A 57,671-nucleotide genomic window follows, 5' to 3' on the forward strand; every position below is an offset into this window, starting at 1 on the left:
GTTCGATTAGAGATTTTCCTGGTTTCCATCGGACATAACCTCTATAAATATCACAATAAAAAACTACGCTTGCAGAAATCCGCATAAACTGTAAAAATACTGCTTTATGGGGAAAGGGGCTTTGCGCCCATTTTTCAAAGGTCATTCTCTAAAAAAGGAAAAAGAGCATGAAAAAAAGGAAGTGGACAAAATGCTTTCGCATTTTGTCACACTCCCTTTTTGTGTGCCTGATCAGGCATTATCTGTATCTTCTGTTTTTTCTTTTTTGCTCAGGCCGTTGAAGATAAGGTTCAGGACGACGGCGGTGATACTGCCCAGGGTAATGCCGCTGTGCAGGACGATCTGGGACCACGACGGAAAGGCGTGGAAGAAATTCGGTACGGTCAGGGTAATCATGCTGACACCAATGCTGATAGCGACGAGCATGAGGTTGTAATTGCCTTCGAAGTTTACCTTGGAAAGGGCCCGGACACCACTGGCGATGATCATGCCGAACATGGCAATGCCGGCACCGCCGAGAACGGAGTTAGGAATGCAGGCGACGATGGCGGCCATTTTAGGCAACAGGCCCAGGCAGATGAGGATCAGGCCCGAAGCGGTGACGACGAAACGGCTCTTAATGCGCGTCAAGGCGATGAGGCCTACATTCTGGGCAAAGGCCGTGTAGGGGAAGCTGTTGAAAATGCCGCCAATGCAGGTAGACAGGCCGTCTGCGCGGAGGCAGCGGGCCAGTTCCTTGCGGCCAATGGGCTTATCGACGATTTCGCCGATAGCAATGCAGTCGCCTGTCGTTTCTACCATGGTGACGAACATGACGATGACCATGGAGAGGACCGAGCCGATATCAAAGACAGGGAAGCCGAAGGAAAAAGGCGTGACGATGTCAAACCAATTGGCCCGTGTGACTTCGGCAAAATGAGCCTGGCCGAGGATGGCCGCCACAATCGTGCCGCCAATGAGGCCGATGAGTACGGCAATATTACTGATAAAGCCTTTGCCGCAGCGGTAGAGCACGAGGACGATGGCCAAGGTGATGAAGGCCAGGAAGAGGTTCATCGGTCCGGCAAAGTCCGGAGACTGAGGACTGCCGCCACCGCCAATCCAGACGACGGAAACCGGCAAGAGGGTAATGCCGATGATGGTAATGATCGTGCCTGTAACGACAGGCGGGAAGAGGCGGATAAAGCGGCTGAAGAAGGGCGCCACGAGAAACGTCACCAGGCCGGCGGCAATGATCGCGCCGTACATAGCCGGCAGGCCGTGCTGGACACCGATGAGGCACATCGGTGTGACGGCGGCGAAGGTAACGCCCTGGATCATAGGAATACGGGCACCGACTTTCCAGAAACCGAGGGTTTGAATAAGTGTGGCAATACCACAGGTGAATAAGTCGGCGTTGATCAGGTGAATCAGCTGTTCAGCCGGCAAATTGAGGGCCTGGGCCAAAATAATCGGTACGGCGACGGCACCGGAATACATGGCCAGGACGTGCTGTAAGCCATAGGCGAAGAGCTTGCTGACAGGCAATATTTCGTCTACAGGATGCACAGAAGGAGTTGGTGTGAGAGAGTCCATGGTTTCACCTCAGGATTGGGAATGAAGGAAAGTGATAAGATTCTTGAAACATTGTTAAATTATAGCATATTTCCGGGCAATAACAACTTTTTTTTGACCAGGCCCTGTTTCTTGATGGATTAGCTGGATAAAAAGAATGCCGTTCCTGCTATGGGAACGATAATTACATAAAACGAAGAAATATAATCTTGCAGAAGGAACACATGTTTATTAAAATTAGATTAAAAAAGAGCGTTTCCTGTTGGCACGCTGGGATAAAACTAGTATGATAAACATATTCACTAATGTTTTTATGTTTTTATAGGATTCCTTTTTCGGAAAGAAGGTGCACTATGGAAAGTCGTGATAGTTTTAAATCAAGACTAGGGTTTATTTTGGTTAGTGCCGGGTGCGCCATTGGTATTGGCAATGTATGGAAGTTTCCGTATATTACAGGGCAATACGGTGGCGCTGTGTTTGTCCTTTTTTATTTAGCCTTTTTGGTACTGATGGGCATTCCCGTCATGACGATGGAACTGGCTGTTGGCCGGGCCAGCGGTAAAAGCGTGCTCCTCGGCTTCCGCAAACTGGAAAAGCCGGGAACGCCGTGGCATCTGCACGGCTGGGCCAGCCTCCTGGGTTGCTTTGTCCTCATGATTTATTACACGACCATTTCGGGCTGGATGCTCGATTATTTCTATAAGTTTTTGACAAACTCCTTTGCCGGGGCTACGCCGGAAGTCGTCGCCCAGACCTTTGATGCTATGATTGCCAACCCGCTGGAACTGACGGTCTTCATGGGTATTACCGTTCTGGCCGGCTTTTTCATCTGTTTTGGCGGTGTCGAAGAACGCCTGGAAGGCGTGACCAAGGTCATGATGATCGGCCTCCTGGGCCTTATTGTCATCTTGGCCATCAACAGTGTCCTCTTGCCCGGGAGCAGCGCCGGCCTTTCCTTCTACCTCATGCCTGATTGGGATAGAGCCATCGAAGCAGGCCTCGGCAATGTGGCTACGGCGGCGATGAACCAGGCTTTCTTTACCCTTTCTCTGGGCATGGGTTCTATGGAAATCTTCGCCAGCTACATGTCCAAGAATAACGGCCTGACGGGGGAATCCATGCGCATCGTTGCCCTCGATACGTTCGTAGCTATTATGGCAGGGATGATTATTTTCCCGGCTTGTTTTGCCTTTGGCGTAGAGCCCGATGCCGGTCCGTCCCTGATCTTTATTACCTTGCCGAATATTTTCATCAACATGTCGTGGGGCCAGTTCTGGGGCGTACTCTTCTTCGTCTTCATGACCTTTGCCAGCTTTTCTACCGTTACGGCTGTCTTTGAAAACCTCATTTGCACGTGCATGGATAACTTTGGCTGGAGCCGCAAGAAAGCCGTCTATATCCTGTTGCCGGCTATCTTCTTCTGCAGCCTGCCGTGCGTCCTGGGCTTCAACCTTTGGCAGGACGTGACGCTCATCGGTGACCGGGGCATCCTCGATAGTGAAGACTTTATTGTCAGCAACCTGATTCTGCCTATTGGTTCCCTCATCTTTGCCCTCTTCTGCTCGTGGAAATACGGCTGGGGCTTTGATGGCTACTTGAAAGAAGTAAACACAGGTGATGGCCTGAAAATGCCTGCCTGGGTACGGCCGTATTTCAAATATGTCCTGCCTGTCCTCATTGCCGTCATCATCGTGCGCGGTCTGATCTAATAGAAAAAAGAGATATTGCCTGGATGTGTTCCTTGGCAATATCTCTTTTTTTTACGGCTGTGCCTGGCCGGTGATACTGGCCCACTGTTCATTAATCGCTTCAGCCATGAGCTGTTTGCCCCGGCTGTTTAAGTGAATGCCATCGATGCCCAGCTCGTAAGGCAGGTCGTGGTCTTCGGGTATTTTTGTCGCCAGGTCAATATGGGGCTGCCGGCGGATCCATTCGTTGACCTTTTGGAAGCGTTCCCGCCAGTTTTCGGCTGTAGGCTCGTTGAAGGCGCGCTTGATGTTTTCCGGATTCAAGGGCGGCAAGGTCAGGAAAACCGGCTGGATGCCATTTTCCCGGCACTTTTCTTCGATGCTTGCCAGATTGCTGATAACCTCGTCGGCACTGGTCCAGCCGCGCAGGCTGTTGCTGCCTGTCATGATGATGAGATAGCGCAAATGGAAGGGCAGGACATCCCGGTCGAAGCGGTCCAGTGTCATTTGGCTCGTGTCACCGCTGTCAGAGAGGTTGATCGTATCGAAATCCAGGTAATATTGGTAGCTGTATTCCCAGTCTGACGGGGAATAGGATAAGTCGCCGCCACCGTGGCTGATGCTGTCGCCCAGGGTGCCGACCGTATAAGGTTTGTCAGGATTGATGCTCATAGGCTGGGGCGGGCAGAAAACACCGAGCGGCTGGCCATTCTTGTCCAGAGCCCGGACGCGCCAATAGAGCAGCTGCGTAGATATGCGGGGACTGTCGTCATACCAGTCGAACCAATGGGACACGCCGCGGCCCATGACCTGGCTGTCTGCTGCCGGTTCGTCCGGCCGGACATTGGCATCGGTGAGGATTTCTACATCATATGTCGCAGCGTTGTGTACGGGTACCCAGTTGTAGACCGGGTAGAGGAGGGCCGTACCGTTGCCTGTATTAAAGTGGCTCAGCGGTTCCGGATATAAAGGCGTCTGCACGGCCGGGTCGACGTACATCGTTTCTGCCGGCGAATAGGCTGTTATAGGCTGATTGTCGAAATTGAGGGCCCGCACGCGCCAGGTTACGTCGCCTTTGGGTGTGTTGGCCGGCAGGGCTGCGTTATAGCCGGCGACGAAGATATGCGCGTCGTGGATCGGTGCGGCGTTGGGTACGTCAATTTCGATTTCATAGGCTACGGCGCCTAGGACCTTGTCCCAGCGCAGCGTCGGGTGCAGGGAGGCCGGATTTTCTGCCGTGTAATGGGAAAGAATTTGCGGCGGTTCGTGGTCGTAGATTTCCCGTACCTTGTCAAGGGGAATTTCCCGTATTTCCGCTGTTGTGGCGGGTTTATCTGAGAGCGGCGCCTGGGCCGGCTGGGCGGCTGTCGCCGTGGCGGTCAGGCAGAGGGCAGAAAGGAAAAGTAAAAGCGTACGGTTTATAGACATAAAGGCCTCTTTCTTTTTCGTGAAAAAATAGATGGACGATACTTCTTCTTGTATTCTAGAGAAAAGTGTCCTGAATTTCAAGAGGCCCTTTTAGCCCTATAGACAGGATGCTGGCTTCAGCAGGCAAAGAGGCGTATAATGAGAAAAATGTAAGCTTCCAATACGCAAAAAAACGGAGATGATACGCACTATGGCGGCGCTGCATTTATCGGTCTGGCATATTATAATTTTATTGGCTACAGTGGCACTGGTCATCGGCACCGGCTTTTATGTGGGACGGTCTGTCCGCTCGGCTGATTCGTACAGCCTCAACGGCCGTTCGGCCGGTCCCTGGCTCGTGGCCGGCTCCATTGCCGGTACCGTAGTTGGCGGCGGCTCTACTGTGGGCACGGCGCAGTTTTCCTTTTCCTTTGGTCTTTCGGCATGGTGGTTTACCTTGGGTGCCGGCCTGGCCTTTTGTCTCATGGGGCTTTTTTACGCCAAGCGTCTGCGGCGTACGAATTTGACGACGATTCCCCAATATTTGTCCCTCCATTATGGCAAACGGGCTGAAGAAGCGGCCGGTATTATTTCCTCCGTAGGGATCCTCTTCAGTGCCGTTGCCAGCTGTATCCCCGGTATTGAAATCATCGCTGCCCTCTTTCGTATTTCTGCCTGGCAGGCAGCCCTCGTCCTGATCCTGCTCGTGGCGGGCTACACTTTTTTCGGGGGCATGAAGAGTGCCGGCGTAGGCGGCATCCTGAAGATGGCGATTATTTGGGTTTCTCTCGCTATTGCCGGCGGCTCGGCGGCCTACAGCCTCTGGTCGCTGCCTACCTTAGGCGTCAGCTTTCCTGCGTCTGCCTTTAACCTCTTTGGCCAGGGCGGCAGTACGGCCTTGGCGAACCTCCTGGCCCTCATCGTCGGTATTTTCTGTACGCAGACCTACATTCAGGCTGTCTTTTCGGCGTCGAAACCGGCCGTGGCTTCCCTGGGCTGTTTCGTCGCGGCGTTGATCGTCATTCCCGTAGGCCTGCCTTCTGTCAGCATCGGCATGTATATGCACTATTTTGCGCCCCAATCGCTGCCGGTACTGGTCCTGCCCTTATATCTGACGGAGCATCAGCCGGTCCTCGTCGCCGGCGTTGCCTTAGGCGGCATTATGCTCAGCCTCATCGGCTCCATTGGCGGCCTGTCCCTGGGTATTGGCACGATGGTGTCGCACGACATCCTGTCGCCGCTATTGGGAATCCGGGAGGATAAAAAGCTGCTGCGCCTGACCCGGGCCAGTGTCCTCGGCGTCATGGTCGTCGCCTGCGGCATCGCTATTGTCAACCAGGATACGGAGGTTCTCTTTTGGAATTATCTCTCTATGGGCTTGCGCGGTGGCGGTATTTTCCTGCCCCTGACGCTGGCTGTCTTTTGGCCGGGTCACGTGAAGGCCCTGTGGGTCGTCCTTTCTATTCTGGGTAGTACGGTGGCAGCCATGCTCGCTTCTACAGTTATTCCGTTGCCCTTTGATCCGCTTTTTGCCGGCCTCTTGGTGAGCCTGGCTCTCCTCGTACCGGGACTTCGCTGGCAAAAGCAGCCGCTTCTCGTACAGGAACGGCGTGAATAGTGTGTGCGTAGTACTTTATAGCGACAAAGAAGCCGCAGCGGGAAGCATTCCTGCTGCGGCTTTTATCAATTGGCCGGGTCTTTTTTTTCTGTTTCTTTTTCTTCTGTTGCCGGTGCCGGCGCCTGGACGTAGACTACGCGCTGCGGGAACGGAATATCGATGCCTTCGCTGTCAAAGCGGTCTTTGACGCGGGACATGGTGTCGTAGAATACAGGCAGGTAGTCGTCGCCATGTACCTGGGGATAGGCGACGATGCGGACGGAGCTGTCGGCAAATTCCTTAATGCCAATTTCCAATGTATCGTTATTGAGGATGCGCGGATCAGAGCGGAAAATATCCTGGAGTACGGCAATGGCGTGGTGATGATCGTTCTGATAGCCTATGTCGAAGAGAAATTCAATGTAGCGGTCTTGCTGATAGGAACTGTTCGTGACCTTCGTCGATGTAATGACCGAGTTGGGAATAAAGACTGTACGGTTATCCTTGGTAATGATCGCCGTATTCAGCATCTGAATGCCTTTAATGCTGCCGCTCACGTCGTTAATGGAAACCCAGTCACCGGCCTTGAAGGGCTTAAATATAAGAATCAGCAGGCCTGAAGCAAAGTTGGACAGGTTGTTTTGCAGGGCCAGGCCGACGGCGAGGCCGAAGGCACCAAAGGCGGCCAGGAAGGAGTCCGTCGGAATACCGGCCTTATTGAGGGCCGATAAGAGGACGATGGCCATCATGGCATAGTAGACCAGCTGGCTGACAAAGGTAATGACCGTGTGGTCGTAATTGGCATGGGTCATCATGCGGACGGCTATATTTTTTAAGCCTTTGGCAATATAGAGGCCGATGATGAAGATGACGACGGCATAGATGATGTCCGGACCGTGATTGATGAGGATTTCCTTCATCTGATCCAAGGCAGTGACACTCTGGGTCACCTGATTTTGTACATCTGTGCGTACAGCAGAAGCTGCTGTATCAGCCGTATTGGAAGCTAAAGCCATGGGCACTTCTCCTTTCAAACGATAAAAACACGGGTACGTATTCCATTTTAAGCGGTTTATCCTGCCTTGTACAGGGGGGAAGGCCGCATTTGCCCCAGGCAGGAGTTATTGGAATTCCCTGTGGCACGTAATGTGCCAGACCATGACGTACATGACGACCAGTAAGGCCGTGACCAGGGCAAAAGATGCGTAGAGACTGCTGTAGCTGGCAATATAGCCCAGAACGGCCGGCGCTACGAGAATGCCGGCGTAGCCAATGGTACTGGCGGCAATGGCCTCTGTTACGGGAACCAGCCTTTGCCGGCCCAGGAAGGAATAAAAGAGCGGTACCGTGTTGGCACAGCCGACGCCGATGCAGATATAACAAGAAAAAAGGAGCCACGGCGACGTGCCCGCGAGGAGGCCGCAAAAGCCGAGGCAGGCTATGGGCAGACTGGCCAGCAGAATCTGCCGGGCACCGATATGGCTGGCCAGGGCATCGCCAAATAAGCGGACGACGAAGACGCTGGCTGTAAATAAGGTCAGACCCAGGCTGGACTGCGACATGGGAACGGCTTTTTCCGTCGTCATAAAGATGCCGCTCCAGTCGTTGATGGAGCCTTCAATCAAAAAGGAGAGCGTGCAGATCAGGCTGACCATGAGAATCGGTCCTCTGGGCAGGTGCAGACGGGCAGACGTGCTTTTTTCCGATTGCCGCATGAGATGCGGAGAGAAATACAGTACCAGAACGAGGATGAGTAAACTGCTGACGAGTGTCGTCATGCGGTCTGATAGACGGAAATGGAGAAGCACGCTAAAACAGGCAGCACCGGCAAAATTTCCTAGCGACCAAAGCGCGTGGAGACCAGACATGATTCTCTTTTTGACCAGCCGTTCCATCATGATGCCGTTAATATTGACGACGACATCCATCAGTCCCAGGAGCGCCCCTAAGAGGAGTGCCAGGCAAACGGCACCCATATAGGAAGGGACGAGGCAGAGCCCCAAAAAGACCAGTGGCAAGAGAACTCCGGCAACGGTAAGGGGCCGGCGGCAGCCATAGCGGGACGCGATCTTCCCAGCAAAGACCATCATCATGAGCGCACCCAGGCCCAGACAGAGCAAGAGCAGGCCCAGATCGTCATCGGGAATGGCCAGGCGTTGTTTGAGGAAGGGAATGATGGCCGCCCACGTTGTAAAGCCAAAGCCGCCGAGGAAGTAAAAGGACCGGGCTGCGTTCAGTTGTCGTTTCGTTGTGGTCATGAAATTCACCTCGTAAAAAAAATCCGCATCGAAAGGGATGCGGAAATGGTGGAATTAGGGGGACTCGAACCCTCGACCTCCACGATGTGAGCGTGGCGCTCTAACCGGCTGAGCTATAATTCCATGCAATAACAATTACATTATAACGTATAAGAAAAATATTGCAAGGAAAAAAAGAAAAGCCTGTACAGGACGAAGGAAACTTTTTTGAGAAAAGGGAAAAAAGCTGTTGACGGATTCAGTAGCAAATGATATAATCCTTTTTGTAGTTATGACATGGGGGTATAGCTCAGCTGGGAGAGCGCTTGCATGGCATGCAAGAGGTCAGGAGTTCGATCCTCCTTATCTCCACCATATCAGAAAACACACTGTCTAAGGCAGTGTGTTTTTTTTATACCCTGCAGCAGGCCTGCAGGGCGTTTTCATAACTATTCATTATTAATTAATCGATATTTGCAACAAAAAGACATTCCTCCAATGAAGATTGCCTTAAAAAGTGGAAGATAAGCATTGCCTATGGTAAAATGAAGAAGATTATACGATAGATGTAGTACGGGAATACGCGGAAAAGGGAGGCCGTCATGGCGGGAAGAAGTCATAAAGTACTTTGTTTGGGCTTGCGGGAGGCCATTGCCTTGCCGCTCATACAACTATTTAAGAAAGAAAACTGGCAGGTCTTCTTTATGGGGAAAGACGCGCCTGCCTATGATGATGCCCGTTCCTATATGCTGGATATCATGGAAGAAGGGGCAGAGCAGGTCTTTCGTGTCCGGCGGCCGGACTTGCTGCTCGTCGGCTTGCGTGCCTTGAATGGTCCCCAGGGAGCCGCCCAGCTGGAGCGCATCCTTGCCTTAGCAGAAAAAAGTCATACAGGTAAGATCATCCTCCTCTCCGGGGCTGAAGTCTTCGCGCCGGAAACGGACGGCGCGACAGAAGACATGACGCCCAACCCGGTGACCCGGGAAGGCCGGGCCCTGGCCTGCTTGGAAGCCTTGGCCCTGGCGTGGAAGCACTATAGCCGCCTGCAGCTGACCATCGTCCGCGTACCCGAAGTATACGGGCCGGGCAACCGTGCCCAGGATGGCCTCATGGGCACCTTTTTTAGTGCCCTCGCCAAGGGAACTGCCATGCCGCATTGGACAAGGGAATACAAACGGGATTTTCTGGCGGCAAGGGATCTCTTTTATGGTATTTTAGAGCTGCAGAAGCGCCAGTATACTGATGATTTCCTGCACCTGAGTACAGGCCGGGGCCTGACCTGTCAGGAGTTTTTCCAAATCGCGGCCAAGAGCATCCCGCACTTGCCGGCAGAACTAGACGATGCGTCCCTGCCTTACGGCCAGGCCATTTTGTCACCGCAAAAAGCGGCCCGGACCCTGGGCTGGCAGGCCCGCCGCTTCCTGCCGGAAACGATACCCCTGCTGTATAACCGGCTGCAGACGGCTTTGGCGGAAAGCGCGGACCAACAGGAAAAACGGCAAAAGCATGGCTGGCAGAACCGCCTGAATGAAGAACGCATGCCCTATGCGGAAAATGTTGCCGGTGCCCTGTTGATGCTGGCCTTTCAGTATGTGCAGGGAAATACAGTCAGCTCCCTTACGGGTTTTGACCTTTGTTATGTATATATTGCCGCTATGGGCCTCTTGTATGGCCGGCGTCAGGCCTTGCTGGCCGTGTTTTTTTCCGTCCTCATTTTTGCCCAGCGCCTGTTCGTCCTCGATTCGACACTGCTGACGCTTTTATATTTGCCACAGCACCTGATTCATCTCGTTTCCTATGCCTTTGCCGGTATGGTGACGGCCTATTTCAAGGAAGAACAAAACTTCAAGCTCGCCGCTGCCAAATGGCAGGAAAAGCACGACCGTGAGGCCTATCATTTTCTGCGCAACCTCTTTGAAGAAAATGTCCAGATCAAGGACCAGCTGTATCGGCAGATCGTCAATTCCGATGACAGCATTGGCCGTTTATATTACATTATCCGCAAACTCGATACGGCTGAGCCAGAAAACCTCTTTACGCAAACGGCAGTCGTAACGGCAGAAATCCTCAATGTCGAAAATGTCATCATTTACGTCGTCAGCCCGAACCGCCAGTATTTGCGGCAAAAGGTACGCGTTGGCCAGGGAACCCTTGCGCGGGCCCGTTCCCTGCGCGTTGCCGAGTATCCCTATTTGCAGGATGTCTTAGCCGGCAAGAGTATCTTTGTCAACCGTGAGCTCAGCCGGGAAGCGCCGGATCTGGCTGCCCCCATCATGTATCAAGGCAGCGTCATGGCGGTGATCCAGGTGTACGACCTCGATTTTGATCAGTGGAGTATGTACCAGCAAAATCTGCTGGCCATTACGGCCCGCCTCGTATCGTCATCCCTGGCCCGGGCCTATACGTGGGAACAGGAAACGCAGGCCCGCCGTTACGTAAAAGGAACGCACATCCTGAAGGAAGAGGAATTTGCCAAAATCCGTGAGGAATACAGGAAACACCGGGAAATCCAGCGGGACTACAGCATCAGGCTGTTACAGGTCGAGGCACCGCAGGGCAATTACGAACGGCTCGATACGCTTCTCGAGGGAAACATCCGGGCGGAAGATTTCGTCGGCCTTTGGCAGGGAAAAACTTGGCTGCTCCTGCCGGATAGTACGGACGCGACGCTTACGCTCGTGCGGGAGCGCCTGGAAAAGGCCGGTATCCGGACCGGGGAAAGCAGGGAGATCGTATGACGGAACTGGCTTTTTGGCTTTTTTACGGCCTCTCGGCAGCCTTGTATGGTGTCTATGCCTGGAAAAAAAGAGATACCTCCCTGCAGGCCTTGGCAGAATTGGCCGTCGTCCTCTGCTTGCCTGTGGCCGGCGTCGTCCTGCTCAGCCTGGCCCGCTGTCTGCGCCGCTTTGTGCCGTCTGAGGCGTCCGTCCTTACGGAGGCTGTGCCGGAGGACGTCAATTTCGGCCTGGGCGACCGGGATTACAATGCCAACATGGTGCCTTTAAACGATGTCTATCTTTTAGGTGATGCCCGCATGAAACGCCGCTTTTTTACGGATTCCATTAAGCAGGACGTCGTCAGCAACCAGTCTATCCTGCGCCGGGCCATCCAGGATGAAGACCGGGAAATCGCCTACTATGCCGTGTCCTTCCTGACGGCGAAAATGGAAGCCTTAGGGGAAGAAATCCATAGCCTGGAAGAGCAGCTGCAGACGGCACCGGCAGAAGACCATGCCCTTATGGACCGCTACGCTGTGTGTCTGAAGGAATTTCTCACGAACCGCTACGGTGATGGGGCCACGCGTGCCCGGCAGGAACAGGCCTATATCCGCGTTCTCGACGTATTGGCACAGAAGATGCCCGGGCGCTCTATTTATTACGAAGAAGAAATCAAAGCCCTCTTAGCGGAACACCGGATTGACGAGGCGGCACAGGTATGCCGGCGCTTTTACCGGCACCATGAACAGGATGAACGGCCTATCCTCATGGAAATTCGCATCCACCAGGCCCGGCGGGATCCGCAGGCCCTGCAGGCGTGCATTCGCCGGCTGAAGGCCTTACCGCAAGCGCTTACGCCAGAGGCACTGGCGGTCCTGCGCTATTGGGATGAGGAGGCAAGCCATGAATAAACGCGGTATTTACATCCTCTTTTTTGTCGTCATCGTCTTAGGGTTCTTTTTTCAGTACACCCGTCTCGATGGCTTTTTGCACCTCAACCCGGCAGCTAACCGTTTTTTGCACCTGGAAGAAACCTATATGGATCCCGATTGGGGCCAGGCCGAAAACCTGCCTGTCGAAACGTATATCGTTTTTTATGATCCGGCTAGCGTACGCAGCATGTATACGCTGCATAACACGCAGGACATGCTCCTCAGTAAGAAGAAAAAGATTGAAGCCCATCCCTTGCAGGAAAAGGTGACCATCGACAAGGCGGCACAAGGCGTCGTCATCGCGACGGGCCGGGTGGCAGAAATCGCCTCCCTGCCGGAAATTCTCCACTATGTCGAACAAGGCGGCACAGCCGTCGTCCTGCAGGAACCGGTCGTCACCGGCGATAAGGCGCCGGCACCGGAACTGTTGCAGAAATTGGGTATTAACGGTCTCAAAGGGGATGGCAAGGCCAAGAGCGTCACTGGTCTTTCCCTGGTGACCAACTTCCTCATTGGCGGCAAGGGCGAGAAAATCACGACAGGCCGTTCGTACATGACCATGGCCCTGCCCCTTTCGCTGACGCCGGAAGCCATCGTGCACATGACCGACAGCAGTGGCAGCGTGCCCCTCGTGTGGCAGGAACCGCTGGGCCAGGGGAATATTTATTGCTACAACGGCCTGGAACGGGAGGATAAGTCCAACCGGGGCCTGCTCATGGCCATGCTGGCTCATTGCGGCACGGATACCGTCTACCCTGTCGTAGGCTGCAAGATCTTTTTCATCGATGATTTCCCGGCGCCTGTGCCCGAAGGCTACTACGAACGTATTTATAACGAAACGGGCCTTTCGACGTCGGAATTTTACCGCAAGGCCTGGTGGCCCTTTATGAAGGAACTGGCACAGAAAGAAAAGATCAAGTTTACAGGCGTCATTATTGAAAATTACAATGACCGCGTGACACCGCCCTTTGAACCGCAAGGCGGCCGTACGGCCAGAGATGCGCTCGTCGTCTATGGCCACGAGCTCCTCAATATGGGCGGGGAAATGGGCCTGCACGGCTATAACCACCAGCCCCTGGTGCCACCGGGCTATCAGGATCATGAACCGGAATACGTACCCTGGACCAGTGAACAGGATATGGAAGACAGCCTGCAGGAATTGCGCCGCTACGTATATAACGCGTACCCGAAGTATTCCTTCGAGGTCTACGTGCCACCGTCGAATATCCTCAGTCCGATGGGCAAGGAAGTGCTGAAACAGGTATTCCCGGAACTGCAGATCTTTGCCTCGCTTTATGACGGGCCGGCTGATGAACACGCTTACTATCAGGATTTTGTCCGCGAACCAGACGGCCGCTACGACATTCCCCGCGTGTCTTCAGGCTACGTGCCGGACCAATCAGCCGTCTATGAGGAAATCAACACGATTAATGCCTATGGCGTCTTCAATCACTTCGTTCATCCTGATGAAATGTTTTACGAAGAAAGTGCCAAGTGGACGTGGCAAGAAATGCGCGACAGCCTGTCGGCCTTCGTTCACGAGCTGGGCCAGCGCTATCCCTGGCTTCAGGCGGTGACGGCCTCGGAAAGCCTGCCTTACTTTGATACGTATTACGACCTCGATTACCGCATCGAACGATCGCCGGAAATGCTCGTCTTCCATTGCCGGAAATACGTGCAGGAAGCGCGCTTCCTCGTGCGCTCCCAACGAAAGGTCGATCACGCCCAGGGCTGCCGCGTAAGCAAGGTCGAGGACGGCGTCTATTTTGTCCGCGTTACGGACCCGGTGGCCCGTGTGTATTGGCAGAAAGGAGACTGACATGCTGCGGATTTGCCTTTTGACAGAAGGGTCCTATCCCTACGTCGTAGGCGGCGTTTCTTCATGGGTGCAAATGCTCATGGAAGGCTTGCCGGAATATGAATTCATCGTCTATTCTATCGGTGCCGAAGGGAAGGACCGGGGCCGCTACAAATATAAGCTGCCTAAAAATTGCGTGGCTATTTACGAGGTCTTTCTCGATGAAATCCTGAATCTAAAGGCCGGTACCAGGCAGTCCCATGTTCTCACACCGGCGCAGGCGCAGGTCCTGGAAGAGCTGGTCAAAGGCGATGCGCCCCTGGATCTCATGGGTTTAGTCGACATTTTTCGCAAAAAGCGCTGGGCCAGCCCCTTGGATATTTTTATGACTGCCGATTTCTTCGATGTCATCCGCAAGGTCTATGCCGAACGCTACGATTACCTGCCCTTTACGGACTTTTTCTGGACGCTCCGTTCTATGCTGCTGCCGCTTTTCTATCTCTTGCAGCAGGACCTGCCCGCAGCCGACGTCTACCACAGTATTGCCACGGGCTATTGCGGCATCCTGGGCGGCATCGCTGCCGCCGTATACCACAAGCCCTTCATGATTACGGAGCACGGTATTTATTCGCGCGAACGGGAAGCGGAAATCATCAAGAGCGACTGGGCCAAGACGGATTTTAAGTCCATCTGGATTCGCTATTTCTACAACCTGGCCCGTCTCTCCTATGAACAGGCAGACCACGTCTATACCTTGTTTGAACACAATGGGGAAATCGAGAAGGAACTGGGCTGTGCACCGGAAAAGATCGCCATCGTGCCCAACGGCATCCATATGGAACGCTTTGCACCTGTTCCGCCCCTGACGGACCATGGCGGCACCATCAACGTCGGTGCCGTCGTCCGCGTCGTTCCTATCAAGGATATCCTGACACTCCTCAGGGCTTTCTTTCTGGTCCATCAGGACTTGCCGGACAGTCATTTATATGTCATGGGCAATATGGAAGAGGATCCGGAATATGCTGCGTTTTGCATGAATACGCGGGATCTCCTGGGCCTCGGTGAGGCTGTAACCTTTACGGGCTCTATTCAGGTCACGGAATACCTGCCCAAGATGGACATCCTCGTCCTTTCCAGCATTAGCGAAGGCCAGCCCCTTTCGGTTCTCGAAGGCTTTGCAGCGCACAGGCCCTTTGTTACGACCGATGTAGGCTGTTGCCGCGAGCTTATTTACGGGGATAGCCAGGACACGCTCGGTGACGCCGGCGTCGTCGTGCCGCCTCTGGACTTTGAGTCCATGGCCCGGGAAATCCTGCGCCTGGCCCGCCATTTTCCCTTGCGCTATGAGATGGCCGAGGCCGGCTACAAACGGACGCTGCAGGGCTATACGTATGAGCATTTTATCGATTCCTATCGGCAGATTTATAAAGAGGAAGGAGAACTGGGCGCATCATGGCAGGCGTAGGATTTGAATTAAAAAAATTATTCCGTGCCCGTACGGCAGCCGGCAAGCTCAAGGCCTATTCGTGGTCCCTTATCATTACGACCGGGCCCTTTGTGCTGCTGGCCTCGATGGTGCTTTTCATCCAGCTGCTGTTTGCCTGGCTCGCTGTGCCTGAAAGCCAGTCGGACCTTTTTATTGGCACGACAGTGTATGCGTTTATCTTTTCCCAGCTCTTGGCCAGCGGCTTTGTGGCCGTCCAGTCACGCTATCTGGCAGACTGCCTGAGTGAGAAGAAATACGGCGATATGACGGCGTCCCTCTTTGGCGTACAGGCCATCCTGTTGGTGTTAGGTGCCCTGGCAGGACTTATCTTTTATGCCGGCAGCCCTTTACCCTGGCCGGATCAGCTCTTGGGGTATCTCTTTTTCAGCGAGCTCCTGCTCATCTGGAGCCAGGGCGTCTATTTGACGGCAGTGCGGCGCTTTAAGAATCTTATTTGGGGGTATTTGGCCGGTGCCGGTATAGGTGTGGCTGTCGCGGCGGTATTGCTTTTCCAGACGGCACTGCCGGCAGGGCGCTGTGCTACACTCGGTGTCGTCTGCGGTCTGGGCGTCATCGTCCTTTCCCTTTACCTTTCTATTTTTGCGTATTTCGGCTTGCCTGGCCAAGGGCGCGTCTTTTGGTTTTTGCCCTATTTGGACCGCCATTGGCGCGTCTTCCTGGAGGCCTGTTGCTATTCCCTGGCTCTTTTTTTGCCCAACCTCCTCATTTGGCAGGGACCGTGGAGTCAGGTGACGGCCGGAACGTACCGCTTTGCGCCGGTCTACGATGTCATTACGTGTTATGCCTTTATTTCCATTCTTCCCTTGCGGACCATGTTTGTCGTATCGGCCGAAACGGAGTTTTATGACCGCTATGCCGTGTACTTCGATGCTATCATCCACAAGGGAAATTACCGCGATATTGAAGATGCCCGCCAGGTTCTGCTTTTTACGATATGGTATGAGCTGCGCAAGGTCATGGGCTTTCAGTTCCTCTTTACACTTCTCTTTTTGGCCGGCGGGACCTATGTCCTCAACCTGGCCAACGTAGATTACGAAGCGTCTAATCTCTATAATATCCTGCTCATGGCCGCCTTTTTTACAGGCGTGACGGAAGTTGTGAGCATCCTCTTCCTGTATTTTGATGCCCAGCCGGAGTCACTGCGGCTCATGGCTTTGTTTTTGGGGCTCAACCTGGTCCTGAGCGGCGTGGGCATGTATTTCTTTTCGACAGACAGCTATGGCTTTACGTTCTTTCTGGCCAGCGGTGCGGCCCTTTTCTATGGCCTCCATAGCTTAAGCCGTTTTGCCGATAAGCTCAATTATTATATTTTTTGCGGGCAGCCCGTATTCTACAGGCCCCGGCAGGCCCTGATGACGAAAATCTGCCGCCGCCTGTACCCGGAGGCTGATACAGAAAAAGGAGGCCTATGATGAAGGACGAAACGAGACGGAAGCTGACCTGTGCACTAGCCCTTCTGGCCGGTTTTTCCTTTGGACCGGCTGTACCGGTCGCGGCCGTGTCACGGGATATGCTCCACGACGTAAGCGGTGAAATCGCCTCCCTGCGTCAGGCCCGGGATGAAATTATGTACTACCACCAGGCCCAGGCAGATGTGAAACGGGCCCGTGCCGATTTAGCTGAGGCCAAGGCGGGTCTTGCCGAAGCGCGGCGGGGCCGGGCCGAAGCAGCGGCCAATCTAAAGCAGGTTCGGGACAACCTGGCAGCTGTACAGAAACAATTGCAGGCTGCGCAGCAGGCCCTGGTGACGGCACAGCAAATCAGCAGTCAGCGTACGCAACAGGCTTTAGCAGCCCAGCGGGCGGTAGCCGCTTTGGCCCCGTCTGTCTGGCAGGCCCAGGCTGAGCGCGACGCCAGACAAAGACAGGCGGAAGCACTGCAAGCTCAGGCCGACGCCTTAGACCGGGAAGCTGAAGCGCAGGAAGCGGCACAGGAGGCAGACCTGGAAGCCAGGCGGGTGGCAGCCGTACAGCAGGCGCTGGCCGCCGTCAACTATGAACAAAACCGCCTCCTCGATGCGGAAGACATGGTCAACGACGCCATGGATCAGCTCGATAGTGATGATAACGGTACGTCCCGGGAATGGGAGGCCCAGATGGAAGCCCTGTCGCGGCAGACCGAGCAGGCGGAAGCAGCTCTTGAGGGAGCCGAACGGCGCTTGGATGAGCTGCAGGAACAGCTCGATGCCCTCGTCGACGCACGGGAACAGGCAGAGGATGCCGAACGGGATGCCCGGGAAACCGTACGGGAATATACGCAGGAAGTAGCAGATCTAAAAGGCGAAGAAGCACAAGGTAAAAAGGACGTTCAAGAAGCAGCTGCCTATGATGCCGAAGCGGCCCAGTGGCTGACGGACGCCGAAGCCTGGCAGCAAAGTGCCCTTAAAGAATCACAGCGCGCTGACTATGCCCTGGCTCATTTTGGTGAAGGTGCCGGCTGGCAGACCGGCCTTGAGTACGACAGCTGGCACGGTAAGGGCTCAGGCTATCAGCTCTACGTGCCCTATTCCTTCTCTGAGCAAGGCAGAATCCGCAACCGCCGCGTTGACTTTGGCCTGACGACAGGTTATATTACGTCGGATACGCATTTGAGCCATGACCATGTTGCCGGCTGGACGGATACACAAATCAGCGCGACACTTCACAATGACCACAAACAAAATAGCATCCGTTATAATCTGACCCTGAACCTGCCGACAGGGCAGAGTGAATTTTATCAAAATTCCATCGTGCCGGAGGACCTGGGCCGTTTTACGGATTTTGGTTCCGGTTTTCAGGTGACACCGGGCATTGATGTAATCCATCATTTTACGGAACGGGACAGCCTGACCGGGAGCCTGCAATATACATTCCGGTCGAGCTATGAGTACTCTCGCGAAGTGCCGGGGACACGGGTCAATCCGGGCAACGTCTTCCGCCAGGAGCTTTCGTATCTCCATGCCGGAGAAAAAGCCCAGTACCGCCTGGGCCTGGCCCATACGCAGACGGCCCGGTCCGAACAGGATCTCTTTGAAGAACGGCAGCTGGCCGAGGCCGGAGAAGCACCGGCTCTGGGCAACCTCGATCACCGGGGCCTGGGCCGGCCCTGGCAGCGGGCAGGCCGCTTGTCCTATAAGGACGGTGACGACTGGGAAGCCACGTATTTTTATAATAACCGCATTACCGATCGGGACGAGCTTTCCTTCTTTGGCCTTTGGAATCTTACCGGTGCTGCTTCAGGTTACCGCTCCCAGGCCGTTCACCGCAGCGGCTGGGGTGCCGGCTGGCGTCATCACATGAATAAGACCATGGACTGGCATGTAGGGGCAGCCTACAAGGATGTTACGTCCGGCTGGGACCCCTTGCGGCGTGAGCTGAACACAGGCGAATACAAATACTATTCCCTTCTCTTCGGCTGGAGCTGGCAAATGGGCGAAAAGGAAAAAATCAGCCTCGATGGGGAACACTATCGGCGCGAGGAAAAATTCGGCGACGATTACGAAGGCTGGAAAATGCTGTTTACGTATAATAAGACCTTGTAGAAAGGGGAGTTTATGAGAAATATTCTATCGGCCTGCCTCGTAGCCGGCAGTCTCGTGACACTGCTCCTGAGTGGCTGTGGCCAGGCGGCAGCTACAGCAGATACGGCAGTAAATCCTAAGCAGGAAATGGTCACTCTGGCAGCGGAGCTGCGGCACTACAGCCGGCAGCGACAGCCGTCCTTCCAGCTCGTTGGCAACGGGGCAGCAGGCCTCCTGGAAGTGACGCCGGACAATCCGCCAGAAGTAGCCGCTCTCCTGGTCCACAGCCTGGATGGCTTTCTGACGGAGTCTGTCTTTTATACGGAAAAGGATGGTCAGGACCAGCTCCAGGCGGCCGATACGGCGGCGTATCTCCAAGAAATCCTGGCGATTCCCCTGGCTGCGGATAAGGCCGTGTGGACTCTCGACTATGTCCGGGAGCAGGCCCTGCAGCAGGAAGATGAGGCCTTAGGCAAAAAAGCCGGCTACGTGAGCATGGCCGTAGGGAATAAGAATCTGGACCGCCTGCCCAAAGGGAAGGTGCCGCATGTAAACAGCCGGGATATAGAGACCGTACAAGAAGCGAAAAATTTCCTCTTTCTCCTCAATCCGGAGCATTTTGCGAGCCGGGAAGCCTATTTGGCAGCCCTTAGGAACACACCCTATGATGTGCTGGTTCTGGATCTTGAGGCCAATGATGGTACTCTGACGGCTGCTGATGTAGCGTCTCTCAAGGAAAAGCCTCAAGGCGGCAGGCGTCTCGTCCTTTGCTACCTGAGCGTCGGTGAGGCCGCTACGTACCGGCCGTACTGGCAACAGGAATGGCAGAGACAGCGGCCGGACTGGATTGCCGAGGCGAACACGGCCTGGCCGGGCAGTTATCGCGTACGCTATTGGCGGCCTGAATGGAAACATATTCTCTACGGCAGTCCTGATGCCTATCTGGACCGTATCATGGCCAGCGGCTTTGATGGTGCCTTTCTGGATGTGATGGATGGCTGGCAAAGTTTTTTACCGCCTGAGTAAGGCACGTTACGGCAGGCGGAATAAAAGATAAATAGAACCTGCTATGACGTTACGGGCGCCGGCAGGAAATCAGTTCGTATGGTATACGAGGGATAGGATTATGGTGCAGGAACGACAATTTACATTACTCATCGTCGGGGCAGCTGCCCAGCGCAAGCAGCTGGCCGAGCTGTTGCAGGGACACTTTGTGCTGATTGAGCGGGATGACGGCCTTAGTGGTGCGGCAGCCTTAGTAAAAGCAGCCCGCGTCGATGCGGTAGTCATCATTTTGGCAAAGGGTCAGGAGCTGGCCGATTTTCAACAGCTGCACGATGACCCGGAATTTCACCGCCTGCCAGTCGTGTTTTTGGCAGAGCAGGTCAGCGCACAAAAAATGGAAGAAAGTTTTTCCGTAGGTGTTTTCGATATCATTCCCCTGCAGGCAGGCCCCCTGTTTTTACAGGCCCGTTTTGCCCGGCTGCGCTATGTGCTGCAAAGCAACAAAAATACGGCTTTGTTGCAGAGCCTTATCCGGCGGGCTATGAAGCAGGAAGACCCTGATCAGGTATTCTTGCACTTTCTGCGGTACTTGGGACTCATGACCGAAGCAGAACGGGCGTATATTTTTGAAGGCAACATTCAAAATCCGTATACGTGGAGCAAGGATCGCAACTATTCTCCCGGCCGGCGTAAGCTTGAGCGGACAGATTACGTAACAATGCGGAAAATCCTCAACCGGCTCTTTGCCCGTTATGGCAGTCTGGCCATTGAAAACGTGGAACAATGCCTGTGTGCAGACGACGAGAAAAAGCAGTTCCGCCGTCTGGGCATCCGCAATATCGTCGCCGTGCCGGTAGAATTCCATAACCGGCGCCTGTGCGTCATCAGCCTGGAAAACGTGCCTGCCCGTAAGCTGCGGGAAGTACGGCACTTGCTGGAACAGATGGTAACACCTCTTATCATGATGTTTGCCAATCGCAATACGGTCTTTCATTTGCGGGCCAACAGCGCCATCGACCAGATGACGGGAACGCTAAACCGCAATGCCTTTGACCGCGTCGGCTTGGAACTGAATCCCAGGGAAAGTATTGGCGTCCTCTTTGCAGATATTGATAACCTGAAAAAAGTGAATGATGAAAGCGGCCATGCCTGGGGGGACCGTCTCATTTGTGACGTAGCCGAAGCCCTCCTGCGTTTCCGCCATGGCGGGAATGTCTTTCGCATTGGCGGCGATGAATTCGTCATCCTTTGGCAGGGCCTGACGGAAAGACAATTCCAGCAAATGGGACGGCGCCTGCGCTCGCAGCTGGCAGAACGCAATCTGGAATTGTCCCTTGGCTTTTACTGGGCTCCAGACGTCAGGCAGGGCTTTGACGCCGTGATGGACAAGGCCGATCAGGAAATGTATAGCGAAAAGCAGCGGCACCGTCTTTTGGAGGTGCGTGCCAAGGGAGAAGGCAGGACCTGTTGATCCCGTACGTCTATACGTGGGGATATAGAAACAGTTGCCCATGGGGGAGAACTCATACTGATGCTTTGGGAAGAGCATGTTTGTGTAAAGTGAAAGTAACGACAGAGCAGGAAGATACCTGTATGGGAGAATTGCTATGAAACAGGAAAAACAAGCAGTAACAGAACTGATCAGCACGTGCCTGGAACAACTGCCGGGAGGGGTCATCATTTCCCGGGAAGAACCACTAGGTGAATTAGTATATATCAATCAATACGTCGTCGATTTTTTTGACTGCCGCAGCAAAGAGGAAGTTTACCGTTTGGCAAAGCATAACCTTCTGGGCCTGGTCCCGCAGGAGGAACGGGAGACACTCAGGAAGATCATGTACGCTGACCGCCAGTGCACGGCGGCTCCGCTGCACATGCGCTATACGCTCGGTACGCGTACAGGCCGCCTGCGTCATGTCGATGTGCTGGACTATATCGTAGAAATGGACGCTGGTGAACGGCTTCATTATCTTTTCAGTGTGCCTGGCGATGATCCTGTCCTGACGCAGGATGCCTTATCGGGTAAGCGCCGCTTTCTCACGTATACCAGGCAGATTCCCCAATTGGAAGCAGCCCGTCAGTCCATACCTGATTTGGCTATTTTATCCTTTCACATCGACCACTATAAGATGTATGCCATGAAATATGGCAGTGAAGCTACGGAAAAGATGGTCCTTCGCTGTGCCGCACTGGTACAGGAAATCTTTGCTCATACGTTTCTCTTTTCCCTGTCGGAGGAACGCTTTGTTTTCCTGGCCCATGAAGACGCACTGGAAGAGAAAATTTGCCAGGCCCAAGCTCGTATGCGGAGTGAATTTCCCGATCAAATTGTCATGTTCCACTTTGGCATTTACCGTCTCCATGAGCCTGGCGAAGACCTGAATCGTGCAATCACCTGGGCAGAACTGGCCTGTGACAATATTCGCGATGAGGTGTCTGCCTGCTATGAGGAATGTACAGCACCCTTGCGGGAGGAAATACAGATCCGCCGTCACGTGGTCAGCCATATTGATGAAGCCATTGAAAAGGGCTGGATTCGCCCGTATTATCAGCCTGTAGCCTGGGCCGGGGATTTGACCTTGCACGGCTTTGAAGCGCTGGCCCGCTGGCAGGACCCGCACTACGGTATGCTCCTGCCGGACACGTTCATTAAGGCTCTGGAAGACTCCCATCAAATCGATAAATTGGACCAGTATATGATTACCTGCATCTGCCGGGAGTACCGGCAGCGTGTCGATTTGGACTTGCCTGTATTTCCTATTTCTCTTAACCTGTCGCGCCTGGATTTCTTTCTCAGCGATGCCTTTCAGGTTCTGGAAGACAATGTCAGTTGCTATGATGTACCGCGGGAACTGATCCGTATCGAAATCACAGAAAGCCTCATGATCGGTGATGCCGGCCGTATGGAAGAGGAAATCAGTCGTTTCCGCGACGCCGGTTACCAGGTCTGGATGGATGATTTCGGCAGCGGCTATTCGTCGCTTCATACGCTGAAAAGCTATACCTTCGACATGATCAAGCTGGACAAAGAATTCATCCGCCCCTTTACGGATAAAGGACGGCGCATTGTCACCAGTATCCTGGCCATGAATCATGTCCTGGCCGTACCGACACTGGTCGAAGGGGTAGAGACGTGGGACCAGCTGGCCTTCCTGCGTAAACGGGGCTGCGAGCTGATTCAGGGGTATCTCCTGGGGGCTCCCATGCCTTATGAAAAAAGTCTGGAAAATTTCAAGCGTATCCAACAGCGCCTGCACGACGGTAACACATAAGTCCCTGTGTATATTAGTTATATATTAGTATATCATATATAATACTTCCTTTTTTTGAGAGGCTATAGTATAGTAAAGTTCTGAGTAGTTTTTGTTATATAGCATTATGACGCGTTGACGTGTACACCTGAGCTATATACCAACCAAAAGACCTGCTTATGCCACGGCGTATAGCGCAAACAGCGCCAGGCCGGGATTTGTATACGAAGCAGGTTTTGAAGGAGGTTTCATGACAGAGCAAGCAATAAAAGACCGCCAGGCCGTAGCTAAGGGTTTGGAATGCATCCCAGGCGGCGTTGTCATCTTTCGGGGAAATGAGCAGGGGGAATTGCTCTATGCCAATCCCTATGTAATAGACTTTTACGATTGTGCCAACGAAGCAGAATTTAAAGCCTTCACCGGTAATACTATTTATACTATGGTACGTCCGGAAGAGCAGGAAAACCTGCGCCAGTGCTTACGGGAAGAACGGACCGGGCCGGCTGCATATTACCGCATGCGTTATACAGCCTGCACTAAAAAAGGACGGCTCCGGCACCTCGATGTTATCGACCGGGTCGTACAGACGGCAGCAGGAGAGCTGCTGCATTACAGCGTGACACTGCCTGTATGGGATAATGAAGTAGGCCAGGATGCCATGACTGGCACAACGCGCTTTTTGACCTATGCCAGCCAGTTTTTGGCCTTTTATCGCCATGGCACGGCTATGCCGCCCATGAGCCTCATCTTTTTCAATATTGAGCGTTTCAAGCTCTACAATATCAAATATGGTATTGATGCGGGCAGCCAGCTCCTGGCCCGCTGTGCAGCTGTGCTGCAGGAAACCTTTGCCAATGATTTCGTCTTTTGTATTTCCGACGATCGCTTTGCCATCCTGACAGAAGCCGGACAGGTGCGCGAACGCGTCACAGCGGCGCGAAACGTTCTGCGCCAGGATTTTGCCGACCGTGTCGTAGCCTTTCACTTTGGCTGTTACCGGATTACGGACCCGGCAGAAAATTTACACCAGGCACTGGATATGGCACGTCTGGCCTGTGAAAGCATCCGTGGCAGTGTAGAAACGTACTTTTGCGAAGGAACGAAGGACCTGGCTGCCGGACTGGACCTGCGTGCGTATGTCGTCGGCCATATTGACGAGGCTGTAGAAAAGGATTGGATACGGCCGTATTATCAGCCTGTAGTGGCGCTTTCCGGCCTGCGCCACGTGGGCTTTGAGGCGCTGGCCCGCTGGATTGATCCGGTCCACGGCCTGATTATGCCGAAGCATTTTATTTCGGCCTTAGAGGATTCCCAGCAAATTGACAAGCTGGACCGTCATATGATCCGGGCTGTTTGCCGGGAATACAGGCAGCGCGTCGATGCAGGCGAGACCGTTCTGCCTGTGTCGGTCAATTTGTCACGCCTTGATTTTCTTCTTTGCAATGCCTACGAGGTGCTGGAAGAAAATGTCCGCGCTTACGGCGTGCCACGGCAGATGCTGCGCGTGGAGCTCACAGAAAGCCTGCTCCTCGATGAGGGCGAACGCATCAAAGAAGAAATAGCACACCTGCGCCAGGCAGGATATGAACTCTGGATTGATGATTTTGGCAGTGGCTATTCTTCGTTGAATACGTTAAAAAATTATGATTTTGATGTAGTAAAATTGGACCGCATGTTTTTGGAGCCTTTTACCGGGAAGGCAAAAAAAATCTTAGGAGCTGTCCTTTCTATGAACCAAGCCTTGGGGATACGTTCCTTAGGGGAAGGCTTAGAGACAACCGATGAACTGCGATTTTTCTGCCAGACCCGTTGTGAACTGGCACAAGGGTATTTACTGGGCCGGCCTCTTCCCTACGAAGAAAGCTTGGCAGAATGTGCAGAAAAACGACAGTGTATACGCCAGAATAGAAACTGCCTCCCAGGCTAGAGGCGGAGAAGTAGAGAAAAAATGCGATGGGACCTCGTTTTTCCCACCTCTTTTTTCCAGGGAAACGGCATGGGCTGTAGGTGAGCAGCCTATGGGACTGAGTGAGGGTATAAGGATGAGAGGGAAGAAAATACAATTGGTGTTAGTTGCCGATGCACGGCGACGAAGATGGTTAAAAGATATTCTTCAGACGGGCTTTGTTTTTTTGGAAGCCTGTGATGTGAATGAAGCGGTAGGGCTGATCCGTCAAAAACGCCGGGTCGATGCCATTATTGTGGCCCCCTCTAGAGGACGGGGCCTGACGACCTTGCGGCGGCTGCACGCTGATCCGCTTTGTCATCATATTCCACTGGCACTCCTCTTGGAAAACGCCAGTGCAGAAGAACAGGAGGAAGCCTTTTTGCAGGGGGCAGTCGATGTCATTTCCCTGCCGGCAGCCGATGCGATTATCCGCGCCCGTTTTAGCCGGATGGACTATGAGCTGCGCAAGCAGAATACCCTGCGCCTGTTACAGCGTATTGTCCGCCGTTCCATGAAGCAGGAAGATCCGGATCAGACTTTTCTGCACTTTTTAAAGTATCTGGGTATGTTGTCCCAGGCAGAAAAAGTATTCATTTTTGAAGGGGATTCCCATTCCCCGTACTATTGGAGTGCCAATGGTGAAACCGGTGTTGGCAGCCGCAGTGTGCCCCAGCGGGATTATGCCCAGCTGCGGGAAACGATGGACAGACTTTTTGAAAAGTATGGCAGCCTATCCATTAGAAATGTGTCCCAGTATGAAGCGGAAGAGCCTGAGGCAGCGGCTGTACTGCTGGCCTATGGCCTGCACAGCCTTGTCGCACTGCCTGTCTACTTTAACCGGCGGCGTCTCTGTGTCGTTTGTCTGGAGAACGTGCCGTCTGGCTGCATGAAGGGTACGCGTATGCTGACCAACCATATAAAGACGCCCTTGATCATGATGTATACAAACCGGAATTCGGTGTACCACTTGCGGGCCAACAGCTCGATCGATCAGATGACAGGCACGCTGAACCGTAATGCCTTTGACCGCTACAGCCAGTCCATTGAGCCGGATGAGAGCATAGGTGTTCTCTTCGCCGATATAGATAATTTGAAACGGGTTAACGACGATCTGGGCCACAGCTGGGGTGACCGGCTCATTTGCGATACAGCAGAAGCCCTCTTGCGCTACCGTTACGGCGGTACGGTTTTCCGTATTGGCGGTGATGAGTTTGTCCTGATCTGGCAGGGACTGGAAAAAGAGGCCTTTTTTGCCTTGGGCCAGCGAATACGCCAGCATCTGGCCGAACGGAATCTGAATAACTCTATCGGTATGTATTGGTCCCCCGATGTAAGGGCCGGCTTTGATGCTGTTTTACAGGCGGCAGACCAACAGATGTACGATGAAAAACATCAGCACCGCATCATAGAAGACGGGATGGATAAGGAACCGGGACGGTTTTCTGATGCCTTGGCTAACGGCGAGTTCACCTTTTATTTGCAGCCCTTTGTAAACCCTGCCAGCGGCCAAATTCTCGGCGCAGAAGTACTGGCCCGCTGGATTCGCCAGGATGTCGTCCTGGAGCCAGGCCAATTTATGGAGGAAATGGAGTCAGATACGTTTATTTTCCAGCTTGACGTGTATTTGTGGGAAGCCGTATGCCGTTTTCAACGGGAACTGCTGGATCAGGGCGTGCAACCCCTGCCGCTGGCTGTAAACGTAAATGCCCAAGACTTTTATTTGGGTAATGTACCACAGATTATGAGGAACCTTCTGAAAAAATACGACGTGCCTGATGATTTGCTTCTCGTGGAAGTCAAAGAAAAAGATTATCGGCGCAATTCCCACATTCACAGCTGTGTCGACGCCCTGTACGATGAAGGGATCTTTACGGTGATGGATCAATTTGGCATGGAGTATGATTCTCTTCAGGTCTTACCAACACTAAAAGCCCGCGGTGTCAAATTCTGTTACCATAGACGGCCTGATATTGCGGAAGAGTATAAGCAGAAAATCATAGAAAGCCTCTTAAATCTGGCAGAACGGCAAGGCATTCTGGTCAACGTGGCCGGCATGGAAACGGCAGAACAGGTGCAGCTTATCAACCGGCGAGGCTGCAGCTGTGCCCAAGGCTATTACTGGTACCGCCCTATGGAATGTGCGGCCTTTCGCGAGCTGATACAAATACCTGCGGCCGTACAATCCCGTCAGGACCTGCATATGTTCAATAAAAATGTAGGCACCCTGACGGTGTATCACTTGCTGGCTGAAAATATTATTAGCGAAGCCCGTTTAAATGATATTATCGGTCCTATGGCCATTGTGTCGGTCCAGCATAATGATGAACGGATTTATGTGCGGCAAATGAACCGTGCCTATTACCACCTCCTGGGCAAGAATCCCCAGGAAAAAGCCTTGAATCATGTAGATAACCTGCAAACGGATGAGCCAGGGCAGGACTTGATAACGGCATTCCATCGGGCAGACGACTGTCCGGATAACGGCCACCTCATTTCCTTCCGCTACCGTTGCCAGGGCTTGGAAGAGCCCCTGCACCTGGTAGCCCGTATCCTGCCGATCGGCAAGAACAAACGGTATCGGTATTATCTCGTGTTTTTACATAAATACCGATAAGTATACAGAACTGAAAAGACCTTTGCTGTCCTACCAAAATGAGGTAGCTGGCAAAGGTCTTTTGTCGGGTTGGTTATTTTCCTGTTTCGTAATCTAAGATGGCGACTTCTTCTGCCGGTGTGGTAATCGTATCGAGGAGCCGGTCAATACGGGCTGTAACGGCACCGTCGAAAAATTCTTCGCCGCAGTTTTCGCATTTCCGGCAGGGGACGTTCTGTACGATGACGTAGCGTTCCGGCAGTTGGATGAAATACGTAGAGGTTGTTTCTATAAGGTCAGGTGCATTGCACGAGGGGCAGTTCATGAGTGTCGTCCTTTCATATAAAGAGAGAAAAAGCAGCTTTCGCAAGCATTTCGGGAAAGCTGCTTTTTTGTTAGTCTAATTGACGGTCGTAGAGATCGCTCTTTTCGAGGAAGTCTTCGACTGTTTCAAAGCCGAGCTTTTTCAGCATTTCAATGACGTAGGGGTTTTCCATAGGCGTCCGGTAGAGGGCATTTTTGGCATAGGCCTGCACGTTGGCTTTGCCTTCTTCTTTCTTGATGATGGCCCGGGGACCGCCAACACAGCCGCCCTTGCAGCCCATGCCTTCAAAGAAGTTGCCGTCCCGGTTGCCAGCCAGGATATCGTTGATCATGGCCTTGCAGTCCGGTACGCCGTCAGCCTTGCGCGTCTTAATGTCGATGGCACGGTCCGGATTGAGCTGGTGCACTGTTTCTGCTACGGCACCGGCAACACCACCGGCGTAGGCATAGCTGATGCCGGCTTCCGAGGCGTGCGGCTGGTTATCTTCAGGCAGGCTGGCCAGATCGATATTGGTGACGGTAAAGAGGTCGCGCAGTTCCTGATACGTGAGGACGTAGTCGATGGCACCGGCCAGGTCCGGTTCTTTCATTTCTGCCTTCTTAGCCAGGCATGGGCCGATGAAGACGGTCTTTGCTTCCGGATGGAGGGCTTTGACTGTAAGGCCGCCGGCGATCATCGGCGATACAGAACCGGGAACGTTGGGCAGCAGCTGATGATAAAGCTTTTTGATCATGGCAATCCACATGGGGCAGCAGCAGCTCGTAAGCTGGAAATCGGCTTCGCTGGTAACCTTTTTGTCGAATTCCAAGGCTTCCTTCAAGGTCAGAATGTCGGCAAAGACGGCTACTTCCAGCATGCCTGTAAAGCCCAGGCTCTTGAGGGCTGTGCGCAGTCTGCCTGAGGTGACGTCCGGCCCGAACTGGCCGGCTACGGCAGGAGCTACGAGTGCATAAATAGGCCCGTTATAGTCGTGCAGTTCCTGAACGACAGGGATAATATCCTTTTTCGTCGTCAAGGCGTCCATCTTGCAGGCATCGATGCAGGCCTGGCAGCCGACACATTTGCTGTCGTCGATGGCAACGCCGTCTGCTTCATGATGGAAGGCGCCCCAATCGCAGGCGTCAGCACAATCAGCCTGGTCAGGAGGACAGAGACAAGGTTTTACACGCCAAACCAAGGGTTTGTCCTGCGGATGGGCCAGACAGTCCATGAGCTTTAAATCGCCATTTGTTACAGCTTTCACGTCTTTTCCGTCGACGGCCCGCTGTAACATGCTTTTGTATAACTCTTCAAGTGTTAACATAAGCTCCTCCTTACACGTACATAAACTTAAAATATATCTATGCTCTTATCATAGCAATTTTCATATAAAATCACAACTTGTTTTTAAGGAGAATGGGAAAAATGATACAAAGTTTTTATAATTTCACCAGGCTTCCCAGCCTGCTACGTCAGCGATGCCCAGACCCGGTGCATCCGGCAGGCAGAGCTCATTGCCGTCGTAGACAATGCCGCCTGACACGGGGTCAGCGGCCATGAGGTCGGCTGCGTCCAGGTCGTTCAGCGTGATGACAGGAGTGCCGGCAGAGAGGCTGGCAGCGGCAGTAATGCCGATTTTTGATTCAAGCATACAGCCCATCATGCACGTGACACCACAGGCACCGGCCAGGGCGGCAATCTGTGCGGCTGCCTGGAGGCCGCCGGCTTTCATGAGCTTGATGTTGAGCAGGTCACACGCATGACGTGAGAGGAGCTGGAAGACGTCATAAGGGCTGAAGGCGGCTTCATCAGCCATGATATCCGTAGCCACGTGGTCTGTAACGAACTTCAGGCCGTCAAGGTCCCGGGCGGCGACGGGCTGTTCGATGAATTCAATGCCTAAATCCAGATCTTCCAGACGGCGGATCGTACGGACGGCTTCCTTAGCCTTCCAGCCCTGGTTGGCGTCCAAGCGGATGGCTACGTCCGGACCTACGGCGTGGCGCACGGCCTGGACGCGGCGGATGTCGAGGGCGGCGTCTGTACCGACCTTGATTTTTAGGCTTGTATAGCCGCGCTGTACGGCCGCGAGGGCGTGGCGGACCATCGTTTCCGGATCGTTCAGGCTAATCGTCAGGTCTGAGGCAATACGAGTGCGCAGGCCGCCGAAGAAACGGTACAAGGGGAGCCCGTAGTGCTGGCAGAAGAGGTCGTGTACGGCTATATCAAGGGCTGCCTTGGCCGATGTATTATGGGCCATGGAGCGGCTGATGCGGGCCAGGATTTCTTCCCTGTCGTCTATATCAAGGCCTATGAGCTGCGGCGCCATGACTTCTTTAATGGCGGCGGCTACGGAGGCGTGACTATCACCGGTAATGACTACCGTTGCCGGTGCGCTGCCCCAGCCGATAGCACCGTCATCTGTGTGGACCTTGATGACCAGGTCTTCTGCCGTGTCGACACGGCGCAGGGCCGTAATAAAAGGTACCTTCAAGGGAATTGAGATTTTCCCTGCTTCAATCTTGGTAATTTTCACTATTGTACACCTCATCACATATGGGATACTTTGTATTGTACTGGCCTTGTAGCGTAAATTCAAGCACTGCAGGCTTGCAGAGGCGTGAATGTGAAAATTTTACCTTGAATTTACAAAGGGCCTATACTATACTGAAGATGGTCTGAACGCGGGTCTTGGGGGAGCTCCCTGGACCTGTTATATATCTATAATATTATATTAATGGCCAACATGCGAGGGAGCCCGTAGGCCGGGCTGAGAGGGTACCAGAGTGCCGACCGTCAGGTGAGATACCGGAGTGAACCGGATCCTTTTGACGCATGTTGCCTGCTGCTGAGAGAGGAACCGTATGTCCTCTCTCTTTTTTATTGCCCTTATTATATATTAAAGGAGTGTTGTATATGAAAAAATGGAAAATGGCAGTGGCCCTGCTGGCCTTGAGCAGTCTTTTGCTGGCCGGCTGTGGCAACGGTGAAAAAAGTGCCGGCAATACGAAGGAAATCCCCGAATTGAAGATTGCGATTTCTCCCTATCAGGATGCCGAAACGATTCAGACGAAGACCGAACCCTTAGGTAAGATGCTGCAGGCAAAAATGAGGGAAAAAGGCTATACCATCGACAAGGTGAGTATCAACGTCGGGACGTCCTATAATGCCGTCGGCGAAGCCTTGAGCTCTGGCAGCGCCGACGTAGGCTTCATTTCCGGCGCGACGTACGTTCTTTATGAAAAGGACGTCGATGTCCTGTTGACAGCACTGCGCGAAGGCATCAACAAGGATACGACAGACCTTGCTGTCTGGAACGATGGCCAGCCGGAAGTATTTACGAAGGATCTGGTCACGTATTACCGCTCGGCTATTTTCGTCGGTCCCAGTGCCAAAGGGCAGGCTATTCTGGCCAAGGTAAAACGCGGCGAAAAACCGACGTGGGATGAGCTGAATGATCTCACCTGGGCGGTCATGAGTCCGGCTTCAGCATCGGGATATTTATATCCGTCCTTGTGGCTGAAAGAAAATTACGGCAAGAAAATTTCCGATCTGGCCCATGTGGTCCAATCGGACTCGTACTCTACGTCGGCAGCACGTTTGGACTCAGGCCAGGTTGATGTCCTTACGGCGTATTCCCATTTCCGGGCCAAAATGGCTGAAGATTGGCAGACGAAGCTGGGCGGTACGTCTGATATTTGGGCCCAGACCGGGATCATTGGTGTAACCGGGAAAATTTACAACGACACGGTCAGCGTCAGCAAAACCAGCGATGTCATGAAGGATGAAGGCTTCCGCAAGGCCTTGGGCGAATCGCTCATCGAAATCGGCAAGACCGAAGAAGGCCTCAAGGTCCTCAAGACCATTGGACACAAAGGCTATGCCTGGGCAGACCCAAAGGATTACGACGGGGAACGGCAGGTACAAAAGGAACTGAAATAAGAAATGGGAGAGGAGAAAACTGCTGTGGAAGCACTGGAACTGCGCCATGTGTGTCAGGCCTATGGCAAAAAGCAGGTATTAGATGATATTTCCCTGACCGTACATGCAGGAGAGTTTGTTTCCATTATCGGCCCCAGCGGTGCCGGCAAGACGACACTTCTGCGCCTTTGTAACGGTATGCTGCAGCCCGCGTCGGGCCAGGTCTGGGCTGGCGGTACGCGCCTCGATGGCCTTAAGGGCCGGCAGAAACGGCAGGCGCAGCAACAAATCGGCATGATCTTTCAGGATTTTTGCCTCGTCGAAGAAATGTCGTGTTTGCAAAACGTCTTAAACGGTGCCTTGGCCCGTGTATCCTTTTGGCGCGCCTTAAGCGGCCGCTTTCCTCGGGCAGAACGGCAGCGTGCCGTAGAGGCCTTGGCTGATGTAGGTCTTAACGAACTGGCTGCTGCACCGGTGCGCACTCTCAGCGGTGGTCAAAAGCAGCGCGTAGCCATTGCCCGCACGCTGGTCCAGCAGGCGTCCCTCATCCTGGCAGATGAACCGGTGGCGTCTCTTGATCCCCGGACGGCACAGCAGGTATTGGCGCTCCTGCGCCGCCTGCAGCAGCGGCGGGGTCTGACCGTACTCATGAACAGCCATAACGTGGACCAGGCCCGGACCTGGTCTGACCGCATTGTGGGCCTCCAGGCTGGGCGCGTCTTTTTTGCAGGCCCGCCTGACGCCTGGGACGAAGCACGTCTGGCAGCCCTTTATGGGAGGGATCGTCATGAAGCATAGGGCCTGTTACACCGCCACCTGGCTTATCCTTCTTGCCTTTACGTTCGTGGCGGCAGCCAGTACCGGCTTTTCTGTCTCCTTGCTCATCCGGCGGGGCTCGTATTTCTTCGATATTGCCGCTGCCATGGTGCCGCCGTCGTGGTCGTACGTGCCCGTCGTCGTGGCGCCATTATGGGCGACGATCCGCATGTCCTTAGCGGGCACGGCCTTAGGCGCCTTGCTGGGCCTGGTCTTGGCTGTCGCGGCCAACGCGTACGTCAATCCCTGGCCTTTTTTCCGCTTGCCCCTTAAGGGCCTGATTCATCTGGTGCGTACGATTCCGGCGTTGATCCTGGCCCTCTTATGTACTTTCCTTGTGGGCATTGGCACCCTGGCCGGGACGCTGGCCCTCTTTCTCTATACGACGGCTGTCATGGCCCGCATCGGCTATGAGGATATGGAAAATGCGGACCTGACGGCAGCCCGCGCTTTGGCAGCTGCCGGTTGTGGCCGTCTGAAGGCCTGCGTGCGGACTGTTTTGCCGGCCGTGCTTTCAGGCTATTTGACGAACGTCCTCTATTTGCTGGAGGCCAACGTGCGCCATGCGGCGATCCTGGGCTTCGTCGGCGCCGGCGGCATTGGCCTGTTGCTCAATGAACGGCTGGCCTGGCGCGAATACGCTGACGTCGGCGCCATTCTCTTGCTCCTCTACGTCGTCGTCATTGTGACGGAAGGCCTGAGCGAATGGCTGCGCCGCGTCCTGGACGGAACCTGTCGCCTGGGCCGTGCCGGACGGTTTTGCACGGGTCTTTCCCTGGCCCTGTTGGTCCTCATCTCCCTGACGGCCCTGCGCCTGCCTGAAGCAGGTCAGACGAGCCAGGCTGCAGCCGGTGCCCTCGTGAGCGGTCTCTTGCAGCCCGATTGGTCTCTCCTCTTGGCGACGGACCATACAGGCGTAGCCTATTTATTGTATGAAACCTTTTGTATTGCCTTTTTGGGAACCTTAGGCGGTTTAGTCATTGCAGCCTTCTTTTCCTTTATCGCGAGCTTTCGCCTGGCGCCGTGGGTCCTTTCCGTGCCGTCGCGCCTGGTCCTGCTTCTCATCCGCACGGTGCCGGTCTTTGTGTACGGCCTCATGTGGATCCGCGTTACCGGGCCGGGGCCCTTTGCCGGCGTTCTTACGCTTACCCTTTGCAGTGTCGGTCTCCTGGCCAAGCGCTTCCTCATTGCCATCGATGACATTGACCGTCGTCCCTATGGGGCCCTCCTGGCTCTGGGCAGCAGCCGGCCTGCTGCATTGGTGCGGGCCATTGTGCCACAGCTGGGGCCACGCTATGCGGCGGCAGTCTTGTACAGGCTGGATGTCAACTTACGTGATGCCGCTATTTTGGGGCTCGTCGGCGCCGGTGGTATTGGTACGCCCCTCATCCTGGCCATGATGCATTACGATTGGCACGCGGCGTCGTCCCTCCTGTGGGGACTCATCGCCTTAGTGACGGTCGTTGAGATGGCTTCAGAATGGCTGCGTAAGGTGCGGCGTTTTTAAGGCAGGTCAGATAAGGTGATTACTCTTTGGCATAGATGCAGGAGTAATCGCCTTTTTTGGTATACTTTTCCTGCCATGAGGGCGTAAAGACTTGCTATTTGACAGGTTATGTGATATATATTTAAGTGTATATCTATGAGTGTATCCTATTAACTGTGTATTAGAAAAAGAAAAGGGGCTGTGGTATGTACCATATAAGCATTCTTACAGGTCATCAAGACGAAGACGATTTTGGAGAGCGGTTGGGCGATATTGCCGATGTTGCGTATTGCCCAGTTAGCGATGATGAAGAACAACTGGTAGACGAATTGAAGGATGCAGACATTATTATCTGCAAACATGAAAAGATAACGGCTTCACTCCTCGAAAAACTGGATGAGCTGAAGCTGATTGTGATTCTGCGTTCGCGTTTTGATAATGTAGACGTACAGGCTGCGGCACAGCGGGGCGTTAAAGTCCTGCGCAATGCCGATTACTGCACGGACGATATTGCGGACCACACGTGTGCCATGATTCTGGCCTTGATTCGTCAGATTCCGGAATACCAGGATGATATCCGCCGGCACAGCCGTTGGCAGTTTGGCAGCGTGAAATGGGAGTTGCACCGTGTCAGCAGCCATCTGATCGGCCTCGTTGGCTTTGGCCGTTCCGGACGCGCAGTAGCGGCCCGCATGCAGGCCTTTGGCTGTACCGTGCAGGCCTATGACCCGTTTGTAGAAGAAGAAGTCATGTTGGAACGGAATGTCAAACCCGTCGATTTCGATAAGCTCATGCGCACGAGTGATATTATTTCCCTCCACGTGCCGCTCAATGAAACGACGCGCTATCTTTTCCGGGACGAACAGTTTGATGAAATGAAAGAAGGCTCTATGTTCGTCAATTGCAGCCGTGGCGGCCTCGTAGATGAAGCGGCCTTGTACCACGCTGTCGACGACGGCCATGTGCGCAGTGCGGCTCTTGACGTCCTGTCCATGGAACACCCGGGGCCCATGATGCTTAAGATGATGACCCGGCAGGAGTTCCTGTTGACGCCGAGCATTGCCTCACACTCTGTAGAAGCAGAAAAGCAGCTGCATGATGATGCGGAACGCTATATTCGTGCCTTTGTGGCAGGTGAGACGGAAAACCTCCCGTTTATCCCGGCCAGTGGCGTCTGATAGCCGCAGCATTTGCACTGAAAGTGAAAATCCTGTAAAATATATAAACAGGCGTGTCGCCTGTTTATATTTTTATTTAAAGGAGGTTTCTAGACTCTTGCGTATTTGGAAACTAGTAGGGATGGCTTTGGTATGTCTGGCCTTGCTCGCCGGCTGTGGCTTCACGGGAGAACAGAAGCAGGAAACAGTGGCAGCTCCGGAACCGGCAAAGCAGGTGGAAATGGCTGTGCCGAAAAACGGTGTGCCTGTCCTGATGTACCATATGATTGGTGTCGATCCGGCAGATCCGCACAATCAGGCGTGCCTGACAGAAGAAAATTTCCGTAAGCAGATGAAGTTCCTCAAAGATAACGATTTTCATCCGATTACGATGGAACAGCTCTATGAATACATGGCGTACAATAAACCCGTTCCGGTACGTCCCGTCGTGCTGACCTTTGACGATGGCTACCCGGATACGTATTCTATCGTAATGCCTGTGATGAAAGAATATGGCTTTGCCTGTACCGTTTTTATCCCGACCTACGATGCAGACCAGAGTACGCGTCTGACGTGGCAGCAGATCAAGGAAATGCAGGCTGCCGGCATGGAGATTGCCTCCCACGGCTATCATCATGAACGGGTCAACGAGATGGGCGGTAATACGCTGGAAGCAGAAATACAAAAAAGCCAGGCTGAGCTCAAAGAGCACCTGGGCATTACGAATGAATATTTCTGTTATCCCTATGGCGGCTATAATCCCGCAGCGGCCAAGGTTCTGAAGCAGTTTGGCATCAAACTGGCCTTTACTATGGATCCGGGCTGGGCAAAATACGGCGATAATCCGTATGCTGTCAAACGCATCTGGATTGGCAATGAAGTGGATATTGATAATTTCAGGCAGCGCGTTACGACTGAAAAATATGAACAGCGATAGAGACAGTTGCGTGCGTATACGATGAGGTAATTATGAAACTGAAAGATATAGGGAAGTTTTTCGTTGTACTGCTTGTATTCTTTGCGGTAACCTCTCCGGTTGTCGTACTGTTCGGGCCTTTTGATAATATTAAGCGGACCGTAGTCGGCGCCATCTTGAAGAGCCGTCACCCGCAATATATTACGTGGCTTTTTACGCAGGATGAAATCGATAAAATCTTAGGCGGTATCAGTACAGCTCCGAAGCAGGAATTATTTAAATTCAAGGTCCGTACGGACTCTTCGTTAAAATTGCAAAATATCGAATCCAGCCGTTTCAAGGGCTTTTTGCTGGAAATCCCTGATCCTAAGCGGGTCAAAGTGGGAACGGCAGAAAATATGGATGAAAAAGGGGAAACGACGAGTGGTATTGCCCAGCGCTACAACGCTGTAGCGGCCATCAATGCCGGCGGCTTCTATGATGCTAACGGCACCGGTACAGGCCGCAGTCCCTATGGCTTTATCGTCCACGACGGCAAGTTTATCCTCGGCGGCAACACGGCCGACAGTGAAGTCAATGAATTCATCGGCTTTACGAAAGATGGCAACCTCGTAGCCGGCAACTACAGCAAGGGCGAAATCATTTCCATGGATATTCAGGAAGGGATTACCTTCGGGCCACCGCTGATCGTCAACGGCCAGAAAATGATCACTGTCGGTGACGGCGGCTGGGGCGTCGGTCCGCGTACGGCCATTGGCCAGCGCAAGGACGGCACGGTCTTGTTCCTGGTTATCGATGGGCGTCAGCCATCGTACTCCATTGGTGCAACGCTCCGCGACCTGCAGAATATCATGTATGAACAGGGCGCGTATATTGCAGCTAATCTGGACGGCGGTTCCAGTTCGACCTTATATCTGAATGGGAAAGTCGTAAACAAACCGGCGGATCTTCTCGGTGAACGAATGATTCCGACGGCATTTATTGTGAAGTAGGAGGGGAATCATGAAGCTGGGAAAAGTGCTTTTGGCATTCGCCATCGGCATCGGCATTCAGGCCGGTGTGTACTACTACCTGGATACAGTCCTCTTTGCACCAACTTCGGATTTCCAGATTGGCAGTACGAATCAACAGGAAAAACTGGGCTTCGGTGTAGAACCGAATGGCCAGACCTATTATTCCTATGATAAGCGGTTCATGGCGACGATTGTCGACGATGTCGTTTCTATTTATGAAGCCGGCAAGAGTTCGGAACCACAGCGTATCAGCCTGCATGGACGCAAGGTGTCGTTTTTCGAGTGGCTGCCTGACCGCGATTTGGCTATTTTTGCAACCTACGGCAAGGATGAAAAGACAGGCCGTTATGGCGTATATATTGCCCAATATAACCCGATCTATCCGGACCGGGAATTGGATACGCCTATTGAAAATGCGCCTCAGGGCAGCAAGATTGTCGACGTAGCCTATTCGACAGCGACGAACGTCGTCTATATGAAACTGGAAGTGGACAAGGACAAGTATCGCATTTACCGTACAGATGCTAACTATGATACACGCCGCATTAACGTCCAGGCAGAAAATATCGGCCGCATTGCTGTCTTCTACGACCAGGATATTTTCTTCTACGATAATCTGCGTACCGGTGTCGTATACATGTTTGACGGAGCAACGAGCAGCTGGCGGGAAATTTCGCCGAGCGGCAAGTTCCGCCTCATTGGCATAGACGGCCAGGAAATCTTCATTGCCGAAATGAATTCGGATAATGAAGTAGTGGCAGCGTACCGCGGCCGCTTGAAGAAGGGCTTTACGAAGATTGCAACGTATAAGACACCAGAAAAATTCTCGGATATTACCTTGAACAGTATGCGTGAAGCTGCCGATAAGGTAGATAATAACAAATAACCAGAGCGGGCGCCGTAAGGGCGCCTGTTACTGCATAGGAGTGAGTTAGATGGCAAAAAATAAGATTCCTAAAAACCGTTCGCTGGAAGACATGTTTGCCGGCGTAAAAGAAGAAGTTACCTTTGAAACGGCAGACTGGGACGACGAAGAAACGGTGGCCAAGCGCCCTGTCGCTAAGAAAAAAGGCACCGGTACGTCGGCAGAAGATTTCCGCAAGCAGTTCTTTACCGATGAATTGCAGCAGCGTGTAGGAACGCTGCTCCTGGAAATCAAGATGGCCTACTATAAGGACGGCGTAGGCGATATTTCCCTGGAAGTCGTCAAAGACGGCCGCAACGTAGTGATTAAAACGGCACCGAAAACGAGCAAAAAGCTGAAAAAATAAGCGCGAAATAAAAATAGGACGCACCCGCTGGGTGCGTCCTATTTTATAGGGCATTATTGCTGCTGCCGTTCGGCAATGCGTTTGGCAATGGCGTGATACATCATGGCCGATAAGGGGACTGCTACGTGTACCTTTTCTGCCGTGCGGACCAGGAGACCGCTAAAGGTATCAAGCTCGCTCTTACGGCCGGCCATAATGTCATTGGCCAGGGAACTGTAGACGTCCTTGTTCTTTTGGGCAATGACGCGGCCATAGATCGTTTCGACCAGGTCCTCCGGCAGGGCAATGCCTGTGGCGCGGCCGACGTTTGTTGCTTCTTCGAGGAGTGTGTGGAATTGTTCCTTTCCGTCGGGCCGGGCGAAGATGGCACCGATCGTTTCTTCATAATAGGCGGTAATGACGTTAAAGGCGCAGTTCGTAATATATTTGATCCAGATCTGCGTGCCGATGGCAGCGCCTTCGTTATGGATGCGCAGGCCTTCATGGGCGAGAATTTCTTCGACACGCCGGCAGCTGTCTGCGTCGTCGGAGCCAAAGAAAATACGGGCAAATTTGCCGCTTTGTTCAATGGAGAAATCGTCATTGTATTTGGAGTTAATATAGACTGCGGCATCGATGATATGGCCTTGGGGGACGATCTCCCTGGCCTTTTCTGCATGGTCAATGCCGTTTTGGATGAGAAAGACGATCGTATCTGCACCGATGCAGGGAATGACTGCCTTGAGGGCAGCTTCGAGGGAATAATTTTTAACGCAGACAAAGATTACGTCCTGAATGCCTGCGTTGGCCGGTGTATCTGTCACGGCCGGATGGGTTACGTGTTCGCCGAAATATTCGCTGTGCAGGACGAGCCCTTTGGCAGCCAGCGATTCTTTACGGGCCTTACGGGCAATCAGTGTTACCTGGCCGGGATAATAGGTGCTGAGGAACGAGGCTAAATAGCCGCCTACGCCACCGATACCGGTTACCATTAATTTCATATATGTGCCTCTCTTTCTTTTAATCCTTCATAAAAACGTTCTGTCAGGGGTACGGCTACACCCAATGCGTGAGCCTTGCGTACGAGGACGCCGCTGAATGTTTCCAGCTCACTGGGCCTATGGGCGGCAAAATCGCGGGCCATAGAACTGCTTAGGTCGAGGCCTCGCCGGTTGAGAAAGCGGTCATAAATGCGGGCCGTCAAATCATCAGGCAGCTTGGCGCCATCGGCTATGGCAACGGCATAGGCTTCATCGAGAAGGGTCTGGAATTCCTTTAAGCGCGCCGGCGGTTCCAGCAGACCCCGTGTCGTACAGCCGTAATAGGCGGTAATGGTATTATAGCCGCAGTTGACGATGAATTTGTGCCAGAGCTCCGATTTCATATCGTCGGCAATGTAGCAGTTTATTTCGCCTTCGTGATTGAGAACGGAAACGACGCGGGCAGCGGCCTCTGCTTGTGGTGCTGCGACGATGATGCGGGCATAATTGCAATTATGGTCAATGGAGTAATCAGGCCGGTAATTGGCCGCAATGTATACCAAGGCATTGACAACGATGCCGCCTTGCAGCAGAGAACGGGCCGTTTCGTAGTGATCGATGCCGTTCATGATGGGGACGACCAGCGTCTCCGGGCCTACGCAGGGCTGTACAGCCGCCAGCGCAGCGGGCAGGGAATAGTTTTTCGTGCAGATGAAGATCATATCCTGAATGCCTGCTTCAGCCGGTGTATCCGTAACAGCCGGGTGGAAGACCTGTTCTCCCAGCAGCTGGCTGTGGACGACGAGGCCTTTTTCCCGTAAGGAATCACGGCGCTTCTTGCGGGCAATGAGCGTCACTTCTGCATAGTGTGAGCAGAGAACGGCTGCGACGTAGCCGCCGACACCGCCAATGCCGGAAACCATGAGCTTCATAATAACACCCTCTTTGTTTGGTATAGGTACGATTTTATTATAGCAGAAAAAAGGCCTTACTCCTATGAGTAAGGCCTTGATTTGGAGCGGATGAAGGGGATCGAACCCTCGTACCAAGCTTGGGAAGCTCGTATTCTACCACTGAATTACACCCGCATGATAGGTACTTATATATTTTACCAGCAAATACTATATTTGTAAAGAAAAAGAGCCCTATCATCTGTGATGGGGCTCTTGTATGTCAGCGGTTTTGTCCGTACGGTACATACGGATTAGGCTGCTGCTTTTGTTGGTTCTGGGATGGCGTTTGGTTTTGTGGCGGATTTTTCAGATTCTTACTGGCTTTTTTGGAATCCTTTTTATTGTCTTTCTTTACTTGCTTGTAGTCCTTGTTTGTATCCGCTTTATCCTTTTTTACGTTGTCGGTTTTATTTTTCTGGCTGTTCCATTTTGCCGTAGGATTAGCCTGTGGTGCCGGCTGTTGTGCCTGAACCTGCTGACCCTGCCACGGGTAGGACGTATAGGACTGCTGGCCCTGGGCAAAGGCGAAGCTGCCGCTCATGGCAGCCGTTATAGCCGTCAGAACGGCCATGTGTTTGATCATGTTCTTCATCTGTATTCCCCCTTTGAAAGTAACTATAGTATAGTCTTTTTTTGTGACAAATATGTTGCAAAAGAGTAGCAATATGAAAACAAAAAAGCGCACTGACTGGGGATGCAGTGCGCTTCTTTGTTATGGTATATAGTAACCCGGTTAACAGCCTTAGTGTGCTGTAGGAGCCGGAGCCACTTCCTGTTTGCGGGCAGCTTCTTTTGCTTCGTGTTTATCCATGTTGCGGGCGAAGAGGCCGGCCAGCATGGAACCGGTGATCTGGTGCACCGCAGCACCTACAGCAGCCGGGATAGCGACGGCCGGAGCGAAGTAGACGGAGCAGATGGAAAGAGCCAAGGCATCATTCTGCATGCCGACTTCCAAGGTAACGGAATGCTGCTGCCGTTTGCCAAAACCGAGCTTGCCAGTGATGAAATAGCCAAGAGCAAAACCGAAGAGATTGTGTAAGAGAACGAGAACGACCATGAAAACACCAAGCGATACGATTTTAGCACCGTTTACGGCAACGACACCACCGAGGATGGAAAGAACGGCAAAGGCAGAGACGAGAACGAGTACTTTCTGGAGCTGGGCCAAATATTTTTCACCGACTACACGATGGACGAGCAGACCTAAAACGAGCGGTACGAGGATGACCTTCATGACCGTCAGAGCCATGGAGAGGAAGGAAACCGTAACCCACTGACCAGCCAGTGCCCAAACGAGGAAGGGCATCATGATCGGGGCGAGGAGCGTAGAAACGGTCGTGATAGAAACGGCCAAAGGTACGTCGCCTTTAGCGAGGAAGCTCATGACATTCGATGCTGTGCCGCTGGGGCAGGAGCCGAGGAGTACCATGCCGACGGCTAATTCCGGCGAGAGACCAAAGACCATGACCAAGGCGTAGGCTACGAGCGGCATGATCGTATAATGACAGACCGTGCCGGCCAAGACTTCGCGCGGACGCTGCAGGATGAGACGGAAATCAGAAGCGTGAAGCGTCATGCCCATACCAAACATGACTACGCCTAAGAGCCAGACCGTATTGGAGACGGCCCAGGTAAAACCGGAAGGAACGAAATAGCCGCCTACGATGGTGAGTAAGACAAGCCAGGTAAGATTTTTTCCAACAAAACCGCTTAATTTGGTAACGAAATTCATCATGATAACTACCCCCTGAAATAGAAAAAAGATAATGGATTCGGCAAATAACAAACGGCTGATTGTATTACCTGGAGAATAAAAAAACGCTTTGTCTCTTCTGAAAGAGACAAAGCGTTAAATGCTCTGCGGTACCACTCTTATTGTCGTCTAAAACGACCCCTCTACAGACATCACCGAAAGATTTCTCTAACGTTCAATGCCGGACAAGATAACGGTTGTCAATCGGCCACACTTACTTGCAACGGACGCGTTCAGCTGGCAGCTCCTGGGTGATTTTCCTCATAGTCTTTACATCCCGCCTCGCACCATACGGCAGGTTCTCTGTAATGTCAGGGTCTGTAAGTACTTTTCCCAATCAACACTGTTTGGTTGTTTGCTTGTGTCGTATTATACGCAATGACGGGAAAAGAGTCAAGTACTTTATTATTAATTTATATAAATAACGAAAATAAATAAACGTTATATATATGGTATAAAAGGATATGAATATTCCAAAATAGAATGATAAAATTAATAAAATGATATAGTTTGGGAATGATGTTGCGTTAAACGTCATAGGTCGCTTAATGATGGGGGTACAGCCGGTTTTTTTGCGGTCTTGGCAAGAAAAAAAGAGGCCTTTACAAGACGGAAAAGAGTGCTATACTGTCAAACATAAAGTTTGAAGCGATGATTTCGTGAAAATCATCGGCATAAACTTTAATATATTAATATATTTATATTTCTATTAAAGGGGAAACACAAAAGGGGTGTATGCATGATGGCACATTTTAATCCGGTCACACCGGAACTGGTAGCAGACCTGAAACGGGTCCTCAGTGATAAGCAAGTAAAGACAGACGAAGAATATCTTACAGCCTATCAAACAGACGAAGAAGGCAATTCTTATTATTTCCACAAGCCTGAGGTAGTCGTCTTTCCGGAAACGACGGAACAGGTAGCAGACGTCGTCAAATTAGCGAATCAGTACTTGGTACCGCTTACGCCGCGCGCAGCCGGCTCGGGTGTTGCCTGCGGAGCTATCCCCGTGTACCACGGTATCGTTGTCGAATTGGAACGCATGAATAAGGTGCTTACCTTCGATGCCGACAATATGTATGCTGTCTGCCAGACCGGCGTGCGGACCAGTGACCTTCAGGAAATGGCCCGGCAGCATCATTTGCTCTATGCCGGTGATCCATCCAGTGCCGAAAGCTGCCAGATCGGCGGCAACGTGGCGAATAATGCCGGTGGCAATAAGGCTGTTAAATACGGCACAACACGCAACCAGCTCTATAGCCTGAAGGTCGTTACGCCGACGGGGGAAATCGTAACGGCTGGGGCGCGCCTGCAAAAGAGCTCGACCGGCCTCTGTTTGGAACAGCTCTTTGCCGGTTCTGAAGGGACACTGGGGATCATCACGGAAGTGACGGTCAAGCTTCGTCCCTTGCCGCCTTATCGTTTTAACGTGGTGTGTGTCTTTAAGAGCGATGAAGAAGCCTTTGCGCTGCCCAATAAGATCCTTAAGGCCGGCATCGACCCGACGAGCATTGAATTCATGGATAACGAAGCCCTGGTCATGACGACGAAATTCCTTTCCATGCCTATGCCTCATGTCGATGAAGGGGCAGACTACGTCATCGTCACGGTAGAAACGTTCAGCCAGGATGATGCCGACCGCAAGATGGAGCAGCTCTGCGATCTGGCAGAAGCCAACGGTGCCGTCGATGTCCTCGATGCAGACGAACGGATCTGGAAGCTGCGCAAGCAGTTTGCCGAAGCAGCGCGGGACGTGGATAAAATGTTCCAGACCGAGGATTTTGTCGTTCCCTTGGACCAGATTGCTGCCATGACGGCCCAGATTCCGGAACTGCGGGAAAAATACGATCTCTATTGCGTCACTGTAGCCCATATCGGTGATGGCAACATTCATGTCCTGCCCCTGAATGCCAAAGGCCTTTCACCGGAAGCATGGTTTGAAAAAATCAAAGCCTTCCATGCAGACCTTTTCCCGCGCGTCTACGCCTTAGGCGGCAAGATGTCCGGCGAACATGGCATCGGCTACAAGAAACTCGAAGAATTTGCCAAGTGCACGCCAGCGGCAGAGCTGCACGTCATCAAGGCTATCAAGAAAGCCTTGGATCCGAATAATATCATGAATCCAGGCAAACTGGTCGATATGACAGGCGATTTCGTTGCCGATTAATTGAATAGTTATGCAAAAAAGACGCTGGCTCCGAGGGGGAGCACAGCGTCTTTTTTTAGAAATGCCGTTGTTCTTTTACGGCTTGGTATTGAGCCAGGAGATTGGGCTTTTCCGGGCTTTGATAGACGTAATCCGGACAGGCAGCCTGCGCCTTTTCTACGGCAGCCTTAAAATCATAGTAGACCTGCCATTTTGCTTCAATCAGGTCTTTGCCTGTTTGCCGCAGGAGAAAGGCCGGGTGATACGTTGGCATGACGGGAATACCCTGCCAGTCGAACCACTTGCCGCGGTTGCGCATGATACTGGCAGCGTGGCCGTAGAAATACTGAAAGGCCACCTTGCCCAGGCAGACGATGACCTGCGGGGCGACCAGTCCGATTTCCCGGACGAGATGGATGTTGGCACAGCCCTTGCCTTCTTCCAGCGTCGGCGTACGGTTGTTTTTGGGCCGGCATTTGACGATGTTCGTGACGTAAATACGGTCCCGCGTGAGGCCGACGCTCCATAAAGCTTTATCGAGGAGCTGGCCTGACGGGCCTACGAGAGGAACACCATATTCATCTTCCACACCGCCTGGCCCTTCGCCGACGAACATGATGGGTGAGGCCGGATCGCCCGTAAAGCCTGTAGGACCGCGATTGCCTTCGTGGCGCAGCTTACACGCTTCGCACTGGGCGAGATCCTGCAGCCAGGCTGCCATCTTGTCGCCGCTCATCGTACGCGCCCTTCTGTGAGTGTTACGTCCTTCATGGTAAGATCCGCCAGCACGGCACCGGTCACTTCCATGATGGAGGCAGCCGGTAAAAATACCTGCTGTCCCCGCTGGCCGGCACTGATGCTGATGGCGTCATACGTTTCTGCCGATGCATCAATATACGTTGGAAATTGTTTTTTCATACCAATAGGCGAGCAGCCGCCGCGGATATAACCGGTCAGGCCGGGCAGGTCTTTGACATGCAGGAGCTGCACGCTTTTATTGCCACTGCAGGCCGCCGCTTTTTTCAGGTCCAATTCTTTATCGCTGGGAATACAGAAGACGACAGGGCCGGTCTTATTTCCTTGTCCGACGAGGGTCTTAAAGACCTGTTCCGGATCCATGCCCAAGGCTGCTGCCGCGTGGACGCCGGAAAGGTCGTCTTCCGAGTATTCATAAGCCTTCGTTGTATAGGCTATTTTTTGTTTATCTAAAATGCGCATGACGTTTGTCTTCTTTAATTTGGCCATGCTTTCGCCTCCCTGCATTGATTTGTTTCACTTTACTATAGCATAGGGACGTGAGAAATGCCAGGGTACCTGCCAGGTGACGATTTTGGCTAAATCATATATTGCATTGCAGGAACAGCTCGCTTATAATAGAATATACAGCAATTATGATTTTATTCACACTCTGAGGAGGTGCACATAATGAAGATAGCAGCCGTACAGGCAGCCATTGCCTATGGAGATGTAGAAAAGAATTATGCCTTAGCAGCAGAGAATATAAAAAAGGCGGCAGCTGCCGGAGCCGGCCTCGTTGTCTTGTCGGAGCTTTGGAATACGTCCTTTTATCCGCCAGATATTATGGATCTTGCCGACCGGGATGGTGTCCGGACACAGGCCTTTTTGGCAGAAGAAGCAAAGCGCTACGGCGTTCATATCGTTGGCGGTTCCGTTGCCAATCGCCGCGGTGACAACCTGTACAACACGACCTTTGTCGTAAATAAGGCAGGCCAGGTCATCGCTACGTACGACAAAGTCCACCTTTTTACGCCTGGAGGAGAGGACACGGTGTTTACGCCGGGCGATCATCTGAATGTATTTGAATTAGACGGTATCAAAATGGCGTCGATCACTTGCTATGATATCCGCTTTGGCGAATGGGTGCGTATGGCAGCCCTGGCAGGTGCCCAGATCTTATTCGTTCCGGCCGCCTGGGCAGAACAGCGGCGGCAGCATTGGCTGATACTCAATCAGGCCAGGGCCATTGAAAACCAATTCTACGTCGTAGCCGTCAACAGCTGCGGAACGACCGATACCGTGCGCTTTGGTGGCAGCTCGCTGATTGCCGACCCGTGGGGAACCATGCTGGCCCAGGGCGGAGCAGACGAAACGATCCTCCTGGCAGATGTGGATTTTTCCATTACGGAACGAATTCGCCAAAAGATCAACGTCTTCCGTGACCGCCGGCCCGATTTATACAAATTATAACGAGTTAAGGAGTTGAGGTCCTCATGGAAGGGGCTATTCATGGCCTGCAGGGTATTTTTGAGGTCATTTTTATCATTGCAATTGGCTTTGTCTTGTGCCGTAAGGGCTGGTTTGACAGCAATACGAGTGCCCTCTTGACACGCATCGTCATGAAGGTGGCTTTGCCGCTCTACATGGTGGTCAATATGGTGCGCGATTTTACGCACGATTCGCTCGTACAGATGGCACCGGATTTGCTGCTGCCCTTTGCGTCTATCTTCCTGGCTTATATTGTCGGACGCATAGCGGCGAAGGTGTTGCATATCCGTAAGGAACGGCAGGGCATCTTTATTACGTGCTTTTTTATTGCCAATACTATTTTTATCGGCCTGCCGGTTAATCTGGCCCTCTTCGGGCCGAAGAGCGTGCCGTCGGTTATGCTGTACTATATGGCCAATACGACTATGTTTTGGACGTTAGGGATTTACCATATTGTCAACGATAGTACAGGTGGCAAAAATATGCCCCTCTTTTCTATGCAGACCTTGAAAAAAGTATTCTCTCCGCCTCTTGAGGGCTTTCTCGTAGGCCTGATTCTGGTCATGCTGGAAATACCCTTGCCTGATTTTCTCGTCATGAGCTTTCAATACGTAGGCAATTTGGCGACGCCCTTGTCCCTCATGGTCATCGGCATCGAAATGAGCGGCATCGTCTGGGCGGACATCCATTGGGACCGCGATATTATCGGTGCTCTCGTCGGCCGTTTTCTCGTCTGCCCTTGCTGCGTACTGGCCCTTTTGCCGTTTATTCCCATTACGGACATGTCGGCTAAGGTCTTTACCATGCAGGCCAGTATGCCGGCTATGACGCAAATGACCGTCGTGGCCAAATCCGTCGGTGCCGACGTACGCTATTCGACAGAAATCAGTTTTATTTCCATTGTCTTAGGTCTCCTGGTCATTCCTTTGTATATGACCATCGTCGGGGGCTGACAAGTTGTATTCATGTGCCGGCAAGCGTATTGCCGGCCTTTTACTGTGAAGAAAGGACGTGTATTGCATGTCATTATGGGATGCCTTTTCTGCCAATGTGCAGAAATTTGCACCACAAGCCTTTACCTTAAACTATGAAATTGCCAACGATCCGGAATTATCCGGACAGGAATATCACGCCTGCGCCCGTCATGTAGCGGCGTGCCGCTCGTTGGGGATGGACGTGGAAGAACACTTTAGCGGCCAGCCTACGGCGTATAAGGCCGTCGTAAAACAGCCCCGGCAGCCAGCTCTGCGGGTCGGTATTTTGGCTGAATACGATGCCTTGCCGGAAATCGGCCACGGTTGTGGTCATTCGGCCGGCGGCGCCGTGAGCTTTTTGGCTGCCGCTGCTTTTCACGCCATGCCTGATCTGCCGGTAGCCGTCGATCTCTTCGGTACGCCTGATGAAGAACTGCACGGCGGCAAAGTACCCATGTGCGAGCAAGGCGTCTTTAAGGACTATGATCTGGTCCTCATGGTGCATATGTCGTCGTGTGAAACGACGCCGAATTCGCGCTTTTTGGCCTTAGATGATTATCGCGTCCGCTTCCACGGCCAGACGGCTCATGCCGCAGCCCATCCCTGGGAAGGCCGCAATGCCTTGAACGGCGCGACCTTGTCCCTCCATGCCATCGATATGCTGCGCCAGCACGTCCTGCCCGATACGCGTATCGGCACGTATATCGTCAACGGCGGCACGGCGTCTAACGTCATCCCGGACTTTGCCGAACTCGAATGCTGCATCCGCCACACGACGCGGACCTACCTCGACCAGGTCGTAAAACGCATTATGAACTGCTTTGCCGGCGCCGCCTTGGCGACGGAAACGACGTATGAAGTAGAACAAGTGGGGTATAAATACGACGACCTCATTTGGAATGAAACGGCAACGGAAGTGGTCCGTCAGGTTCTCCGGGAGATGAAGATTCCTTTCGTAGAACCCGGTATTGGCGGCAGCTCCGATATTGCCAACATTAGTCACCAATGCCCGGTGCTTCATCTCCATTTGGCCATGGGCGATACCTTCTATCCGGACCATTCCCGGGAAATTGCCGACTTGGTCAAAAGCAAGACGATCGAACCGGTCATCGTCCAGGGAGCAGAAATCATTGGCCGGACCGTTTTGCGCATTGCTGCTGACCCGGCTCTTAAAAAAGCGATTCGTGCAGAATTCGACAAGTCAGAAAAATAGGACATAAAAATAAGACAGAAAAAATTCCAAGTTTGCCAGAGCAGACTTGGAATTTTTTTTTATGGCAAGGCACAGATTCCCGGCCGGCGTAACGACAGGTATTGCTTTTCCTGGCGCAAGGCAGCGGCTTTAGCGAAGTCCAGGTCGGCCAGGAGCAGTTCTTCCCCTGTACCGGCCAGGGCAACGACGCTGCCATCCGGGCCGGCTACGAGACTTTCGCCGCAAAAGTCCATCATGCCTTCCCGGCCTGTGCGGTTAATCATAACCGTGTAGAGGCTGTTTTGAAAGGCAGGAATGCGCATTTCCCATTGGAAGACGTCACGGGGTTCACTCGTTTCGTTGGCTACGGCTGTAATGATGACGTCTGCCCCCTGCAGGGCCAGGGAACGGAAGCTTTCGGGATAATGGCGGTCAAAACAAACGATGAGGCCTATGCGTCCGGCCCTGGTGGGAGCGACGAGAAAGCCGTCGTTTCCCGGCGTGAAGTAATCCTGTTCATAGAAATGGGGCGCCCGGACAATATGATTTTTGGCTGCTGTCGTGACTAGTTGCCCCGTTTCGTCGATGACCAGCATGTCTGAATAGATGTGCCGGTCTTTTTCTCTGAGGGCAAGAGAAAAGACGCCGACTATATGATGTTCCCGGCAGGCCTGGCAAAAGCCCTGTATATACGGATGGGTACGGGAGATGGCAAAGTCGTCCCCTGAAAGACCGGCATATTGGGCAATGTACTGGCTGAGCTGACCTTCGGGAAAGCAAATTATGCCAGCACCAGCTGTAGCGGCGCGGCGGACATAGTCTAAGGATTTTTGATAGTTTTCTTCCATATTGGCACTCATGGCCATTTGGGCACAAGCAATACGAACCATAGCAATCACTCCTTTACGTGAGGCAGCTGTTCTTGCAGATATTGAAGAAAGACACGGGTCACGGCTGACATAGCCCGGTCCCGCAGTACTGTTACCATACGCCGTGTCTCCAGTCCCGGGCCAATGAGGGGACAGCAGCAGATTTCTTCGGCCAGCTGGTCCGGCCGGGCTGTACCCACAAAGATGGCGGCGGCTGTGCCGGACAAAGCCCAGCGCAGAGGCAGGTAGCGGGAGGCAGCAGTCAGGCGGATACGCGGTGTAAAGCCGGCACTTTGACAAATTTCCCTGATTTTTTGCTGGAAACCGCGGGAAATGGCCAGAGGAATATCTTCCAGGGCTGTTACCGGCAAGGCTCCTGCTTTGGCAGACAGGCCGGGCAGATCCCGGTGAAAGGCAATCATCAGGCGTTCATCCACCAGGTGAGGCGCAGTAAAACGCGGCGGCAAGGGAGCCGCCCGGCGGATAATAGCCACTTCAATCCGTTCCTGATCCAGCAGGGTCAAGAGCTGATCCGAGTTTTCCTCGCAAATATCAAAGTCGATGTGCGGATAGGCCTTGCCAAAGGTCATGAGCATGTCGGCTAATTCCGAATCAGGCCACGAGGGCGTCAGGCCTAAATGAAGGGTACCACGCGTCCCTGCAATGCAGGCGTGGATTTCCTCCTGCGCTGCCTGTTCCATGAGGCACATGCGCTTGGCCCGTTCGTAAAGAATCTGGCCGGCGCTGGTCAGGGAAATATGACGGGCACTGCGCTTTACCAAGGCTGTGCCATAGGCCGCTTCCAAGGTTTTGAGCTGATGGCTCAAGGCCGGCTGGGCAATACACAGTTCCCGCGCTGCGGCAGAAATCGTGCCGGCATCGATGATTTTGACGAAATTACGATACGTTTCCAGATTCATGGGAACCTCCTTTGTATATTTTGAAGAGAAATTTTTCTCTTTTGTATTTTTACAGGAAACACTAAGCGTGACTGCTACGTTGCGGACAGAGAAAATCGGTTGAGCTTATTATACGCGTTATATCCTATAAAATCCATATGGATATAAGGACAAAAAAGAGAAAAGAGGACAAAAGAGAGGATAAGATATAAAATTTCACGATACTTCCTATGAAATTCCTGTATTTTTACGCTGCCGGTTTTACAGCTATACTATGAGTAAAAAGAAAGACAAGTATATAAAAATGTGAAGCTTAGGAGGCGTAACGTATGATGGCACAGGAACATAAAGAATTTGTGTTAGATCGTCATCTTTGTAAAGGCTGCGGTATTTGTACCGCCTTGTGTCCTAAATCTGTTCTGGATACGGATGAAGCCGGGAAGCCCGTTTTTGCACGGCCTGATGATTGTATAAGCTGTATGTTGTGTGAACTACGGTGTCCCGATTTTGCAATCAGAATGTTAGGAGGAAACTGAGATGGCAAAAAAATATGAAATCATGACGGGCAATGAAGCGTGTACACGGGCAGCTCTGGCAGCAGGCATGCATTTTTTTGCCGGGTATCCTATTACACCGGCTACGGAAATTGCCGAATTGGCATCGGAATTACTGCCCCAGGCAGGTGGTACGTACATGCAGATGGAAGATGAACTGGCGTCGATCGCTGCGGTTATCGGCGCTTCAGCAGCCGGCGTCAAGGCCATGACGGCTACGAGTGGCCCCGGTGTTTCCCTCATGCAGGAAAACCTGGGCTATGCCATTATGGCTGAGATTCCCTTAGTGCTTGTCGACTGTATGCGTCAGGGACCCTGCCAGGGTGTTGCTACCGTACCGGCTCAGGGCGATATCATGCAGGCCCGCTGGGGAACCAACGGGGACCATCCGATTATTGCCATTGCCCCTAATTCGGTAGGCGAAATGTACAGGGAAACGATTCGCGCCTTTAATTTGGCCGAAACGTACCGTAATCCCGTGTATATTCTCAGTGATGCCATGCTGGCCCATATGAGTGAACGCGTTCAGATTCCCGACCCGGCCACGTATGAAGTGGTTAGTCGCAAGCGTCCGTCGTGTCCGCCGTCTGCGTATAAGGCCTATGCCGATGATGGCACAGGCATTCCGCCTATGGCCTCCTTTGGCGACGGCTACCGCTGGTTTGTCACCGGTATGATTCACGATGATACAGGCTTTCCGGTGACCAACAATCCCGATCGTACGTCGTATCTTGTAAAACGGCTGCATAAAAAAATAGAAAATAATCTCTCCCGGATTGAACGATACGAAGAATATCGCACAGACGATGCGGACATTCTCCTCGTTTCTGCAGGGATTGTCTCCCGTTCGGCAAAGGCTGCCATTGATGATATTCGCAGGGAAGGCATTAAGGCCGGTTTGTTCCGGCCCATTACGGTATGGCCGTTCCCGGAAGCGCGCCTGGCAGCGCTCTGTCAGGGCGTGCAGAAGGTCATTACGTGCGAAATGAATGAAGGACAGATCTATCATATAGTACGGGAAGTGGCAGGGAAGACGCCTGTGGGTATGATCAATCAAAATAATGGCGTGATTTTATCGGCGGATACGATTCTGGCCGGTTTAAGGGAGGAACTCTAAATGGCACATGTCTATGACAGATATTTACGGCAAGATAAACTGCCACACATTTGGTGTAGCGGCTGTGGCAATGGAATTGTGACCAATGCGCTCATCCGGGCCGTTGACAAAGCGGGAATTGACCCGGATCAGGTCGTCGTTATCGCCGGAGTCGGCTGTTCCAGCCGGGCCAACGGGTACCTGAATTTTTGCGGCCTCCACACGAACCACGGCCGTCCCTTAGCCTATGCGACAGGCGTTAAAATGGCTAACCCCAAGCTGCATGTCATCGTCGTTACCGGTGATGCGACTGCGCTTCTATCGGTGGCAACCACTTTATTCATGCCTGCCGGCGTAATCTTGATATTACGACGGTTATTTATAATAATGACAACTATGGCATGACCGGCGGCCAGTATTCGCCGACGACGCCAACGGGGGCCAAGTCGAAGACGACCGTATACGGGAATATCGATGCGCCCTTTGACCTGTGCCAGCTGGCCCAGGCAGCCGGTGCCACCTATGTAGCACGTTCAACTGTATACCATGTACAAATGCTGACGGATCAGATAACCAAAGGTCTGCAGCATAAGGGCTTTTCTGTTATTGAAGCCATGAGCTCGTGTCCGACACTGTTTGGCCGTTTGAACAAATTAGGCGGCCCGGCAGAGATGCTGCAGCACTTCAAGGACCAGTCTATCATGCTGGCCCAGGCCCGGAAGCTGCAACCGGAAGAAATAGCGGGAAAACTGGTTCTCGGTACCTTTGTCAATCGTACCGACCGGCCGGAATATGCCGCGCAGTATGAACAGCTGAAAAAAGCAGCAGAAAGGCAGGCAGACGTATGACACACGATCACTATGAAATGAGATTTGCCGGTTCCGGCGGCCAGGGCATGATGCTCATGGGCGATATTATGGCAGAAGCGGCCGGCGGCTTAGATGATAAGGAAATTGTCCTGACCCGTTCCTACGGGCCGGAAGCGCGGGGTGGTGCATGCCGTTCGGAATTGATTATTGACACCCGGCCGATTGATTATCCGACTGTGCGGCATCCGGATTTTGTCCTGGCCATGTCCCAGGAAGCAGCCGATACATACTGCAAGGATGTTTCCTCCCAAGGTATTTTCTTAGTCGATCCCGGTTTTGTGCATGACATACCGAAAACGAGCGGACAGGTGTATGCCATTCCCTTGACAGAGCTGGCTGAAAGCGTGACGGGTAATACCCTGGCTGCTAATGTTGTAGCCATTGGAGCTATTGCAGCATTGACAAAGGTGGAAAGTTTATCTATTGTAAAGTCAGCAGTACTCGACCACTTTAAGCCAAAGCTGCGCCCGCTCAACGAAAAAGCCTATGACGCCGGCGTAGCTGCAGCCCAAGCGCTAATAAAATAAAGAGATGAGGGATTCATATGATCGACATTGCAGCGCGTATACGTAATCAGAACTACCTGTCAAAGGTTATGACACCGGAAGAAGCCGCCACGCTTATTCATCCAGGCGATGTAGTTGCCGTTTCGGGTTTTACACCGGCAGGGTATCCTAAAGAAGTGCCCCTGGCCCTAGCCAAACGGATGGAAAAGGAGCCCTTTCAGATCACCTTGTATGCCGGCGCCTCTTTAGGCGATGAAATTGACGGTGCCTTAGCCAGGGCCCATGGTATTTCCCGGCGCCTGGCCTATCAGACGAATAAGGACTTACGCCGTCAGGTTAACGACGGCAGCGTAGCCTATGCGGACTATCATGTCAGCGTCTTTGCCCAGCTGATCCGCCAGGATTTCATTCGCCGGCCCGACGTAGTGATTGTAGAAGCCGTCGCCATTACGGAAGAGGGCAACCTCATTCCGGCTACGTCTATCGGCACGACGCCAGCCATGATTGCCGCCTGCAATAAGGTGATTGTAGAGCTGAATGTGACCCAGCCGCTCAGCCTGGAAGGTATGCACGATGTCTATGAAGTAGCCAATCCGCCGGCGCGTGAACCGATTCCCATTTGCCATGCAGGCGACCGTATTGGCAAAACGTGGATTACCTGCGGCTGGGACAAAATAGCTGCCATCGTAGGCAGTGATATTCCCGATGCGCCCCGTTCTTTTAAGCCCGTAGACGAAAATGGCCAGCGCATGGGCGATCACCTCCTGGCATTCTTCCGTGAAGAAGTCCGGCACGGGCGTTTGCCAAAGAATCTGCTGCCCCTTCAATCCGGCGTCGGTTCTGTGGCCAATGCGGTTATTCAAGGCCTCATACAAAGCGAATTTGAACATCTCTCTATTTATACGGAAGTCCTCCAGGACGGCATGCTGAAACTGATCGATTCCGGTAAGGCCGATGCCGTTTCTACCGCGTCTATTTCCGCTTCGCCGGCAGGTCTCAAGCATTTTTATGACCACATCGATACGTATCGCAAGAAAATTGTCATCCGGCCGCAGGAAATCTCCAATAATCCCGAAGTGATCCGCCGTCTCGGTGTCATTTCCATGAATACAGCTGTGGAATTTGATATTTATGGACAGGTCAATTCGACGCACCTGTACGGTACGCGCATGCTCAATGGCATCGGTGGCTCCGGAGATTATGCCCGGGCCGGGTATTTGACCATTTTCTTTACCGGCTCGACCGCCAAAGACGGTGCCGTCAGCTCCGTCGTCCCCATGTGCTCTCACGTAGATCATCCGGAACACGATGTGGACATCCTCTGTACGGAACAAGGACTGGCTGACCTGCGGGGTCTTTCACCGGTAGAACGGGCCCGTACCATTATTGCCAACTGTGCCCATCCGGACTATAAGGACCAGCTGACAGACTACCTCGATCGGGCGATAGCAGCGACACAGGGTGATCATGAACCGCACATCCTTGCAGAAGCTTTGTCGTGGCACGAACGGTTTAAAAAAACAGGCAGTATGAAAATATAAAAAAGGAAAGGAAAACAGGGGATGAGAAAAGTGTCTCTTGTCCCCTGTCTTCTGATTTTTTATACAAGCAATCGTCAGGCTGTATTTTTTATGCCTAAAAAACGTATATTAATGATTACAAATGCATAAAAATTAAATAAAAATAATGGGAGGCGCTACAAAATGACTATGTATATGGCAAGTCCTGCACGGGAAGGAAAAAAATTAAATGATGTTATTTTTCAGGCCGGGGCCAAGGTACAGGCTGCGATCGCTGCGTACGGAAAAGAACGGGTTGTCAATGGCACACTGGGAGCTTTTGCCGATGATGAAGGAAACGTTGCCTGTATACCGACTGTAGAAACACTTTTCCGCTCTATGGATATGCGTGACTTTATCTGCTATGCACCCCCTGTCGGCCTGCCGGCATATAGAGATGCTGTTTTGAAAGCAGCCTTTGCAGACCAAAGACCCGATGCCTATGTGGCAGCTGTGGCTTCAGCTGGTGGCACCGGTGCCGTTCATATGGCGATTGCAAATTATTCTGACGTCGGCGATTATGTACTGACGACCGATTGGCGCTGGGATGCGTATGGTGCCTTGTGTTCAGAAATCGGACGAAACCTGACGACGTTTCCTCTCTTTGACGATACACGTCATTTTCATGTGGCTGCTTTGGAAAAAAAGGTAAGTGAACTTTGCCGGCAGCAGGATTCCCTCTTGCTCATTTTAAATACACCGGCCCACAATCCGACCGGCTTTGCCCTTTCCGAAGCAGACTGGGATGCCGTACTGGCTATTGCCTGCAAGGAAGCCGCCCAGGGCAAGCGGATCAGCATTCTCGTTGATATTGCATATATCGATTATGCCGGTGAAAAAAATGACGTACGCCGGTTTATGAAAAAATTTTCTTCCCTGCCGGATAAGGTCTTCGTCATGCTGGCGTTTAGTATGTCGAAAGGATACACCATGTATGGCCAGCGGGCCGGGGCCTTAGTGGGAATCTCAGCGAATACGTCCGTTATCGATGAATTTAACGATGTCGTCTTGTATTCGGCCCGGGCTGCCTGGTCGAATATCAACCGTGGCGCCATGACGTTATTGACGACGATCCAAAATGATGCGGCCTTATGCCGGCAGTTTGAGGCAGAACGCCATGCCTTCTATGAAACAATCCGTCGTCGCGCAGCTGTCTTTATGACCGAGGCTAAAGAATGCCAATTGGCTGCCTTGCCGTATCAGTCAGGCTTCTTCATTTCGATTCCGGCTAAAAATTCAGCGCTCGTATGTGATAAGCTGGCTGACTCATTGATCTTTGCCGGCCCTCTGGCCATGGGTGTGCGCTTTGCCGTGTGCTCTGTTTCGGAACGTAAAATGAAAGGCGTCGCAAGTGCGATGAAACAAGCGTTTATCGCGGCCGGTGAGTGACCGGATCGTATAGGGAAGGGAGGGCTTCAGATGGTTAGCTTTGTTATGAGTGATATAGGGATGCTTTTGCTTGTCATCTTCGTTATCGGTGTAGCCGGTTACCTTATCGGTCATGTCACCGTCAATGGGGTCAATTTGGGAACGGTAGGCGTCTTCGTAGCAGCCTTGGTAGCAGGTCACTTTGGTGTAGACATACCCAGCGGGATTACGAACGTAGGACTCATTATCTTTATTGTCGGTGTCGGCCTTAGTGCGGGCCCCAGCTTTATTGCCAGTCTCAGAAAAAACGGCATTAAATATTCGTGTCTTTGCTTGCTGACTATTGGTGCCGGTGCGGCTGTCTGTGCGCTTATTGTAGCTGTGTTTGGCGTGCGGCCCGAATTGACTGTCGGCATGATGAGCGGTGCCTTTACGACGACACCGGGCATGTCGGCAGCCAGGGAAGTCGTGGCCGCCAGCAGCGATGCCGTGACCTATGTTGTTACGGGGTATGGAATTATCTACCCCTTGGCAGCCTTGTTTAAAGTCCTGTTTATGCAGGTTTACCCAAAAGTTGTTCATGCAGATATGGCCTATGAACGGAGCTTGATACAGATAAAGTCGCTGGCTACTCCGTCGGAACTGGCTAAGAAGGCAAAACGGGTATTGCAGGTCGACCCACAAGGCATTTTTTGCCTGTCTGCCGCATCTGTTGTCGGTGTCGTTGTCGGCGCCTTTACGATTCCCTTACCCCATGGTGCGCAGTTCGCCTTGGGAATTACAGGCGGTCCGCTTATCGTGTCGCTTCTTATGGGGCATTTTGGGCATCTCGGCCCCTTTGATATGCATGTAAGTAAAAGCATTTTAGATCCGATTAAAGAAATTGGCCTGTTTCTGTTTTACGTCGGCGTCGGTACACAAGGAGGCCATAGTATGGTCCGGATCATCATGGAAAATGGAATGACCCTGGTACTTATTGGTATGCTTCTGGTCGTGATCCCCATGATTTTTGGGGCTCTCTTTGGCACACGTATTTTGCGGCTGCCCTTGTTGAATTGCCTGGCCTGCAATGCTGCCAGCATGACCTTTACGCCGGCTATGGCGGCACTGGCAGAGAAGTCCCAGTGTGAC

General features: G+C 52.7%; 46 protein-coding genes, 3 tRNA genes, 1 pseudogene and 1 other annotated feature (1 of these 51 running past the window's edge). Of the genes and pseudogenes, 33 read left to right on the forward strand and 17 right to left on the reverse strand.

Annotated features, from left to right (window positions below; translation table 11 throughout):
- Positions 1 to 231: 231 nt before the first annotated feature.
- Positions 232 to 1,575, reverse strand: a complete 1,344-nt coding sequence (locus H8J70_RS04960) for a nucleobase:cation symporter-2 family protein (protein ID WP_186502757.1) — start codon at positions 1,573 to 1,575, stop codon at positions 232 to 234.
- Positions 1,576 to 1,907: 332 nt separating this feature from the next.
- Here H8J70_RS04960 and H8J70_RS04965 point away from each other — a divergent pair, with 332 nt between their 5' ends.
- Positions 1,908 to 3,263, forward strand: coding sequence for a sodium-dependent transporter (locus tag H8J70_RS04965; protein ID WP_186502758.1), 1,356 nt, complete (start codon positions 1,908 to 1,910; stop codon positions 3,261 to 3,263).
- A gap of 51 nt (positions 3,264 to 3,314) precedes the next feature.
- Here the strand turns inward: H8J70_RS04965 and H8J70_RS04970 are convergent, their stop codons facing one another.
- Positions 3,315 to 4,670, reverse strand: coding sequence for an SGNH/GDSL hydrolase family protein (locus tag H8J70_RS04970; RefSeq protein WP_186502759.1), 1,356 nt, complete (start codon positions 4,668 to 4,670; stop codon positions 3,315 to 3,317).
- Between the two features lie 190 nt (positions 4,671 to 4,860).
- Here H8J70_RS04970 and H8J70_RS04975 point away from each other — a divergent pair, with 190 nt between their 5' ends.
- Positions 4,861 to 6,267, forward strand: coding sequence for a sodium:solute symporter family protein (locus H8J70_RS04975; protein WP_246415272.1), 1,407 nt, complete (start codon positions 4,861 to 4,863; stop codon positions 6,265 to 6,267).
- Between the two features lie 65 nt (positions 6,268 to 6,332).
- On the opposite strand, the gene H8J70_RS04980 is transcribed toward H8J70_RS04975, so the two are convergent.
- From H8J70_RS04980 to H8J70_RS04990, 3 genes are all read right to left on the reverse strand, one after another.
- Entirely contained in the window at positions 6,333 to 7,262 is a 930-nt protein-coding gene (locus H8J70_RS04980) for a mechanosensitive ion channel family protein (RefSeq protein WP_186502760.1), read from the reverse strand.
- 105 nt (positions 7,263 to 7,367) lie between these two features.
- The gene (locus H8J70_RS04985; protein WP_186502761.1) at positions 7,368 to 8,504 is read right to left on the reverse strand and encodes an MFS transporter; all 1,137 of its coding nucleotides are present in this window, start codon (positions 8,502 to 8,504) and stop codon (positions 7,368 to 7,370) included.
- A 46-nt stretch (positions 8,505 to 8,550) separates the two neighbouring features.
- Positions 8,551 to 8,627: transfer RNA gene (locus H8J70_RS04990), tRNA-Val, on the reverse strand.
- A 155-nt stretch (positions 8,628 to 8,782) separates the two neighbouring features.
- Between H8J70_RS04990 and H8J70_RS04995 the strand changes: the two genes are divergently transcribed.
- The 12 genes from H8J70_RS04995 to H8J70_RS05050 all read left to right on the forward strand — a co-directional run bounded on the left by H8J70_RS04995 (position 8,783) and on the right by H8J70_RS05050 (position 27,754).
- A tRNA-Ala gene (locus tag H8J70_RS04995) sits at positions 8,783 to 8,858 on the forward strand.
- 227 nt (positions 8,859 to 9,085) lie between these two features.
- Positions 9,086 to 11,221 (forward strand): NAD-dependent epimerase/dehydratase family protein, encoded by a 2,136-nt coding sequence (locus H8J70_RS05000; protein WP_186502762.1) that lies wholly within the window; start codon positions 9,086 to 9,088, stop codon positions 11,219 to 11,221.
- Positions 11,218 to 12,111, forward strand: coding sequence for a hypothetical protein (locus H8J70_RS05005; protein ID WP_186502763.1), 894 nt, complete (start codon positions 11,218 to 11,220; stop codon positions 12,109 to 12,111). Before H8J70_RS05000 ends, H8J70_RS05005 begins: the two co-directional genes overlap by 4 nt.
- Positions 12,104 to 13,951, forward strand: coding sequence for a DUF2194 domain-containing protein (locus H8J70_RS05010; RefSeq protein ID WP_186502764.1), 1,848 nt, complete (start codon positions 12,104 to 12,106; stop codon positions 13,949 to 13,951). Before H8J70_RS05005 ends, H8J70_RS05010 begins: the two co-directional genes overlap by 8 nt.
- 1 nt (position 13,952) lies before the next feature.
- On the forward strand, positions 13,953 to 15,395 hold the full coding sequence (pelF, locus tag H8J70_RS05015) for a GT4 family glycosyltransferase PelF (RefSeq protein ID WP_222433585.1): 1,443 nt from the start codon (positions 13,953 to 13,955) through the stop codon (positions 15,393 to 15,395).
- Entirely contained in the window at positions 15,383 to 16,849 is a 1,467-nt protein-coding gene (gene pelG / locus H8J70_RS05020) for an exopolysaccharide Pel transporter PelG (RefSeq protein WP_186502765.1), read from the forward strand. Before pelF ends, pelG begins: the two co-directional genes overlap by 13 nt.
- Positions 16,846 to 18,957 (forward strand): transporter family protein, encoded by a 2,112-nt coding sequence (locus H8J70_RS05025; RefSeq protein WP_186502766.1) that lies wholly within the window; start codon positions 16,846 to 16,848, stop codon positions 18,955 to 18,957. Before pelG ends, H8J70_RS05025 begins: the two co-directional genes overlap by 4 nt.
- Positions 18,958 to 18,969: 12 nt before the next feature.
- Entirely contained in the window at positions 18,970 to 19,962 is a 993-nt protein-coding gene (locus H8J70_RS05030) for an endo alpha-1,4 polygalactosaminidase (RefSeq protein WP_186502767.1), read from the forward strand.
- A gap of 100 nt (positions 19,963 to 20,062) precedes the next feature.
- Positions 20,063 to 21,412, forward strand: a complete 1,350-nt coding sequence (locus H8J70_RS05035; protein WP_186502768.1) for a GGDEF domain-containing protein — start codon at positions 20,063 to 20,065, stop codon at positions 21,410 to 21,412.
- A gap of 136 nt (positions 21,413 to 21,548) precedes the next feature.
- Entirely contained in the window at positions 21,549 to 23,213 is a 1,665-nt protein-coding gene (locus H8J70_RS05040; RefSeq protein WP_186502769.1) for a GGDEF domain-containing phosphodiesterase, read from the forward strand.
- A gap of 229 nt (positions 23,214 to 23,442) precedes the next feature.
- Entirely contained in the window at positions 23,443 to 25,119 is a 1,677-nt protein-coding gene (locus tag H8J70_RS05045; RefSeq protein WP_186502770.1) for a GGDEF domain-containing phosphodiesterase, read from the forward strand.
- A 115-nt stretch (positions 25,120 to 25,234) separates the two neighbouring features.
- Positions 25,235 to 27,754: a two-component system response regulator gene (locus H8J70_RS05050; RefSeq protein ID WP_186502771.1), complete on the forward strand. Its 2,520-nt coding sequence runs from the start codon at positions 25,235 to 25,237 to the stop codon at positions 27,752 to 27,754.
- Between the two features lie 73 nt (positions 27,755 to 27,827).
- On the opposite strand, the gene H8J70_RS05055 is transcribed toward H8J70_RS05050, so the two are convergent.
- The 3 genes from H8J70_RS05055 to H8J70_RS05065 form a co-directional block, all read right to left on the reverse strand.
- Entirely contained in the window at positions 27,828 to 28,058 is a 231-nt protein-coding gene (locus H8J70_RS05055; RefSeq protein WP_186502772.1) for a YgiT-type zinc finger protein, read from the reverse strand.
- A 70-nt stretch (positions 28,059 to 28,128) separates the two neighbouring features.
- The gene (locus tag H8J70_RS05060; protein ID WP_186502773.1) at positions 28,129 to 29,361 is read right to left on the reverse strand and encodes a [Fe-Fe] hydrogenase large subunit C-terminal domain-containing protein; all 1,233 of its coding nucleotides are present in this window, start codon (positions 29,359 to 29,361) and stop codon (positions 28,129 to 28,131) included.
- A gap of 123 nt (positions 29,362 to 29,484) precedes the next feature.
- On the reverse strand, positions 29,485 to 30,573 hold the full coding sequence (locus H8J70_RS05065) for a mandelate racemase/muconate lactonizing enzyme family protein (protein WP_186502774.1): 1,089 nt from the start codon (positions 30,571 to 30,573) through the stop codon (positions 29,485 to 29,487).
- Positions 30,574 to 30,953: 380 nt separating this feature from the next.
- Here H8J70_RS05065 and H8J70_RS05070 point away from each other — a divergent pair, with 380 nt between their 5' ends.
- The 8 genes from H8J70_RS05070 to H8J70_RS05105 all read left to right on the forward strand — a co-directional run bounded on the left by H8J70_RS05070 (position 30,954) and on the right by H8J70_RS05105 (position 38,617).
- On the forward strand, positions 30,954 to 31,979 hold the full coding sequence (locus tag H8J70_RS05070; protein ID WP_186502775.1) for a phosphate/phosphite/phosphonate ABC transporter substrate-binding protein: 1,026 nt from the start codon (positions 30,954 to 30,956) through the stop codon (positions 31,977 to 31,979).
- Positions 31,980 to 32,003: 24 nt separating this feature from the next.
- Positions 32,004 to 32,756, forward strand: coding sequence for a phosphonate ABC transporter ATP-binding protein (phnC, locus tag H8J70_RS05075; RefSeq protein ID WP_186502776.1), 753 nt, complete (start codon positions 32,004 to 32,006; stop codon positions 32,754 to 32,756).
- A complete protein-coding gene (locus H8J70_RS05080; RefSeq protein ID WP_186502777.1) occupies positions 32,746 to 34,281 on the forward strand; it encodes a PhnE/PtxC family ABC transporter permease in 1,536 nt (511 codons plus the stop codon). The genes phnC and H8J70_RS05080 overlap by 11 nt, the downstream gene beginning before the upstream one ends.
- Positions 34,282 to 34,466: 185 nt before the next feature.
- Complete coding sequence (locus H8J70_RS05085) at positions 34,467 to 35,438, forward strand: C-terminal binding protein (protein WP_186502778.1); 972 nt, start codon at positions 34,467 to 34,469, stop codon at positions 35,436 to 35,438.
- 97 nt (positions 35,439 to 35,535) lie between these two features.
- On the forward strand, positions 35,536 to 36,354 hold the full coding sequence (locus tag H8J70_RS05090) for a polysaccharide deacetylase family protein (protein WP_186502779.1): 819 nt from the start codon (positions 35,536 to 35,538) through the stop codon (positions 36,352 to 36,354).
- A gap of 32 nt (positions 36,355 to 36,386) precedes the next feature.
- Positions 36,387 to 37,325: a phosphodiester glycosidase family protein gene (locus tag H8J70_RS05095; protein WP_186502780.1), complete on the forward strand. Its 939-nt coding sequence runs from the start codon at positions 36,387 to 36,389 to the stop codon at positions 37,323 to 37,325.
- Positions 37,326 to 37,335: 10 nt separating this feature from the next.
- Positions 37,336 to 38,232: a hypothetical protein gene (locus H8J70_RS05100; protein WP_186502781.1), complete on the forward strand. Its 897-nt coding sequence runs from the start codon at positions 37,336 to 37,338 to the stop codon at positions 38,230 to 38,232.
- A gap of 49 nt (positions 38,233 to 38,281) precedes the next feature.
- Positions 38,282 to 38,617: a hypothetical protein gene (locus H8J70_RS05105; protein WP_186502782.1), complete on the forward strand. Its 336-nt coding sequence runs from the start codon at positions 38,282 to 38,284 to the stop codon at positions 38,615 to 38,617.
- A 53-nt stretch (positions 38,618 to 38,670) separates the two neighbouring features.
- On the opposite strand, the gene H8J70_RS05110 is transcribed toward H8J70_RS05105, so the two are convergent.
- From H8J70_RS05110 to H8J70_RS05130, 5 genes are all read right to left on the reverse strand, one after another.
- Positions 38,671 to 39,597, reverse strand: a complete 927-nt coding sequence (locus H8J70_RS05110; RefSeq protein ID WP_186502783.1) for a ketopantoate reductase family protein — start codon at positions 39,595 to 39,597, stop codon at positions 38,671 to 38,673.
- Positions 39,594 to 40,508, reverse strand: a complete 915-nt coding sequence (locus tag H8J70_RS05115) for a ketopantoate reductase family protein (RefSeq protein ID WP_186502784.1) — start codon at positions 40,506 to 40,508, stop codon at positions 39,594 to 39,596. The genes H8J70_RS05110 and H8J70_RS05115 overlap by 4 nt, the downstream gene beginning before the upstream one ends.
- An 82-nt stretch (positions 40,509 to 40,590) precedes the next feature.
- Positions 40,591 to 40,664, reverse strand: a tRNA-Gly gene (locus tag H8J70_RS05120).
- Between the two features lie 85 nt (positions 40,665 to 40,749).
- Entirely contained in the window at positions 40,750 to 41,121 is a 372-nt protein-coding gene (locus H8J70_RS05125; RefSeq protein WP_186502785.1) for a hypothetical protein, read from the reverse strand.
- 150 nt (positions 41,122 to 41,271) lie between these two features.
- Entirely contained in the window at positions 41,272 to 42,264 is a 993-nt protein-coding gene (locus tag H8J70_RS05130) for a bile acid:sodium symporter family protein (RefSeq protein ID WP_222433587.1), read from the reverse strand.
- A gap of 99 nt (positions 42,265 to 42,363) precedes the next feature.
- Positions 42,364 to 42,632 (reverse strand) — a binding site (T-box leader).
- A 389-nt stretch (positions 42,633 to 43,021) separates the two neighbouring features.
- Between H8J70_RS05130 and H8J70_RS05135 the strand changes: the two genes are divergently transcribed.
- Complete coding sequence (locus tag H8J70_RS05135) at positions 43,022 to 44,449, forward strand: FAD-binding oxidoreductase (protein ID WP_186502786.1); 1,428 nt, start codon at positions 43,022 to 43,024, stop codon at positions 44,447 to 44,449.
- Between the two features lie 55 nt (positions 44,450 to 44,504).
- Here the strand turns inward: H8J70_RS05135 and H8J70_RS05140 are convergent, their stop codons facing one another.
- Complete coding sequence (locus H8J70_RS05140; RefSeq protein WP_186502787.1) at positions 44,505 to 45,164, reverse strand: uracil-DNA glycosylase; 660 nt, start codon at positions 45,162 to 45,164, stop codon at positions 44,505 to 44,507.
- The gene (gene ybaK / locus H8J70_RS05145) at positions 45,161 to 45,673 is read right to left on the reverse strand and encodes a Cys-tRNA(Pro) deacylase (RefSeq protein ID WP_186502788.1); all 513 of its coding nucleotides are present in this window, start codon (positions 45,671 to 45,673) and stop codon (positions 45,161 to 45,163) included. The genes H8J70_RS05140 and ybaK overlap by 4 nt, the downstream gene beginning before the upstream one ends.
- 180 nt (positions 45,674 to 45,853) lie before the next feature.
- Here ybaK and H8J70_RS05150 point away from each other — a divergent pair, with 180 nt between their 5' ends.
- The 3 genes from H8J70_RS05150 to H8J70_RS05160 all read left to right on the forward strand — a co-directional run bounded on the left by H8J70_RS05150 (position 45,854) and on the right by H8J70_RS05160 (position 48,841).
- Positions 45,854 to 46,636: a carbon-nitrogen family hydrolase gene (locus H8J70_RS05150; protein WP_186502789.1), complete on the forward strand. Its 783-nt coding sequence runs from the start codon at positions 45,854 to 45,856 to the stop codon at positions 46,634 to 46,636.
- A gap of 23 nt (positions 46,637 to 46,659) precedes the next feature.
- Positions 46,660 to 47,607: an AEC family transporter gene (locus tag H8J70_RS05155; protein WP_186502790.1), complete on the forward strand. Its 948-nt coding sequence runs from the start codon at positions 46,660 to 46,662 to the stop codon at positions 47,605 to 47,607.
- 67 nt (positions 47,608 to 47,674) lie between these two features.
- Positions 47,675 to 48,841: an amidohydrolase gene (locus H8J70_RS05160; protein ID WP_186502791.1), complete on the forward strand. Its 1,167-nt coding sequence runs from the start codon at positions 47,675 to 47,677 to the stop codon at positions 48,839 to 48,841.
- Positions 48,842 to 48,900: 59 nt separating this feature from the next.
- Here H8J70_RS05160 and H8J70_RS05165 read toward each other — a convergent pair whose 3' ends face one another.
- Together H8J70_RS05165 and H8J70_RS05170 are read right to left on the reverse strand one after the other, a co-directional pair.
- Positions 48,901 to 49,710, reverse strand: coding sequence for a carbon-nitrogen hydrolase family protein (locus tag H8J70_RS05165; RefSeq protein ID WP_186502792.1), 810 nt, complete (start codon positions 49,708 to 49,710; stop codon positions 48,901 to 48,903).
- Positions 49,711 to 49,715: 5 nt separating this feature from the next.
- A complete protein-coding gene (locus tag H8J70_RS05170; RefSeq protein WP_186502793.1) occupies positions 49,716 to 50,609 on the reverse strand; it encodes a LysR family transcriptional regulator in 894 nt (297 codons plus the stop codon).
- Between the two features lie 308 nt (positions 50,610 to 50,917).
- Here H8J70_RS05170 and H8J70_RS05175 point away from each other — a divergent pair, with 308 nt between their 5' ends.
- From H8J70_RS05175 to H8J70_RS05205, 7 genes and pseudogenes are all read left to right on the forward strand, one after another.
- On the forward strand, positions 50,918 to 51,124 hold the full coding sequence (locus H8J70_RS05175; RefSeq protein ID WP_186502794.1) for a 4Fe-4S dicluster domain-containing protein: 207 nt from the start codon (positions 50,918 to 50,920) through the stop codon (positions 51,122 to 51,124).
- A 1-nt stretch (position 51,125) separates the two neighbouring features.
- A complete protein-coding gene (locus tag H8J70_RS05180; protein ID WP_186502795.1) occupies positions 51,126 to 52,259 on the forward strand; it encodes a 2-oxoacid:acceptor oxidoreductase subunit alpha in 1,134 nt (377 codons plus the stop codon).
- Positions 52,260 to 53,086 (forward strand): annotated as a pseudogene (locus H8J70_RS05185) (thiamine pyrophosphate-dependent enzyme).
- Positions 53,083 to 53,634: a 2-oxoacid:acceptor oxidoreductase family protein gene (locus H8J70_RS05190; RefSeq protein ID WP_186502796.1), complete on the forward strand. Its 552-nt coding sequence runs from the start codon at positions 53,083 to 53,085 to the stop codon at positions 53,632 to 53,634. Before H8J70_RS05185 ends, H8J70_RS05190 begins: the two are co-directional and overlap by 4 nt.
- A gap of 17 nt (positions 53,635 to 53,651) precedes the next feature.
- Positions 53,652 to 55,154 carry a succinyl-CoA:acetate CoA-transferase ScpC gene (gene scpC, locus H8J70_RS05195; protein ID WP_186502797.1) on the forward strand — a complete coding sequence of 501 codons (1,503 nt, stop codon included), beginning with the start codon at positions 53,652 to 53,654 and terminating at the stop codon, positions 55,152 to 55,154.
- A gap of 162 nt (positions 55,155 to 55,316) precedes the next feature.
- Positions 55,317 to 56,561, forward strand: a complete 1,245-nt coding sequence (locus H8J70_RS05200; protein ID WP_186502798.1) for a pyridoxal phosphate-dependent aminotransferase — start codon at positions 55,317 to 55,319, stop codon at positions 56,559 to 56,561.
- Between the two features lie 30 nt (positions 56,562 to 56,591).
- Positions 56,592 to 57,671, forward strand: partial view of an aspartate-alanine antiporter-like transporter gene (locus H8J70_RS05205; protein ID WP_186502799.1) — the 5' portion only. 87 nt of this gene lie beyond the right edge of the window; only the first 1,080 of its 1,167 coding nucleotides appear in the window; its start codon is at positions 56,592 to 56,594; the stop codon falls past the right edge of the window.

This window comes from Megasphaera hominis (genome assembly GCF_014269395.1).
GTDB lineage: Bacteria > Bacillota > Negativicutes > Veillonellales > Megasphaeraceae > Megasphaera > Megasphaera hominis.

What these genes read in the sequence shown, in the direction of transcription:
- H8J70_RS04960 (WP_186502757.1), bottom strand. Translation starts at nt 1,575, where the DNA reads ATGGACTCTCTCACACCAACTCCTTCTGTGCATCCTGTAGACGAAATA.
- H8J70_RS04965 (WP_186502758.1), top strand. Translation starts at nt 1,908, where the DNA reads ATGGAAAGTCGTGATAGTTTTAAATCAAGACTAGGGTTTATTTTGGTT.
- H8J70_RS04970 (WP_186502759.1), bottom strand. Translation starts at nt 4,670, where the DNA reads ATGTCTATAAACCGTACGCTTTTACTTTTCCTTTCTGCCCTCTGCCTG.
- H8J70_RS04975 (WP_246415272.1), top strand. Translation starts at nt 4,861, where the DNA reads ATGGCGGCGCTGCATTTATCGGTCTGGCATATTATAATTTTATTGGCT.
- H8J70_RS04980 (WP_186502760.1), bottom strand. Translation starts at nt 7,262, where the DNA reads ATGGCTTTAGCTTCCAATACGGCTGATACAGCAGCTTCTGCTGTACGC.
- H8J70_RS04985 (WP_186502761.1), bottom strand. Translation starts at nt 8,504, where the DNA reads ATGACCACAACGAAACGACAACTGAACGCAGCCCGGTCCTTTTACTTC.
- H8J70_RS05000 (WP_186502762.1), top strand. Translation starts at nt 9,086, where the DNA reads ATGGCGGGAAGAAGTCATAAAGTACTTTGTTTGGGCTTGCGGGAGGCC.
- H8J70_RS05005 (WP_186502763.1), top strand. Translation starts at nt 11,218, where the DNA reads ATGACGGAACTGGCTTTTTGGCTTTTTTACGGCCTCTCGGCAGCCTTG.
- H8J70_RS05010 (WP_186502764.1), top strand. Translation starts at nt 12,104, where the DNA reads ATGAATAAACGCGGTATTTACATCCTCTTTTTTGTCGTCATCGTCTTA.
- pelF (WP_222433585.1), top strand. Translation starts at nt 13,953, where the DNA reads ATGCTGCGGATTTGCCTTTTGACAGAAGGGTCCTATCCCTACGTCGTA.
- pelG (WP_186502765.1), top strand. Translation starts at nt 15,383, where the DNA reads ATGGCAGGCGTAGGATTTGAATTAAAAAAATTATTCCGTGCCCGTACG.
- H8J70_RS05025 (WP_186502766.1), top strand. Translation starts at nt 16,846, where the DNA reads ATGATGAAGGACGAAACGAGACGGAAGCTGACCTGTGCACTAGCCCTT.
- H8J70_RS05030 (WP_186502767.1), top strand. Translation starts at nt 18,970, where the DNA reads ATGAGAAATATTCTATCGGCCTGCCTCGTAGCCGGCAGTCTCGTGACA.
- H8J70_RS05035 (WP_186502768.1), top strand. Translation starts at nt 20,063, where the DNA reads ATGGTGCAGGAACGACAATTTACATTACTCATCGTCGGGGCAGCTGCC.
- H8J70_RS05040 (WP_186502769.1), top strand. Translation starts at nt 21,549, where the DNA reads ATGAAACAGGAAAAACAAGCAGTAACAGAACTGATCAGCACGTGCCTG.
- H8J70_RS05045 (WP_186502770.1), top strand. Translation starts at nt 23,443, where the DNA reads ATGACAGAGCAAGCAATAAAAGACCGCCAGGCCGTAGCTAAGGGTTTG.
- H8J70_RS05050 (WP_186502771.1), top strand. Translation starts at nt 25,235, where the DNA reads ATGAGAGGGAAGAAAATACAATTGGTGTTAGTTGCCGATGCACGGCGA.
- H8J70_RS05055 (WP_186502772.1), bottom strand. Translation starts at nt 28,058, where the DNA reads ATGAACTGCCCCTCGTGCAATGCACCTGACCTTATAGAAACAACCTCT.
- H8J70_RS05060 (WP_186502773.1), bottom strand. Translation starts at nt 29,361, where the DNA reads ATGTTAACACTTGAAGAGTTATACAAAAGCATGTTACAGCGGGCCGTC.
- H8J70_RS05070 (WP_186502775.1), top strand. Translation starts at nt 30,954, where the DNA reads ATGAAAAAATGGAAAATGGCAGTGGCCCTGCTGGCCTTGAGCAGTCTT.
- H8J70_RS05080 (WP_186502777.1), top strand. Translation starts at nt 32,746, where the DNA reads ATGAAGCATAGGGCCTGTTACACCGCCACCTGGCTTATCCTTCTTGCC.
- H8J70_RS05085 (WP_186502778.1), top strand. Translation starts at nt 34,467, where the DNA reads ATGTACCATATAAGCATTCTTACAGGTCATCAAGACGAAGACGATTTT.
- H8J70_RS05095 (WP_186502780.1), top strand. Translation starts at nt 36,387, where the DNA reads ATGAAACTGAAAGATATAGGGAAGTTTTTCGTTGTACTGCTTGTATTC.
- H8J70_RS05100 (WP_186502781.1), top strand. Translation starts at nt 37,336, where the DNA reads ATGAAGCTGGGAAAAGTGCTTTTGGCATTCGCCATCGGCATCGGCATT.
- H8J70_RS05105 (WP_186502782.1), top strand. Translation starts at nt 38,282, where the DNA reads ATGGCAAAAAATAAGATTCCTAAAAACCGTTCGCTGGAAGACATGTTT.
- H8J70_RS05110 (WP_186502783.1), bottom strand. Translation starts at nt 39,597, where the DNA reads ATGAAATTAATGGTAACCGGTATCGGTGGCGTAGGCGGCTATTTAGCC.
- H8J70_RS05115 (WP_186502784.1), bottom strand. Translation starts at nt 40,508, where the DNA reads ATGAAGCTCATGGTTTCCGGCATTGGCGGTGTCGGCGGCTACGTCGCA.
- H8J70_RS05125 (WP_186502785.1), bottom strand. Translation starts at nt 41,121, where the DNA reads ATGAAGAACATGATCAAACACATGGCCGTTCTGACGGCTATAACGGCT.
- H8J70_RS05130 (WP_222433587.1), bottom strand. Translation starts at nt 42,264, where the DNA reads ATGATGAATTTCGTTACCAAATTAAGCGGTTTTGTTGGAAAAAATCTT.
- H8J70_RS05135 (WP_186502786.1), top strand. Translation starts at nt 43,022, where the DNA reads ATGATGGCACATTTTAATCCGGTCACACCGGAACTGGTAGCAGACCTG.
- H8J70_RS05140 (WP_186502787.1), bottom strand. Translation starts at nt 45,164, where the DNA reads ATGAGCGGCGACAAGATGGCAGCCTGGCTGCAGGATCTCGCCCAGTGC.
- ybaK (WP_186502788.1), bottom strand. Translation starts at nt 45,673, where the DNA reads ATGGCCAAATTAAAGAAGACAAACGTCATGCGCATTTTAGATAAACAA.
- H8J70_RS05150 (WP_186502789.1), top strand. Translation starts at nt 45,854, where the DNA reads ATGAAGATAGCAGCCGTACAGGCAGCCATTGCCTATGGAGATGTAGAA.
- H8J70_RS05155 (WP_186502790.1), top strand. Translation starts at nt 46,660, where the DNA reads ATGGAAGGGGCTATTCATGGCCTGCAGGGTATTTTTGAGGTCATTTTT.
- H8J70_RS05160 (WP_186502791.1), top strand. Translation starts at nt 47,675, where the DNA reads ATGTCATTATGGGATGCCTTTTCTGCCAATGTGCAGAAATTTGCACCA.
- H8J70_RS05165 (WP_186502792.1), bottom strand. Translation starts at nt 49,710, where the DNA reads ATGGTTCGTATTGCTTGTGCCCAAATGGCCATGAGTGCCAATATGGAA.
- H8J70_RS05170 (WP_186502793.1), bottom strand. Translation starts at nt 50,609, where the DNA reads ATGAATCTGGAAACGTATCGTAATTTCGTCAAAATCATCGATGCCGGC.
- H8J70_RS05175 (WP_186502794.1), top strand. Translation starts at nt 50,918, where the DNA reads ATGATGGCACAGGAACATAAAGAATTTGTGTTAGATCGTCATCTTTGT.
- H8J70_RS05180 (WP_186502795.1), top strand. Translation starts at nt 51,126, where the DNA reads ATGGCAAAAAAATATGAAATCATGACGGGCAATGAAGCGTGTACACGG.
- H8J70_RS05190 (WP_186502796.1), top strand. Translation starts at nt 53,083, where the DNA reads ATGACACACGATCACTATGAAATGAGATTTGCCGGTTCCGGCGGCCAG.
- scpC (WP_186502797.1), top strand. Translation starts at nt 53,652, where the DNA reads ATGATCGACATTGCAGCGCGTATACGTAATCAGAACTACCTGTCAAAG.
- H8J70_RS05200 (WP_186502798.1), top strand. Translation starts at nt 55,317, where the DNA reads ATGACTATGTATATGGCAAGTCCTGCACGGGAAGGAAAAAAATTAAAT.